Annotated in this window: 57 protein-coding genes, 2 pseudogenes and 3 riboswitches (1 of these 62 running past the window's edge); of the genes and pseudogenes, 14 read left to right on the forward strand and 45 right to left on the reverse strand. The window is 40.0% G+C overall.

Annotation, left to right across the window (positions count from 1 at the left end; genetic code table 11):
* Positions 1-173: 173 nt before the first annotated feature.
* Both J2Y67_RS20850 and J2Y67_RS20855 read right to left on the reverse strand, forming a co-directional pair.
* Positions 174-575 carry a DUF3147 family protein gene (locus J2Y67_RS20850; RefSeq protein ID WP_310177169.1) on the reverse strand — a complete coding sequence of 134 codons (402 nt, stop codon included), beginning with the start codon at positions 573-575 and terminating at the stop codon, positions 174-176.
* A gap of 16 nt (positions 576-591) precedes the next feature.
* The gene (locus J2Y67_RS20855; protein ID WP_310177172.1) at positions 592-948 is read right to left on the reverse strand and encodes a DUF3147 family protein; all 357 of its coding nucleotides are present in this window, start codon (positions 946-948) and stop codon (positions 592-594) included.
* Positions 949-1,425: 477 nt separating this feature from the next.
* On the opposite strand from J2Y67_RS20855, the gene J2Y67_RS20860 reads away from it, so the two are divergent.
* The 3 genes from J2Y67_RS20860 (at position 1,426) to J2Y67_RS20870 (ending at position 4,919) form a co-directional block, all read left to right on the forward strand.
* The gene (locus J2Y67_RS20860; protein ID WP_310177296.1) at positions 1,426-2,808 is read left to right on the forward strand and encodes an APC family permease; all 1,383 of its coding nucleotides are present in this window, start codon (positions 1,426-1,428) and stop codon (positions 2,806-2,808) included.
* Between the two features lie 393 nt (positions 2,809-3,201).
* Positions 3,202-4,539, forward strand: coding sequence for an APC family permease (locus J2Y67_RS20865; protein ID WP_310177173.1), 1,338 nt, complete (start codon positions 3,202-3,204; stop codon positions 4,537-4,539).
* Positions 4,540-4,661: 122 nt separating this feature from the next.
* Positions 4,662-4,919 carry a YpbS family protein gene (locus J2Y67_RS20870; RefSeq protein ID WP_310177175.1) on the forward strand — a complete coding sequence of 86 codons (258 nt, stop codon included), beginning with the start codon at positions 4,662-4,664 and terminating at the stop codon, positions 4,917-4,919.
* A 77-nt stretch (positions 4,920-4,996) separates the two neighbouring features.
* Here J2Y67_RS20870 and J2Y67_RS20875 read toward each other — a convergent pair whose 3' ends face one another.
* Together J2Y67_RS20875 and J2Y67_RS20880 are read right to left on the reverse strand one after the other, a co-directional pair.
* On the reverse strand, positions 4,997-5,362 hold the full coding sequence (locus J2Y67_RS20875) for a winged helix-turn-helix domain-containing protein (RefSeq protein WP_310177176.1): 366 nt from the start codon (positions 5,360-5,362) through the stop codon (positions 4,997-4,999).
* A 157-nt stretch (positions 5,363-5,519) separates the two neighbouring features.
* Complete coding sequence (locus J2Y67_RS20880) at positions 5,520-6,047, reverse strand: RNA polymerase sigma factor SigX (RefSeq protein WP_310177178.1); 528 nt, start codon at positions 6,045-6,047, stop codon at positions 5,520-5,522.
* 332 nt (positions 6,048-6,379) lie between these two features.
* Here J2Y67_RS20880 and J2Y67_RS20885 point away from each other — a divergent pair, with 332 nt between their 5' ends.
* The gene (locus J2Y67_RS20885; RefSeq protein WP_310177180.1) at positions 6,380-8,050 is read left to right on the forward strand and encodes a PAS domain-containing sensor histidine kinase; all 1,671 of its coding nucleotides are present in this window, start codon (positions 6,380-6,382) and stop codon (positions 8,048-8,050) included.
* Between the two features lie 44 nt (positions 8,051-8,094).
* Here J2Y67_RS20885 and J2Y67_RS20890 read toward each other — a convergent pair whose 3' ends face one another.
* From J2Y67_RS20890 to J2Y67_RS20925, 8 genes are all read right to left on the reverse strand, one after another.
* Positions 8,095-9,207 carry a GerAB/ArcD/ProY family transporter gene (locus J2Y67_RS20890; RefSeq protein WP_310177183.1) on the reverse strand — a complete coding sequence of 371 codons (1,113 nt, stop codon included), beginning with the start codon at positions 9,205-9,207 and terminating at the stop codon, positions 8,095-8,097.
* A 28-nt stretch (positions 9,208-9,235) separates the two neighbouring features.
* Positions 9,236-10,441, reverse strand: coding sequence for a Ger(x)C family spore germination protein (locus J2Y67_RS20895; RefSeq protein WP_310177184.1), 1,206 nt, complete (start codon positions 10,439-10,441; stop codon positions 9,236-9,238).
* A complete protein-coding gene (locus J2Y67_RS20900) occupies positions 10,441-12,042 on the reverse strand; it encodes a spore germination protein (RefSeq protein ID WP_310177185.1) in 1,602 nt (533 codons plus the stop codon). The genes J2Y67_RS20895 and J2Y67_RS20900 overlap by 1 nt, the downstream gene beginning before the upstream one ends.
* 404 nt (positions 12,043-12,446) lie before the next feature.
* Positions 12,447-12,623 carry a hypothetical protein gene (locus J2Y67_RS20905; protein ID WP_310177186.1) on the reverse strand — a complete coding sequence of 59 codons (177 nt, stop codon included), beginning with the start codon at positions 12,621-12,623 and terminating at the stop codon, positions 12,447-12,449.
* Positions 12,624-12,766: 143 nt separating this feature from the next.
* Positions 12,767-13,984 carry an MDR family MFS transporter gene (locus J2Y67_RS20910; protein ID WP_310177188.1) on the reverse strand — a complete coding sequence of 406 codons (1,218 nt, stop codon included), beginning with the start codon at positions 13,982-13,984 and terminating at the stop codon, positions 12,767-12,769.
* Between the two features lie 101 nt (positions 13,985-14,085).
* Positions 14,086-14,352 carry a phage holin gene (locus J2Y67_RS20915; protein ID WP_310177190.1) on the reverse strand — a complete coding sequence of 89 codons (267 nt, stop codon included), beginning with the start codon at positions 14,350-14,352 and terminating at the stop codon, positions 14,086-14,088.
* Positions 14,353-14,458: 106 nt separating this feature from the next.
* Positions 14,459-15,811, reverse strand: a complete 1,353-nt coding sequence (locus J2Y67_RS20920; protein ID WP_310177192.1) for an ABC transporter permease — start codon at positions 15,809-15,811, stop codon at positions 14,459-14,461.
* The gene (locus tag J2Y67_RS20925) at positions 15,808-16,497 is read right to left on the reverse strand and encodes an ABC transporter ATP-binding protein (protein WP_310177194.1); all 690 of its coding nucleotides are present in this window, start codon (positions 16,495-16,497) and stop codon (positions 15,808-15,810) included. Before J2Y67_RS20925 ends, J2Y67_RS20920 begins: the two co-directional genes overlap by 4 nt.
* Positions 16,498-16,674: 177 nt before the next feature.
* Between J2Y67_RS20925 and J2Y67_RS20930 the strand changes: the two genes are divergently transcribed.
* Positions 16,675-18,777 (forward strand): transglycosylase domain-containing protein, encoded by a 2,103-nt coding sequence (locus J2Y67_RS20930; protein WP_310177196.1) that lies wholly within the window; start codon positions 16,675-16,677, stop codon positions 18,775-18,777.
* A gap of 370 nt (positions 18,778-19,147) precedes the next feature.
* Here J2Y67_RS20930 and thiE read toward each other — a convergent pair whose 3' ends face one another.
* From thiE to J2Y67_RS21035, 21 genes are all read right to left on the reverse strand, one after another.
* Entirely contained in the window at positions 19,148-19,813 is a 666-nt protein-coding gene (gene thiE / locus J2Y67_RS20935) for a thiamine phosphate synthase (protein ID WP_310177198.1), read from the reverse strand.
* Entirely contained in the window at positions 19,797-20,621 is an 825-nt protein-coding gene (gene thiD, locus J2Y67_RS20940) for a bifunctional hydroxymethylpyrimidine kinase/phosphomethylpyrimidine kinase (RefSeq protein WP_310177200.1), read from the reverse strand. Before thiD ends, thiE begins: the two co-directional genes overlap by 17 nt.
* Positions 20,622-20,634: 13 nt before the next feature.
* On the reverse strand, positions 20,635-21,441 hold the full coding sequence (gene thiM, locus J2Y67_RS20945) for a hydroxyethylthiazole kinase (RefSeq protein WP_310177201.1): 807 nt from the start codon (positions 21,439-21,441) through the stop codon (positions 20,635-20,637).
* Between the two features lie 21 nt (positions 21,442-21,462).
* Complete coding sequence (locus J2Y67_RS20950) at positions 21,463-22,230, reverse strand: 3-oxoacyl-ACP reductase (RefSeq protein ID WP_310177202.1); 768 nt, start codon at positions 22,228-22,230, stop codon at positions 21,463-21,465.
* Positions 22,231-22,245: 15 nt separating this feature from the next.
* Complete coding sequence (locus tag J2Y67_RS20955) at positions 22,246-23,712, reverse strand: acyl-CoA reductase (RefSeq protein ID WP_310177204.1); 1,467 nt, start codon at positions 23,710-23,712, stop codon at positions 22,246-22,248.
* A gap of 10 nt (positions 23,713-23,722) precedes the next feature.
* Positions 23,723-24,841 carry a LuxE/PaaK family acyltransferase gene (locus J2Y67_RS20960; RefSeq protein WP_310177206.1) on the reverse strand — a complete coding sequence of 373 codons (1,119 nt, stop codon included), beginning with the start codon at positions 24,839-24,841 and terminating at the stop codon, positions 23,723-23,725.
* A complete protein-coding gene (locus J2Y67_RS20965) occupies positions 24,810-26,144 on the reverse strand; it encodes a solute carrier family 23 protein (protein ID WP_310177208.1) in 1,335 nt (444 codons plus the stop codon). The genes J2Y67_RS20960 and J2Y67_RS20965 overlap by 32 nt, the downstream gene beginning before the upstream one ends.
* Positions 26,145-26,220: 76 nt before the next feature.
* A riboswitch (TPP riboswitch) is annotated at positions 26,221-26,331 on the reverse strand.
* Positions 26,332-26,385: 54 nt separating this feature from the next.
* The gene (locus tag J2Y67_RS20970; RefSeq protein WP_310177210.1) at positions 26,386-27,102 is read right to left on the reverse strand and encodes an ATP-binding protein; all 717 of its coding nucleotides are present in this window, start codon (positions 27,100-27,102) and stop codon (positions 26,386-26,388) included.
* A complete protein-coding gene (locus J2Y67_RS20975; protein ID WP_310177212.1) occupies positions 27,099-27,602 on the reverse strand; it encodes an ECF transporter S component in 504 nt (167 codons plus the stop codon). The genes J2Y67_RS20970 and J2Y67_RS20975 overlap by 4 nt, the downstream gene beginning before the upstream one ends.
* On the reverse strand, positions 27,592-28,176 hold the full coding sequence (locus tag J2Y67_RS20980; protein ID WP_310177214.1) for a cob(I)yrinic acid a,c-diamide adenosyltransferase: 585 nt from the start codon (positions 28,174-28,176) through the stop codon (positions 27,592-27,594). The genes J2Y67_RS20975 and J2Y67_RS20980 overlap by 11 nt, the downstream gene beginning before the upstream one ends.
* Positions 28,173-28,625, reverse strand: a complete 453-nt coding sequence (locus J2Y67_RS20985; RefSeq protein ID WP_310177216.1) for a bifunctional adenosylcobinamide kinase/adenosylcobinamide-phosphate guanylyltransferase — start codon at positions 28,623-28,625, stop codon at positions 28,173-28,175. The genes J2Y67_RS20980 and J2Y67_RS20985 overlap by 4 nt, the downstream gene beginning before the upstream one ends.
* Positions 28,577-29,188, reverse strand: a complete 612-nt coding sequence (locus J2Y67_RS20990; RefSeq protein WP_310177217.1) for a histidine phosphatase family protein — start codon at positions 29,186-29,188, stop codon at positions 28,577-28,579. The genes J2Y67_RS20985 and J2Y67_RS20990 overlap by 49 nt, the downstream gene beginning before the upstream one ends.
* The gene (cobS, locus tag J2Y67_RS20995) at positions 29,146-29,925 is read right to left on the reverse strand and encodes an adenosylcobinamide-GDP ribazoletransferase (RefSeq protein ID WP_310177219.1); all 780 of its coding nucleotides are present in this window, start codon (positions 29,923-29,925) and stop codon (positions 29,146-29,148) included. Before cobS ends, J2Y67_RS20990 begins: the two co-directional genes overlap by 43 nt.
* Positions 29,922-31,430, reverse strand: a complete 1,509-nt coding sequence (locus J2Y67_RS21000; RefSeq protein ID WP_310177221.1) for a cobyric acid synthase — start codon at positions 31,428-31,430, stop codon at positions 29,922-29,924. The genes cobS and J2Y67_RS21000 overlap by 4 nt, the downstream gene beginning before the upstream one ends.
* Positions 31,430-32,002 carry a bifunctional adenosylcobinamide kinase/adenosylcobinamide-phosphate guanylyltransferase gene (locus J2Y67_RS21005; RefSeq protein ID WP_310177223.1) on the reverse strand — a complete coding sequence of 191 codons (573 nt, stop codon included), beginning with the start codon at positions 32,000-32,002 and terminating at the stop codon, positions 31,430-31,432. Before J2Y67_RS21005 ends, J2Y67_RS21000 begins: the two co-directional genes overlap by 1 nt.
* The gene (gene cobD, locus J2Y67_RS21010) at positions 31,972-33,060 is read right to left on the reverse strand and encodes a threonine-phosphate decarboxylase CobD (RefSeq protein WP_310177224.1); all 1,089 of its coding nucleotides are present in this window, start codon (positions 33,058-33,060) and stop codon (positions 31,972-31,974) included. The genes J2Y67_RS21005 and cobD overlap by 31 nt, the downstream gene beginning before the upstream one ends.
* A complete protein-coding gene (cbiB, locus tag J2Y67_RS21015; protein WP_310177227.1) occupies positions 33,035-34,000 on the reverse strand; it encodes an adenosylcobinamide-phosphate synthase CbiB in 966 nt (321 codons plus the stop codon). Before cbiB ends, cobD begins: the two co-directional genes overlap by 26 nt.
* Positions 33,997-35,463 (reverse strand): adenosylcobinamide amidohydrolase, encoded by a 1,467-nt coding sequence (locus tag J2Y67_RS21020; protein ID WP_310177228.1) that lies wholly within the window; start codon positions 35,461-35,463, stop codon positions 33,997-33,999. Before J2Y67_RS21020 ends, cbiB begins: the two co-directional genes overlap by 4 nt.
* A gap of 3 nt (positions 35,464-35,466) precedes the next feature.
* Positions 35,467-36,474, reverse strand: coding sequence for a FecCD family ABC transporter permease (locus J2Y67_RS21025; RefSeq protein ID WP_396954114.1), 1,008 nt, complete (start codon positions 36,472-36,474; stop codon positions 35,467-35,469).
* 19 nt (positions 36,475-36,493) lie between these two features.
* The gene (locus J2Y67_RS21030) at positions 36,494-37,459 is read right to left on the reverse strand and encodes an ABC transporter substrate-binding protein (protein ID WP_310177232.1); all 966 of its coding nucleotides are present in this window, start codon (positions 37,457-37,459) and stop codon (positions 36,494-36,496) included.
* Positions 37,460-37,630: 171 nt separating this feature from the next.
* Positions 37,631-37,823: riboswitch (cobalamin riboswitch) on the reverse strand.
* Between the two features lie 111 nt (positions 37,824-37,934).
* Positions 37,935-38,270, reverse strand: coding sequence for a Dph6-related ATP pyrophosphatase (locus tag J2Y67_RS21035; RefSeq protein WP_310177234.1), 336 nt, complete (start codon positions 38,268-38,270; stop codon positions 37,935-37,937).
* Between J2Y67_RS21035 and J2Y67_RS21040 the strand changes: the two genes are divergently transcribed.
* Positions 38,204-38,383 carry a Dph6-related ATP pyrophosphatase gene (locus tag J2Y67_RS21040; protein WP_310177299.1) on the forward strand — a complete coding sequence of 60 codons (180 nt, stop codon included), beginning with the start codon at positions 38,204-38,206 and terminating at the stop codon, positions 38,381-38,383. The two genes, J2Y67_RS21035 and J2Y67_RS21040, sit on opposite strands and share 67 nt — an antisense overlap.
* Positions 38,384-38,438: 55 nt before the next feature.
* Here J2Y67_RS21040 and ribH read toward each other — a convergent pair whose 3' ends face one another.
* The 6 genes from ribH to J2Y67_RS21070 all read right to left on the reverse strand — a co-directional run bounded on the left by ribH (position 38,439) and on the right by J2Y67_RS21070 (position 43,448).
* Positions 38,439-38,906: a 6,7-dimethyl-8-ribityllumazine synthase gene (gene ribH, locus J2Y67_RS21045; RefSeq protein ID WP_310177235.1), complete on the reverse strand. Its 468-nt coding sequence runs from the start codon at positions 38,904-38,906 to the stop codon at positions 38,439-38,441.
* Positions 38,907-38,945: 39 nt separating this feature from the next.
* Positions 38,946-40,139 carry a bifunctional 3,4-dihydroxy-2-butanone-4-phosphate synthase/GTP cyclohydrolase II gene (locus tag J2Y67_RS21050; protein WP_310177237.1) on the reverse strand — a complete coding sequence of 398 codons (1,194 nt, stop codon included), beginning with the start codon at positions 40,137-40,139 and terminating at the stop codon, positions 38,946-38,948.
* Positions 40,140-40,162: 23 nt separating this feature from the next.
* Positions 40,163-40,822, reverse strand: coding sequence for a riboflavin synthase (ribE, locus tag J2Y67_RS21055; RefSeq protein WP_310177239.1), 660 nt, complete (start codon positions 40,820-40,822; stop codon positions 40,163-40,165).
* Positions 40,823-40,832: 10 nt separating this feature from the next.
* Positions 40,833-41,915 (reverse strand): bifunctional diaminohydroxyphosphoribosylaminopyrimidine deaminase/5-amino-6-(5-phosphoribosylamino)uracil reductase RibD, encoded by a 1,083-nt coding sequence (gene ribD / locus J2Y67_RS21060; RefSeq protein ID WP_310177242.1) that lies wholly within the window; start codon positions 41,913-41,915, stop codon positions 40,833-40,835.
* Between the two features lie 127 nt (positions 41,916-42,042).
* Positions 42,043-42,188, reverse strand: a riboswitch (FMN riboswitch).
* Between the two features lie 107 nt (positions 42,189-42,295).
* Positions 42,296-42,760, reverse strand: a complete 465-nt coding sequence (locus J2Y67_RS21065) for a GyrI-like domain-containing protein (protein ID WP_310177244.1) — start codon at positions 42,758-42,760, stop codon at positions 42,296-42,298.
* Positions 42,761-42,959: 199 nt separating this feature from the next.
* A complete protein-coding gene (locus tag J2Y67_RS21070) occupies positions 42,960-43,448 on the reverse strand; it encodes an Lrp/AsnC family transcriptional regulator (RefSeq protein WP_310177245.1) in 489 nt (162 codons plus the stop codon).
* Positions 43,449-43,646: 198 nt separating this feature from the next.
* On the opposite strand from J2Y67_RS21070, the gene J2Y67_RS21075 reads away from it, so the two are divergent.
* Positions 43,647-44,573 carry a DMT family transporter gene (locus J2Y67_RS21075; RefSeq protein ID WP_310177247.1) on the forward strand — a complete coding sequence of 309 codons (927 nt, stop codon included), beginning with the start codon at positions 43,647-43,649 and terminating at the stop codon, positions 44,571-44,573.
* A gap of 378 nt (positions 44,574-44,951) precedes the next feature.
* On the opposite strand, the pseudogene katA reads toward J2Y67_RS21075, so the two are convergent.
* Positions 44,952-46,345 (reverse strand): annotated as a pseudogene (gene katA / locus J2Y67_RS21080) (catalase KatA).
* Positions 46,346-46,691: 346 nt separating this feature from the next.
* On the opposite strand from katA, the gene hpaB reads away from it, so the two are divergent.
* Positions 46,692-48,125 (forward strand): 4-hydroxyphenylacetate 3-monooxygenase, oxygenase component, encoded by a 1,434-nt coding sequence (gene hpaB, locus J2Y67_RS21085; RefSeq protein ID WP_310177249.1) that lies wholly within the window; start codon positions 46,692-46,694, stop codon positions 48,123-48,125.
* Between the two features lie 60 nt (positions 48,126-48,185).
* Here hpaB and J2Y67_RS21090 read toward each other — a convergent pair whose 3' ends face one another.
* Positions 48,186-48,386, reverse strand: a complete 201-nt coding sequence (locus J2Y67_RS21090; RefSeq protein WP_310177251.1) for a cold-shock protein — start codon at positions 48,384-48,386, stop codon at positions 48,186-48,188.
* A gap of 116 nt (positions 48,387-48,502) precedes the next feature.
* On the reverse strand, positions 48,503-49,252 hold the full coding sequence (locus J2Y67_RS21095; RefSeq protein ID WP_310177253.1) for a Cof-type HAD-IIB family hydrolase: 750 nt from the start codon (positions 49,250-49,252) through the stop codon (positions 48,503-48,505).
* A 198-nt stretch (positions 49,253-49,450) separates the two neighbouring features.
* Between J2Y67_RS21095 and J2Y67_RS21100 the strand changes: the two genes are divergently transcribed.
* Positions 49,451-50,356 carry a nuclease-related domain-containing protein gene (locus J2Y67_RS21100; RefSeq protein WP_310177255.1) on the forward strand — a complete coding sequence of 302 codons (906 nt, stop codon included), beginning with the start codon at positions 49,451-49,453 and terminating at the stop codon, positions 50,354-50,356.
* 1,023 nt (positions 50,357-51,379) lie between these two features.
* Here J2Y67_RS21100 and J2Y67_RS21105 read toward each other — a convergent pair.
* Positions 51,380-52,026: pseudogene (locus J2Y67_RS21105) on the reverse strand (ABC transporter ATP-binding protein); the annotation flags it as partial.
* Between the two features lie 88 nt (positions 52,027-52,114).
* On the reverse strand, positions 52,115-52,423 hold the full coding sequence (locus J2Y67_RS21110; RefSeq protein WP_310177257.1) for an iron-sulfur cluster assembly accessory protein: 309 nt from the start codon (positions 52,421-52,423) through the stop codon (positions 52,115-52,117).
* Between the two features lie 365 nt (positions 52,424-52,788).
* On the opposite strand from J2Y67_RS21110, the gene qoxA reads away from it, so the two are divergent.
* The 4 genes from qoxA to qoxD are packed head-to-tail and all read left to right on the forward strand — an operon-like array spanning position 52,789 to position 56,673.
* Positions 52,789-53,811 carry a cytochrome aa3 quinol oxidase subunit II gene (gene qoxA / locus J2Y67_RS21115; protein ID WP_310177258.1) on the forward strand — a complete coding sequence of 341 codons (1,023 nt, stop codon included), beginning with the start codon at positions 52,789-52,791 and terminating at the stop codon, positions 53,809-53,811.
* A complete protein-coding gene (gene qoxB / locus J2Y67_RS21120) occupies positions 53,801-55,780 on the forward strand; it encodes a cytochrome aa3 quinol oxidase subunit I (RefSeq protein ID WP_026575262.1) in 1,980 nt (659 codons plus the stop codon). The genes qoxA and qoxB overlap by 11 nt, the downstream gene beginning before the upstream one ends.
* Positions 55,770-56,375, forward strand: a complete 606-nt coding sequence (qoxC, locus tag J2Y67_RS21125) for a cytochrome aa3 quinol oxidase subunit III (RefSeq protein ID WP_310177261.1) — start codon at positions 55,770-55,772, stop codon at positions 56,373-56,375. The genes qoxB and qoxC overlap by 11 nt, the downstream gene beginning before the upstream one ends.
* 1 nt (position 56,376) lies before the next feature.
* Positions 56,377-56,673: a cytochrome aa3 quinol oxidase subunit IV gene (gene qoxD, locus J2Y67_RS21130; protein ID WP_310177263.1), complete on the forward strand. Its 297-nt coding sequence runs from the start codon at positions 56,377-56,379 to the stop codon at positions 56,671-56,673.
* A 43-nt stretch (positions 56,674-56,716) separates the two neighbouring features.
* Here the strand turns inward: qoxD and pssA are convergent, their stop codons facing one another.
* The gene (pssA, locus tag J2Y67_RS21135; RefSeq protein ID WP_310177301.1) at positions 56,717-57,208 is read right to left on the reverse strand and encodes a CDP-diacylglycerol--serine O-phosphatidyltransferase; all 492 of its coding nucleotides are present in this window, start codon (positions 57,206-57,208) and stop codon (positions 56,717-56,719) included.
* 146 nt (positions 57,209-57,354) lie between these two features.
* On the opposite strand from pssA, the gene J2Y67_RS21140 reads away from it, so the two are divergent.
* Positions 57,355-57,671, forward strand: the 5' portion of a protein-coding gene (locus tag J2Y67_RS21140) for a HipA family kinase (RefSeq protein WP_310177265.1). Its footprint extends 496 nt past the window's final position; only the first 317 of its 813 coding nucleotides appear in the window; it begins with the start codon at positions 57,355-57,357; its stop codon lies off the right edge, out of view.

Consider the following 57,671-nt stretch of genomic DNA (forward strand, 5'->3'; position numbering starts at 1 on the left):
CAACTGGCGAAAAGATTTCCAACTAGCGTTTAAATGCCCGTAACTAGCGCTAAACTACATCCAACTGGCGGAAAGCCGGCTCCAACTAGCGGAAGACACCCTACAACTGGCGAAAAGAAACTCAAACTTCATTATTAAAAAGGAAACTATTTGTTATAAGAAAAATCCTTCGGCTATTTCTTATGCCAAAGGATTAATGGGTTAAGACTATGAATGAATTTTTTGCTAAATGCCTTTTCACGAAGATTTGAAATTGCGATGGAGCTTCCCAGCCAGGCAAGTATACCAGCAGCAATCCCCACACCCCAATTATTTGTCGCTTCTAAAACAAGCAGGACTGTCGCTACACAAACAATTCCCCCCATCATTCCGTAAACGGAGCCCCTTGCAATATTCGTTGCTTTCCTTGTCCCTGCAGCTATACCGACCATGATGACCGCTGTCAGCATAACAGCTGGGAAAGCCGCAAAGATACCCGCTAAAATTTTCCACGGAGAAATAACGGTAATCAAATAACTCAATGTGACGGCTGTGCCGCCTAGTAAAAATCGAATAAATAAGTCCTGTTTATTCACGGAGTTCACCTTTTTTCTAATGTGATGTGATGACGACTACTACCATTGATACAACAAGCCAACAGACCATTGAATGAATGATGCCTCGTTTCCAGCCGATTTTTGGAAGAAGATAACCGGCAAGGATCGCAACAAGGATATTAATGGCCATTCCCCAGATCGCTCCTTTTGAAATGATGATGGAATGGGAGACTAGCTCACCTCCGCGGAAATCAAGGGCAATCGTTAGCAATGCAGCAAGGTAGACAGCTGGAAAAGCGGCAAAAATCCCTCCGGCTTTTTCTCCAAGTTTCTTTGCTACAAGTGTACAGGCTAGTACGGCAGAACCTCCTAATAAAAATCGAATCAGCAGGGCACTTAAAGATACATGCATGGTTTGTTCGCCTCTTTTAGTTTTTTAATAGTTTGTGCAATTATTCACAATCACCTTTACATAGATAGTTTAACTCATTTTAGTCCTAACGCTTGTGAACATTTTATTAAGGTTTCGGAAGCGTTTACAAAGTAAGGTATAAGCTCCTTCCAAATAAGCCCGGTTAAAAAAGAAAATAGTTTTTCCAACGAAAAAATGTTTAGTCTTTTTATGCATATCTGGATAAATTATGCATGGTGAAATAAAATTTCTAGTTAATTGTTTTATAAAAATCCTAAAAAGTATCTTTAAATTAACTTTTTTACAGGAAAAGCCTTTATAAATAAAGATTGGTATGAAAATTGCAACTATTTTAAATAGTAAATTATTTTTTCGAAAAAGTTAGGAGGTATCGAACAAATGGCTTTCTAGGATTCTCGTTTTTTCTGCATCCTTATGATTAGCCAAAATGAAATCGTTTACAGATTAGTTTTTAAAATGAATGGTTTAAAAGGAGAGTTGATAGTATTGGAGAATGTAAGCCTTAAACGATCACTTGGACTATGGGCAATTGTTGGACTTGGGTTAGGTTATATGACACCTACGATTGTATTTGATACTTTTGGGATTGTGTCGGATGAAACAAATGGTGTTGTCCCGCTTGCCTATCTTACAGCGCTGGCTGTTATGCTGTTTACGGCCATTAGTTACGGAAAGATGGTAAAGGTATTTCCTAGTGCCGGTTCGGCCTATACGTATACGAGAGAAACGATGAGTCCCCACCTTGGATTCTTAGTCGGCTGGGCAGCGTTGCTGGATTATATTCTTCTTCCAATGGTCAATGCACTTATCATACGTATTTATATGGTTTCCATATTTCCGAACATTCCTGCCTGGATTTGGGTTGTGGCCTATGTTGCAATCGTTACGGCCATTAACGTGTGGAGTATGGGGAAAACTTCAAGCTTGAATTCCATCCTGGTTGTTTTTGAAGTCGTATTAATTGGGGCCTTTATTGTCCTTGCCTTGATTAAACTTTCACAAGGTATGGGTCAAGGCACCATTTTCACATCTGAACCACTTTTCCATTCCAATATCCAGCTTGGACATATTTTAACAGGTGCAACAGTGGTTTGTTTTTCCTTCATTGGTTTTGATGCGGTCACCATGTATGCGGAAGAAGCCAAAGATCAGAAAACACTGCCGAGGGCGATTATGTTGACTGTTTTTATCGGCGGAGCCATCTTTTTCGTTTGTGGATATTTTGCACAAGCTTTATTCCCAGATGTATCGAACTTCAAAGTGACAGATGATACCCTTCCTGAAATTGGCTTATATGTTGGGGGAACATTATTTAAACTGATATTTCTTGCAGGAGCTTTTGCTGCCACCGTTGCTTCCGGACTTGCCTCACATGCGAGTGTGTCCCGTCTTCTATATGTTATGGGACGAAATGGTGTCCTGCCGAGGAAATTTTTTGGTTATGTACACCCGAAATTTAGGACTCCTGCCTTTAATGTTATCCTTGTTGGCGTTGTTTCACTGCTCGCCATTGCTCCGAGCCTAGAGTTAATTTCTTCATTTATTAATTTTGGGGCGTTAATTGCCTTTACTTTTGTCAACTTATCCGTCATCGCCCATTTTGCGTTCCGACAAAAGCGATATAAAACAGGAAAAGATATTTTCACTTATATCATTATGCCGCTTTTAGGGGCTGGATTAACGGGGATTTTATGGTATAACCTGCAGGCCGATGCCCTTATCGGGGGAATTGTCTGGGTTGTCATCGGGTTTATCTATCTGTTATTCCAAACAAAATTCTTTAAAGTTAAAATTGCTGATTTTGATTTCGACGAAGCAGAACGAACCACATCGATATAAAAGAATTCGGAGGGACAGTTTACCTGTTCCTCTTTTTGTTTGTCAAAGTGAAAGTGTAGGGTTTGTCTAAATATGCAAAAAAGAGTAAGTTATGCAAAATTTCATAAAAATTGAGGATTGATTAGCAACCTAGCCATTTAACAAACCGTCGAATTTTTGAGAAAACTCACGGCTTTTTTTCTTTAATTTTAATTCTTATATTTTGGCATGAAAATTGCAAATATTTTAAACAGTTACATTTTATATTAATATAGAAGGAGGATTAATAGAGTGGTTGAATAGCAATGGCTTTAAAATATTAAAAGCTTTTGGAGCATAATTATTTAAAATGAAAATGCTTTCATTTTGAAATCATTTCACAAATGGTCGATGTGCACGAAAGGGAGTAGTTAAATGGAGAATGTTTCACTTAAGCGATCACTTGGATTATGGGCAATTGTTGGGCTTGGTTTGGGTTATATGACCCCAACCATTGCATTTGATACGTTTGGTATTGTTTCAAAAGGAACAAATGGGGTTGTTCCGCTTGCGTACATGACAGCTTTAGTCGTGATGCTATTTACTGCCATTAGTTATGGAAAAATGGTGCAAGTATTTCCGAGCGCTGGATCGGCGTATACGTATACAAAGGAGACGATGAGTCCATACTTGGGATTTCTTGTCGGTTGGGCTGCATTATTGGATTATATCCTTCTTCCAATGGTAAATGCATTAATTATTCGAATTTATATGGTATCTATGTTTCCAAGTGTGCCTGCATGGGTTTGGGTCCTCATTTGGGTGGCAATCTGCACGGGATTAAATGTTTGGAGTATGGGGAAAACTTCAAGCCTGAATTCCATTTTGGTTGTTTTTTCAATGGTTTTAATCGTAGTTTTTATCGTACTCGCTTTTATAAAATTTTCTCAAGGAATGGGACAAGGAACGATTTTAACAACGGAACCGCTTTTCCATGCGAATGTTCATCTCAGCGCTGTATTGACCGGGGCAACTGTCGTTTGTTTCTCCTTTATTGGATTTGACGCCGTTACGATGTATGCTGAAGAAGCAGTCGATCAGAAAATTATGCCGAAAGCGATTATGCTGACGGTTTTCATCGGCGGAGCTATCTTTTTTGTTACCGGTTATTTCGCTCAAGCCTTATTTCCGGATGTTTCTAATTTCAAAAATACCGACGATACACTACCTGAAATTGCCTTATATGTAGGCGGAACTCTTTTCAAACTATTCCTTGTTGCAGGGGCATTTGCGGCCACAGCAGCCTCCGGTCTTGCTTCCCATGCAAGTGTAGCGAGACTTCTATATGTAATGGGACGAAACGGCGTCCTTCCGAAGAAACTATTCGGCTATGTCCATCCTAAATTCCGGACACCTGCCTTTAATGTAATTCTAGTTGGAGTGGTTTCTATGCTTGCGATCTCCCCTAGCCTTGAATTGGTTTCTTCAGTCATCAACTTTGGTGCTTTGGTTGCCTTTACTTTCGTTAACTTATCTGTTATTGCCCATTTCGTATTTAGGCAAAAAAGATATAAAACAGCAAAGGACATTTTCTCCTTTGTGATCATGCCGTTAGTTGGCGCTGGTTTAACAGGAATCTTATGGTCAAACCTTCATGCCGACGCCCTTATTGGAGGAATTGTCTGGTCACTGATTGGGGTCCTTTATTTACTTTATCAAACAAAAATTCGTAAAAACAATATTGCCGTTTTAGACTTTGAAGAAGCAGGTTGATTTGAGAAGAGGGATATAGAATTATCCCTCTTCTTATATGATTTATCAGAAAAACACTTAACTTATTTTCGATTCCTTGCTAATATGGAGTGAAAGTACTGGATTATAAAGGAGTGGAAATTATGAGTGTACATAAAGCAATTACGGAGCATGTAAATATACAAAACAAAAAGATTAATGACTTCCTGGCACTTGATCAACTCAGGGAGCAATATATTGAAGATGCATTGGAATTAGCCCATCAAGGGAAAGATTTTACTACCGATAAAATAAATGAGATTACAAATGAAATTAACGAACTAGCAAAAAAAGGAATTATCCCTACGCGTAAACTTATAACAGCGGAAATGGTTCGTGAATATGCGCTGAAAACAAAATAAAATTGTGCTCCTGAATTTTAAAAAAGGTCTAAAATCAAATCAACCGCTTGGATAAAGATCCAAGCGGTTTAAATCTCCTATTTGTTCATCTCACTTTTTTGAAAGCAATAGCCAATGCCCCAGATCGTTTTTAAAAACTCTGGCTGGGACGGATTGTCTTCAATTTTCTCTCTTAATCTACGAATATGTACATCTACTGTTTTGGAGTCGCCGAAATAATTCTGTCCCCAAATTTCATCAAGTAAATGATTTCTTGAGAGAGGCTCATTAAACCGATCAAAAAAAAGTTTAATTAATTGAAATTCTCTCGCCGTTAATTTGACCAATTGACCGTTTTTATATAGGCGCTGTGTTTTTATTTCGAGATGAAATGGTCCTGCTTGAATACTCGAGTCCGGCTGCTTTGGGACTGCTTGGATTAATCTTTTTTTTCCTTCTGTCATCGCATAAACCTCACATTTACAATTTTATCCCTTTCCTATAATTTTACATATAAGGTAATAGTAAGCAATGATTATTTCATATTATCATAAAAAAATAACCCTCGCAGCTGCGAAGGTTCCAATCTTGTAAGGCTTTTATTAGTTTAAAAGAATTCATTTACCCCACTCGTTCTTTATTGCTCATATCCTCCATTAGGGCTTTTAATTGTTTTATCGCTCGATGCTGGGTTGTTTTCACTTTACTTTCCTTCCAGCCTAACACTTTAGCGGTTTCCAAAATCGTTAGCTCCTGAAGATAGCGGAGAATGATCACACACTTTTGGTCTAAGGTGCACTGTTCAAGACATTTGAACATATTTTCAGTATCCTCTTTATGAAATGCAGACTCTTCTGGTGTCAACGATTCATCTTTAATTTGCTGCTCCCAAAAATCAAATTTATCGACAATCCGCTGTTTCCAGCCTTTATGTTTTCGAAAGGAGTCAATAGCCACATTTCTGGCAATCGCAAAAAGCCATGTTTTTTCACTGCTATCCCCTTTAAATTTCTGATGGGCTTTTAATACCCGTATATAGACTTCTTGAACAAGGTCTTCCGCTTGATCGCGATTATGAACCATGTAATATAAAAAATTGTAAACATCGTTATGATATTTTTTATATAAATGATTAAAGTTATCTTCCAATTCATACTCACACTCCTATCACCATTCAACATGCGGCAAAGGAAAACTCTTCCGGTAAAATAGCCCATAATTCATATCCCCTACTATCATACTTTTTTTTCCAGAAAAAAGGGTTACAATCCGGGAAAATCTTTTATTAGGCAATGTTCCCAATTTGTAACCTTTTTCGATACGCTTTATTTTCTAAAAAATACCGGAAGAATTCGGTGATTTATCTAGATTTCCAGAATTGCATTATTCCAAATTCATTAAGAATCTAGTACTATAAGGAGAAGAATATGTTTTTACGAACAAACTAAGCAATTCACTTCCTGAAAGAACTGGAGAATTACATGAGGAAACAAAAACTTGTAATTTTATACTTTGTCTTAAGTATTATTTGGATATATGGAACCAATTATTTAATTGAACAGTTTCTCCCTTCCCATTTAACTTGGATTATTGAAAGGTTAAAAGAAATTCTTTATTTGATTATTACCGGTGGGGTGATTTATTTCTTTATCGGTAAAAAAGAAGAATTGCATGCGTCCAAAGAGGATGAAAAACGCCTATCCACCTTAATCAATTCAATGGTTGATTTCGTTAACTTTAAGGATGGCGAAGGAAGATGGATTGAAGCAAACGATTTTGGTTTAAAGCTTTTCCAGCTAGAAAATGTTGATTATCGAGGGAAAAAGGACTCTGAATTAGCAGACTATACAGAGTACTATGCTGACGCCCTTCGATATTGCGAGGTATCTGACGAAGAGACATGGAAAAACGGAACCGTGACACGGTGCGAAGAAGTGGTTCCTATCCCCGATGGATCTGCCAAAACCTTTGACACCGTCAAGGTTCCGCTCTTTAATCCCGATGGATCAAGACAGGGCCTTGTCATTATTGGCCGGGATATTACCGAAAAAAAAGATATGGCAAAGCAGCTTGCAGAAAGCCAGCAGCAATACAAATCATTGTTTGAATACAGCCCTGATATTGTTTATATGATGGACTTAAACGGGGTCTTCTCCAATTTGAATCCTCAATTTGAAATCATTACCGGCTTCAAAAGAGAGGAAATGATTGGAAAAAACGTTAAAAGCATATTACCTAAACGGTTTCGATATCATTTTAAAGAATTTATCTCGACTGTTGTTGATAATAGTAGGCCTGTCATTTTTGAATTATATATCCCCCATGTGGATGGGCATTTAATAACCTTACAAACCACCTCACTTCCCATTGTGATTAATGGTGAAATAACAGGGATCATTGGGTATGGAAGAGACGTAACGGGATTGAGACAAACAGAGGAGCGGTTAAGAAGAACAGAAAAACTTTCTGTTGTCGGTGAATTATCCGCTAGTGTTGCCCATGAAATTCGCAATCCGCTAACTTCGTTGAAAGGATTTGTTCAGCTTTTACAAGTAGAGGACCAAAAGCATCAATTTTATTATCAAATCATGCTGGACGAACTCGATCGAATTAACCATATCGTAGGCGAACTGTTACTATTAGCAAAACCGCAGGTCCTTAAATATACATCTTCGGATATCCAAAAAATCATGTTTGATGTCATTTCATTATTAATTACTGAAGCAAGTCTTTATAATGTACAAATAGAATCGGCTTTTCCTGAAGAGGAAATCCTCATGGAATGCGAACCAAACCAGCTTAAGCAGTTGTTTATAAATGTAATTAAGAATTCCATTGAGGCCTCACAAAACGGCGGTACGATTTGGGTAAGCATTGAAAAAATGGAGCAGGAGCAGCTGACGATTACAGTAAAAGATAATGGCTGCGGCATCACGAAAGAAAGATTAGCAAAAATTGGCGAGCCGTTTTACTCATCGAAAGAGAAAGGGACTGGATTAGGATTAACGGTCAGTTTCAAGATTGTCCAATCACATAAAGGGACCATAAAATTTGAAAGTCAAAAAAATGAAGGAACATTAGTCACGATTGTCCTTCCGCTTAATCCCAGAATGGTCAGCACCAATAGACGATCACAAATTGCAAAATCATAATTTACATTCAAAACAGCCATTAATAGAAATAAATGGCTGTTTTTTCAATTTGTAGTAGTATAAGATTTTTTCTTCCTATTTCGAAAAAATGCAATAAGCAACAATGTAATTGGAATAATAATTTGAAAGGGCCAATGTAAATAAATTGGCACAATTACTATTCCTTCTGTGATATGTTCAGCGTATGATGAGGCTATGATTACTGATGCAAATAGAATCAGCAATCCAATTGGATAGCTTAGTTTCCGGTGACTTGAAAATTTGAAAAGGTCAGCAGCTCCAGTAACAGCTGCATAGGTAAACAGTGATATTTTAAAAAATCCACCAATAACCAAATAGAGCATAAATAAAACATCAAGCCGCTCAATAAAGTTAGCCAATTGAATTTTTCCCACTGTTGTTAACAACGGGAAGTTTGATCTTGTGAACAACTCTGTACCTATGGTCGCAATATTAATCACGGTTGTAATTGCAATATTAATTCCACTTAAGATCATTCCGCCAAGGCAAACGAGTTTTATCTTTTTTGGTTCTCTAATATAGGGCAAGAACATAGTAAAGACAATCATTTCACCAAACGGAAACGTAATCGTTTGGCCCAGGAATGTATTTATGACCGGCTTCCACCCATTTTCTAAGATGGGTTTAAGATAATCCATGTGAATTAACCCAGAAAAGATGATTAAGGAAAATCCAACAATGGCCATTATATAAATAATGCCGAAATATAATTGGCCCACTCTTGCAATTACCTCAATGCCTTTATGAATCCCATATATAATGGTGAGCATCATCAAAGAATTAATGATAAACAAAGGTGTATCAGTATAAACCGTGGTGGAAAGCAATTCACCAAAATCCCGCAATACCCTTGAAGCAACATAGCAAAAATAAATAATATAGAGGACCCCGATCATACGGCCAAGCCATTTTCCGATAATTTTTTGTATATAATTCGTTAAGGGCAAATCCGGATAATAGAGATACAGACGGTAGTAAACAAGGAAGACTAATAAACCGGCTCCCAGCCCTAATAAAATGGAGATCCATGCATCCTGTTTAGCCCCTGTACCTAGACCAACTAGAATCGAACTGCCCATTTCAAATAAGACCACCAGTACAAACATTTGCGAAGCGTTTATTTTAATCTTCTCCATATACTACATTTCCCCTTTACGAAGGGTTTTATTTTATAAAATCTGTCCAAAATGGTTTGGTCCGAATTCCTTCACGCCGGACAAATGTATCCACTTTGACATTTACTTTTAGATTTGCAAATTGATTGCTCCAGTCACCTTTCATTTTACTCCACTCTGATGGATACCTTCGGTGAATCACTTCCCCAAATCCAAAAATGTCACTTTTATGCTTCTGAACAGTCTTTATGGAAGATTCCACTTCCTTCTTAATTTCTTTTTCAACCGCTTGATTAATTTTGTCTATTACATCAGGTTTCGTTAAGTCGAGTGCAAGATTCGCTTCACTTATCCACCCTTCATTCTCAAGCTTCACATTGATAACTGGTCTGCCATTCTTAAATACGGCCGATATATCCGTTTTCGACCGAATCGGGGCATAAGATATGGCACCCTTCTTTCCATTCATCTTGAGATTGATAGCCGTACTTTTGACTTTATTTAAAATCCATATCACTCCGCGGGCATTTTTATTTTCAACCCAACCTGCTAATTTCCCTCTCTTAAAAATACCAATCCCGTTTGCAGCCGGAATTCCTTCCGCGGCGGTTTTTTGCAAAGCATCCGCTGTTCCTATGTCCTCTGTATTCCCAACTAACTTAAAGCCATTCGCAATCGGCTGCTTCCCTATGCTGACAAGCCCATTAAGAAAATCATCTACACTGATACTCATATTTTCACCTAACATTCTTTCGGTGACTTTTATTTCTTTTGTAATTTTATTAACAGGAAGTTTATCTAACCGGGACAAGGTTGAAACCAGCTCTCTAGCACTGGAATTTCTGGCAACGACCAAATCAGTAGTCGTTCGAAATTCCGGATCACGATCTAAGGCATCCATAATATCTAAAATATCTTTTTTGGCCACTTCTTCACTGACAACGACTAAATTTGTATGGGCATAATAAAGCCGCCGTGATATTCTCTTCGTAGCATCTCTGGCTGCCTCCGTTAACGTGTCCCCTGAACTTTTGAAGACGGCAATCGGCAGCCCTTGACCCCCGACAGATTGTCCCAATGCAACATTTGCAGGATTAACGACTTGAAAGGATACATCATACCTTTTGGATTCTCCTTTATCAACTCCTAAAGCCATCACAAACGCAAGATCCGTTAATTCTTTTTGATTCCAACAAGCACTTAGGATCGGCGTAAATAAAAACATAATTAAAAAAATGATTAAGCATTTTCTCATCACTGCTCACCTTTAGAAGAAGAATCATCCTTTTGCTTGGGTGGTCCAGGTTTTTGGTTTTCACCTGCTCGCACGATATTCCCTTTACTCATAAACATTGGTCTATTTTTCATTGCCCAGAGTGGAATGCGAACAAAGACGTCCTGCTGATTTTTGATGTTAAATGGTGCTAAGGGCTGCATATATGGAACCCCGAAAGACCTTAGTGAACATAAATGAATGCTCATAAACATGAGTCCTAACATGATTCCGTAAAAGCCTAATATGGAAGCAAGACCCATTAAAACAAAACGAACCAATCTGGCTGCGATCGCCATCGCAAAGCTTGGAGTTGAAAAATTGGCAATCGCTGTAATCGAAACGACGATAACCATCACAGGTGAAACAAAGCCCGCTTGAACAGCAGCCTGTCCGATTACGAGTGCTCCAACAATCGAAACAGCCTGCCCCACTGCTCTTGGCAATCGTAACCCCGCTTCGCGTAAAATTTCAAAGGTAACTTCCATAATAAGTGCCTCAACAAATGCAGGAAAGGGCACATTTTCTCGCTGTGCGGCAATGGCAATGGCCATCGTAGTCGGAATCATTTCCTGATGAAAGGTCGTGGCCGCAATATAAATTGCGGGCCCCAATAAAGCAATAAAAAAAGCTAGTATCCTCAAAAAGCGAATACCTGTTGATATATCGAATCGTGAATAATAATCATCAGGCGCTTGGAAAAATTGAATAAAAATAGCTGGTACTGAAATCACAAATGGTGTTCCGTCAACAATAATCGCAATCCTTCCTTCAAGGATATGAGATGTCGTCACATCCGGTCTTTCCGAATGATAGGTGGTCGGAAAGGATGTCCACGATTGGTCCTCAATCAATTGTTCGATATAGCCGGAAGCTATAATCCCGTCCATATCAATCCGTTTTAGCCTATCTTTCACTTCTTTAACAATTTTTTCGTTAGCAATTCCTTTTAAATACATAATCGCAATATCCGTTTGGGTAACGGTCCCTATTTTCATGGATTCAAGCCATAAATTTGGGCTCTTAATCCTTCTACGTAATAAAGCCGTATTGGTCCGAAGTGTCTCCGTAAATGAATCTTTTGGACCCCGGATCGATAATTGTGTGCTCGGTTCTGATATTGCTCGCTTTTCCCATCCTTTTGTATCAACGGTAATTCCTCGATTATAACCATTGATAAAAAAAACCGTATTTCCGGAAAGAAGCGAATCATAAACCTGATTCCAATTTTCAAAGATTTGAATATTCCCTAAACCTGTTGTTTTTTCTGTCATCCATTGAAAAAAATCTTCCAGACCCTCTCTTGGCTCATCTGTCACCATTTCCAGAAAAAAATCACTAATCATTTGGTTATCCGCTAAACCATCTATATAGACAGTAGTGCCTTTATGTCCGAAAAAAGAAAATTCACGCATATTAACATCCGTACTATTTCCAAACTCCGCTTTGATTCGATGGATATTTTCTTGATAGTCCCTTAGAATCGCTAAATTTTCAGGTTTACCATGATCTTGATTTTGCCTGTAATTATCGTTTTGCCGATTTTTTTGTTTCTTTTTTAACAAATTGGTTAAGATGGACACAAATCCCCGCCTCACTTAAGAAATGAACAACATAATTTCTCTAATATTGGATAGATTGTCCAAAATCCTCCAATTTATCCAGAAACCATATTGAATAATGTCCAAACGTGGACGAACAATAAGAACAGGTCGAAATTTGTAGGTGAACCCATTGAAAATTCTTTTTGTAACAGCTTTATTAGCTGTGTTGTTATTTTCACTTATTATGTTTCTTGATCTTGTTATGGGAATAACTAATTATAATATCTTCTGGAAAGCTCTAAATCCATTTAGGGTCATGGAACCTGCAGAATATTTTATTGTCTCTTTATTTCTTTTCTTCTTTATCCTCGGTTTTATTAGAGACTACCAAAAGAAGAAACTCCCTTCTCAATAAAGTAAAAAGCCCGTCAGTTTGGCGGGCTTTACTGGTCCAGGTTTATTTTCTGTTGATCTTTCATTTTTTTCTTCTTCCAAAAAGATAGTCTTTTTAGCCAAGGATATTGTTTTGGACCATAAACATGCCGATACCAGAAAAAATTTATCGACTCTTCAAGTACAAGTAAAAAAACTAGCTGCGCAAGTAACAACCAAAGCCACATTCCGAAGTCTCCTTTATTACTGGATAAATTATCCTATTCTCCGAATGTAGCAAGAATACCTTTATTTTCCTTTTCAATCATGGCATTTTTTAGATAAATTGAGATAGTTAAAAAGGATGCCCCTATTCCAGAGGGCATCCTTTTTATATTTTTTCAATACCGGCCATTCTTGTTTTAATATATACCTTATTCCCTGCTGTAAAAAAGAAAATACTTCCCAGTGTAACAAGGGAAATCATCCAAAACATGACTTGACCATGAACCTGGCTTAATAGAAACCCGCCCAAAACGGGACCAAGAAAATTGCCTATTTTTCTAAATTGCCCGGCACCAAAATAAGTTCCTCGTAAATGTTCCGGGGCTAAGTTGTCAATGAGAATGCTGCTGGAAGGAAAAATCAAAATTTCCCCAAAGGTTAAAAGAATTATGGAAATAACGGCCGTTACCCAGCCTGATATAAAGCTAAAACCTACCAAACCTGCGGCCATAAAAATGGAACCAGCAAGCATTGCCTGCATCGGCTTAAATTTTTCCGCGATATGACTTATCGGCATCTGTAGAACAACGACCATCACCGCATTAATCGTAAGTAAAACAGAAAAAATCACCACGCCGTTTTGCATCTTTGCAGCGAGATACTGCGGAAGATTCGAATCAAGCTGTACATATCCAATGTTTACTAATATACTTCCTAAAATTAAAAACATGAGGGCTCGATCCTTTCGGATAATCCTAAATGCATCATTAAAGGATACCGATTTTTTGCTTTGCTCCTCTTGATGAATGACCAATTTTTGCAGAAAGAAAAACAAAACAATCGCATAAAGAAAATAGGTAGTCCCGGTTATGGCAAAGGACATTTTTGCAGAGGTTGTTGCTAAATAAGCCCCGACTAAAGGTCCAACCGAAGCCCCAACATTGATGGCAGTATAACGGAGCGAATTGGCTTTCATCCGATTTTTCTTTTCTGTAATATCAGCCATTAATGCCTGTGAGGTTGGTTCAAAGAATGAATTGCAAAGTCCATTCAAAGCGTTTAAGAGGATAAACCAGCCTTGACTGCTGGCAACGGTAAAACCGTAGTAAACGAACGCCAATGTAAATAAAGAGAATAGCATGACCTTTTTTCGCCCGTATCTATCAGAAAGATGTCCGCCAATAAATCCACCAACGGTAGCCATGAGCGGACTCATCCCGACCGTCAAACCGATAATAGCAGGAGGAAGGTCCAAATTACGAGATAAATAGATGGATAGAAACGGCAGGGTCATAAAAGCGGAACCTCTTGATAAAACTGTACCAATTAATAGCACCCAGACAATCGTATGGAATTGCCCAATATAATTTTTTATTTTATTCATAATATTCCTCACTTTTCGCATTTCCTTATTTAGTAAACCAATTTGATTACAAAAAGTAAAGAAAAAAAGACCATTATTGGCCTTTTAATAGTAGTAATTGATTAATTTGGGTCTTTATAATTTAAGGCGCGTTCACTATCCCCGTATCCTTTTGTGGTTGGATCCTGAACGAGTCCCAGCATTGAAAGAATAACAAAGATGGCATTAATAAACGTTAATACGGAACTCTGAATGGTTTGTGTCAGTTCAAAATGTACTAAACCTAACATATTTAATCCAGACAAAACCATCTGGAGCACGATCATCACCTGTGATACAAAGGCAAGCACCCAATGCTTGTTTTTTAAACGGATTTTCCAGTTAATCATGCTTCCACTCCCTTCATATGTCAATTGTGTCTTTTCTATAACATATGCTTGGAATGAAAATGGTTGTCCCTGAAAACATGATTTTCTTAGATTGTGACCGCCTATCTTAAACTTCTCTTCTCATTGCTTTTAACACATCTACCCTCGTTGCTCTTTGAGCAGGGCGGTATCCGGAAATGATGGTTACTACATAGCAGATAATCACACAGATAATCGGTAAAATAATAGGGATCTCACTAAAGATTAATTCTTTTGGGGTTTCCTCCCCAAATGCTTGTTTGATAATAAGTGGTATCGCGAAATTTACTCCATAACTAATTATATAGGAAACAACCGTGCCAATCACCGCACCAATTAAACCAATATAACTGCTTTCAAGCAAAAAGACACGCTTGATTATTTTTGGGCTTGCCCCAATCGCCTTCATAATTCCGATATCCGGAGCACGTTCCGTTACCGCCATCGTCATCGTATTATAAATTCCAATCGACGCAATAAGGATGGCAATGGTCCCGATGATAATTAAACCGGCTTTCACAATCGTGAACATTAAATTCACTTCCTTCAGTTCATTGACAACTGAATAGGAGGCATAGTGTTTCTCTTTTAATGTGTCTGCAATCCCTTGGACCGCTTCCATATTCTTTGCATAAATTTTTACTTCCTCAAATGTTCCCTTTTGCTGCTCCAATTCTTTTTTCGGTGTCTTGCTTCCAGGGTCAAGAATCATCCCCTTTGGCGTTTTCGTAAAGGATTCAATCTCTTTCAGCATGTCTTCTGAAATAAAAACGCTTTTATCTTGCGCCCAATCCTTTGTTGGTTTTTTGGAGATACCAACTACTGTTAGTGGAATCGTTTTTTTCTGCTCTTTTCCATTAAAGAATTGTCTAACTGTTAATTCAAGTTTTTCACCAATTAAGTTTCCTTTGTAGCGAAATTCCTTTTTGACCTGTCCACTTTGATCATAAATGTCATCCTTGGCATCCTTAGGGATAAGATATAGCGGGAAATTATAGCCGACAACAATTTCATTTTTATTTTTTGGAAGCCGTCCTTTTGACAATTCGAAGCCTGCTTTGATCTCGGACGGGAAATAAGTTACAAATGTTTCGGTTCCTTCCTGATAATTTCCAAGTCTAAAAATACTTTCTTGATTCAGCATTTGCCGGCGTGTCACGGCTTTTACGTTTTTAATTTTTTCGAAAAGGTGAATATCCTTGATGGTTGATTGATGAAATCCGCCTTCGCCGCCCGTTTCTTTACCGTGGACATCAATTTGTGTTACCACTCTTCGACTCGTTACTTCGTCGACAACTGATCTCTGCAGTCCAAAGCCTACTGAGGCAAGTACGATTAAAAAGGCACACCCCATTGCCGTAGCAAGGATGGTCATAAACACCCTCGTTTTGTTTTTCTTCATATTTTGACGAACAAAGCGGAATTGATCTTTTAATTTCATACCAGAACTGCCTCCATCATTCTGCCATCTTTTAATTCAATGGTACGATGGCCAATTTCTGCGACTTTATCATCGTGGGTGATAATTAAGAAGGTAATACCCATATCTCTGTTTAACTCTTGAATAAACTTCAGTAAATCCGCTTCTGTTTCACTATCAAGACTGCCTGTTGGTTCATCTGCAAGAATTAGCGGCGGGTTCACGATTAACGCACGGGCTATGCTGACCCGCTGCTGCTGTCCGCCTGATAGTTCTCCTGGATAATGATCCCGGTAATCCAATAAACCAACTTTACTCAGCATTTCCTCTGTTTTCTTTTTCCGATCGTGCTCATTTACTCCTTTTAAAATTAAAGGAAGTTCTACATTTTGGAAGGCCGTCATGCTCGGAATCAGTTGAAAGCTTTGGAAAATAAACCCTAGGTTCTGAATACGAAAATCAGCAAATTTACTTTCATTGTAGTCTGATACCTTTTCGCCCGTGATCCAGATTTCCCCTTCTTTTGGATGAATAAACCCGCTTATTAAATTGAGCAATGTCGATTTTCCCGAACCGCTCCGGCCGACAATCGTAACGATTTCTCCTTTTTCAACTGTAAAGCTGATACCTTTTAAGACAGGGATTATCGTCTGTCTACCCTTTTTCCCAATCACAAAATCGTGACTTACATTTTTAATGGTAATCATTTTGTTCCTCCTGTTTTCCAGTTACTCCACCTTTATAGACGACAGCACCCCCCCTTTTCCCTTCAATTTTTTTAAAAATATTTTTTTCGAAAGGAAAAATTACCGTTTTATTGGTCTTTTTTTGTAAGAAAACTTATAATGAGAAAAGCAAAATTCCTTTGAAAGTTAGGAGATATAATGGAAAAATTGCAGCCCTATTGGGAAAAAATCGGACATTTTTGGAAAAAGCGTCATATTACCCAAATTCTTTTATTGATTTTATTGGTCATTGTTTTATTTACGATCCTCTATTTTGGCTGGATTGCAATCAGAGCAAATGTGGAATCGTTAAAACAAGGGTTAAACCAGCCAACCGTTATTTATGATAAAAATGGCAAGGTGGCAACGAATGTATTAACCAATCGGACAAAGGGCGCGAACATTGAAGAACTGCCGAAATATGTTCCGAACGCTGTTGTTGCGATTGAGGACGAGCGTTTTTATCAGCATGGCGGCTTTGATGTCAGAGGGATTGCCAGAGCCTTTTTCGGCAATTTATTATCGGGAAGAGTGACAGCCGGAGGAAGCACCCTAACCCAGCAGTTGGCTAAAAACGCCCTGCTCTCGCCGGAACGGACCTATAAGCGGAAGGCTGAAGAATTATTTTTAGCCGTTAAGATTGAAAAAGTTTATACCAAAAATGAAATTCTGCAAATGTATTTGAATCAGGTCTACTTTGGTTCAGGTTCTTGGGGAATCGGAAATGCATCGAGAAAATACTTTAATAAGGATATTAAAGATGTATCCATTAGTGAGGCGGCGCTGTTGGCCGGACTGCTTCATGCCCCGGACTACCTTGACCCTTATAAAAACTATGATGAAGCCGTTAAACGCCGCGATGTGGTTTTAGCGAAAATGAAGGAACTTAATTTCATTACCGCATCACAATACAAAACAGCGAAGAATGAAAAAATTGTCCTTGATAATGGCGGCGGGAGTTTTGTTGACCGGAAATACCCTTATTATGTTGATGCCGTATTAAATGAAGCGATTTATCGCTACGGCTTGACACAAGATGAGATCTTGACACGCGGTTACCGGATTTATACCGAAATGGACCAGAATCTGCAGTCAGGATTGGAGAATGTTTATAGTAAGGATTATTTGTTCCCAAGAAGTATGGGTGGAAAGCTTTCACAAAGCGGATCGGTATTATTGGATCCTGCTTCTGGAGGAGTCCGGGCCCTTGTTGGCGGGCGCGGTGAGCATGTATTTCGCGGCTTTAACCGGGCAACGCAATTAAAAGCTCAGCCTGGTTCAACGATGAAGCCGCTTGCCGTTTATACGCCTGCGCTTGAAGAGGGATATGATTATTCCTCTGAACTGGTAGACAAGCCCGTCTCCTTTGGCAAATATAAACCGGAGAATTTTTCAAGAACCTATAGTGGAAAGGTTCCAATGTATAAAGCTCTTGAGGAGTCTTTGAATATTCCGGCGGTTTGGCTGTTGGATAAAATCGGTCTTGATAAAGGTCTTAATTCCTTAAACCGTTTCGGAATCCCCGTGCAAAAATCGGATAAAAACTTAGCCATTGCCCTTGGCGGAATGAGTAATGGGGTTTCCCCTCTGCAAATGGCCGATGCATTTTCAACTTTTCCAAATGGCGGGAAGCGGTACGACAGTCATCTAATTACAAAAATTGTCGGACCGACTGGGAATGTTATTGTGGAACACAAGTCAGAGGCAACAAAAGTAACTTCCAAAAAGGTTACGAATGAGATGACCTCTATGCTATTAAATGTTGTGGAATCGGGAACTGGGCAACGTGCCCATATTCCTGGAGTTCAAATTGCTGGTAAAACCGGATCCACCCAGCTTCCATTCAGCGGTGTTACGGGAACAAAGGCTCAGTGGATGGTCGGGTATACCCCAAATCTCGTTGGCGCCATCTGGATTGGATTTGACCAAACCGATCGCCAGCATTATTTGCCGGGTGCCAGCTCTGTCAATGTTGTACCTATTTTCAAGGAGATGATGAGATCCTCGCTTCCATATGTTCCACATGAGGACTTTGGGGTTGTTTCCGTAAATGACCAGCTTGCCGGGAAAACACAAACAAATAAGGAAATGCAAGATAAAGCGGAGCAGATAAAAAAGGAATTAAATGCAAACGCTGAAAAAATTGGCAAAACCATTAAGGAAAAAGCCCCAGTTTGGAAGGAAAATCTTAATAAAGTTCTTTATAAAGTCGGCGAAGCAGTTAATTCTGTGGTTCAGAAGATTCGTGGAGCTGTTCAATAGAATGGTAAAAGCGCCCTTTGATGGGGCGCTTTTGTTATTGCGGCATAGTTTTTCGGATTTTTCTTGGGTTTTGTCGTTCTTGTGGGTTTGGAAGTACACTTTGAGTAGATTTCCATGAGATTTAGTCTTTCAATGAAACTATAGGAGACACGTTTCCCCTTCCACTGGGAATTTTGTCGCTTATAGCCTTTATTGGAGACACTTTCTCCACTTCCTCATGGAATTTTGTCGCCTATAGCCTTTTTTGGAGACACTTCCACCTCTTCCGCATCAAGTTTTGTCTCCTATAGCCTTTATTGGAGACACTTTCTCCTCTTCCTCATGGAATTTTGTCGCTTATATCCTTTATAGGAGACATTTCCATGCTTTCTTATCGAATTTTGTCGCCAACAACCGCGAACCATAGCTGTCTGGCTGATTCCGTTATATTCTCGGTTTTACTTATTGCCGTAATAACAGAAACTCCATCCGCTCCGGCTTCGATAACAGAATGAGCATTAGACGCGTTGATCCCGCCAATCCCGACTAACGGAATCGTCAAATCGTTTGCCCGCAGCTTTTCAATTAATGAAGTACCCTGTACCGCTTTCGCGTCCTCTTTGGTATTCGTAGGAAAAATCGGACCAATTCCCAGATAATCAGCACCACATTCCACCGCCTTTTTCGCTTCCTCAAGAGTGTGCGCAGAAACGCCGAGAATCCTATTACCAATCTTCTCACGAATCGTTTCAACTGGTTCATCCTCTTGCCCAATATGAACACCATCAGCGTCTAATTCCAAGGCCAATTCAACATCATCATTCACGATAAAAGGGATTCCGTTCATCCGGCAAATTTGCTGGAGCCTTCTAGCAAGTTCAAATTTTTCAGCGCCATCCAATGCACCATTTCCTTTTTCCCGAAACTGAAATAAGGTAACTCCTCCTGCAATCGCCTCTTTTAAAACCCGCTCAGGATCTATATAGCTATTATTACTCCCCATAATAAAATAAACTCTTAAAGCCGCTTGTATCGATTCCTTATTGATTCGTTCCACTTGATATGCCCCGCTTTCGATTGTACGCCCAATGGTTAGTTGGTCCATGCCCGGCACCGATGAATAAATCCGCTTCGATGGCTGCCTGGATAAAGTCTTTAGCCGTTGAAACTGCCTGATAAACATTGGCACCTTTTGCGACCTCAGCTGTAATCGCCGCTGAAAACGTACAGCCTGTCCCATGAGTATTTTTTGTTAAAAGCCTTTTACTATTAAAATAGTAAAATTCGGTTCCATCATAGAGAAGATCAACAGCCTCTTCTAATTTATCATCATGGCCGCCTTTCACTACCACATGCTTTGCTCCTAAATCGATGATTCGTTTTGCTGCTACTTTCCGATCATCAATGGAAGTAATCGCCATTCCCGTTAATACTTCTGCTTCAGGAATATTCGGTGTCACGATCCATGCTAAAGGTAAAAGGTATTTTTTTAAAGCTTCGATGGCTTCCATTTGCAGCAAAGGCGCTCCGCCCTTTGCAATCATCACCGGATCTACAACAACTTTTCCCCACTGATAATGACCAATTTTTTCAGACACCGCACGAATAATCTCCGAACTAAAGAGCATTCCAGTTTTCACGGCATCTGTCCCCATGTCCCCTCCTATGGAGTCAATTTGTGCTGCTACTGCTTCTGTAGTCATCGGATATACCGCTTGTACACCCAATGTATTTTGTGCCGTAACGGCCGTGAGTGCTGACATTCCGAAGACGCCTAACTCTTGAAATGTTTTTAAATCCGCCTGAATTCCGGCTCCCCCGCTTGAATCAGAGCCTGCAATCGTTAAAGCTTTTCTGACATCCATCGTGTTTCTCCCCTTACTGTTGAGTAAAATTACCGTACTTCTCGATCTCAGCTTCAGATACTTGGTAAAGCTGATTTAAAAATTCTATTTGAAAACTGCCTGGTCCTAGCTCTGCTGTTTTTTCAGCAGCCATTTCCGCTGCTGACCCATAAAAAACTAACGCTGAAACGCATGCTTTCACCAAATCCTTTTCAACAGCTGCGAAGGCTCCGATCACAGAGGTTAATAAACAACCCGATCCTGTCACTTTTGTTTGGATTGGATGACCATTATGAACAACAAAGGTATTTTGTCCGTCGGAAATGACATCGTCCTTACCCGTAAGGACAACAAGCGTATTTAATTTTTGCGCTGTTTGAATCGCCAATTCCACCAAATCTCCATTTGACTGACCGGCATCTACCCCTTTTATTTCCCAATGAAGACCTGCAACATTGGCGATCTCTGCTGCATTCCCACGAATTACAGATATCCGAATCTCATTCATAAGTCTTTTCGCTGTTTCCGTCCGGAAAGCTGTTGCCCCTGCACCAACCGGATCAAATATGACTGGGACCCCATTTTCATTCGCTGATTTACCTGCAATGATCATAGATTCAATCTCCCTTGAATTAAGCGTCCCTATATTTAGAACAAGGGCGCCGGCGATTTTTGCCATATCCGCTACTTCTTCAGGAGCATAAGCCATAACGGGTGATGCACCAAGTGCCAGCAGTCCATTTGCAGTAAAATTTGTCACAACCACGTTGGTGATGTTATGCACCAACGGATTTTTTTCTCTCACCTTTTGTAAAATTGGACTAATAAAATCTTTATTCATATCGAAAAAATCCTCCTTCTCTTAATTCATTACTAATCCGCCATCTACATTAATGCACTGCCCAGTAATAAACGAAGCCCAGTCAGATGCTAAAAATAGTACGGCTCCTGCAATATCTTCCGGCATTGCAAGACGGTGCATGGGTGTCAAGCCAATAATCATTTCTCGAACATCTTCTTTTGTCTCAGAACTTGAGTCAGTTGGATAGGTAAGCCCTGGGGAAACCGCATTAACCGTGATCCCAAAGGCACCCAGTTCTTTTGCAAGGTTCCTTGTATACCCAAGCAATGCCATTTTAGCTGTTGAATAATCATGGTACGGAACGACCGGGAAATCAATTAAATTACTAGTAATATTGATGATGCGTCCTGACATTTGCTGTTTCATAAACGGCATTGCCGCTTTGCAAATATGAAACGCACCCTGGAGACTACCGGAAATTTGCTGGTCGTAATCCGCCCATTCCAGTTCCCATGCTGTCTTTCGGGTTTTTGGATTAAACGTATAATGGTTAAGGGCATTATTGATCACCACATCGATTCCATCAAAGGATTCAACGATTTGGTTCATCATGTTGCCAACCTGCTCCGCGTTCCGGACATCTGCCTGAATGGCGGCTGCCTGTCCCCCAGCTGCTTCGATCTCTAAGACTACCTGCTCGGCAAGCTGATGATTTTTCAAGTAATTCACAATCACAAACGCACCCTCAGATGCTGCTTTCTTGGCAATAGCGGCACCAATCCCGCGGCTCGCTCCCGTTACCAGCACAATTTTATCTTTTAAGATCATCCTTATCCTCACATCCTACTCGAAATCCGGGTCAAATCGTTCTAAATCTTGTTCCAGGTTTCTTTCAATATCCGAAAACCTTACTAAATCCAATAAATTAAAACCGCCATCATGATGCCACCCCGGTTTCGCCCTATTCATCTCGCCAATCGGGGCGATGCGATTGACCCCCAATGAACCAAGTATCCCGGCAAGTTGAAAAAGTCGACTTGGTGCTGCCGCAAGACCGCAAGATTGCAAATAATCCTGGTACTCTACAATTTTGAAAAGGTCATCTTCTAACCTGCTGGAGCTGAAAACATGAATCGTTCGATTCAGCGGCGACCCTTCCATTCCAGGATCAGCATGATAAACCACCGTCCATGCCGAATCATTATGACTTGCAAAGACACTGACGCTATCCCCGGACAATGCCTCCAAATCATATTGATTTCTTACCTTTTGAATCGCCATTGCTTCCTCAGCCGTAAGCTTGGCCCGCGGGCGTTTTTTATGGTAGCGTTCCAATTCTGCAGCAAGCATTTGGGCAAATTGCTTTGGACTGACCGCCCCCCTCTCTTCCACTAATACGGATTGGGGTGATAAACAACTTTGCTGGTCATAAATCGAAACATCCTCCGCCAATTTATGAATGGTATCAAAATACTGGTCAGCAGTTAGGGCCTCCTTGCCAACCAAAGCCAGACTAATTTTATGTCCATAGGTTAAAAATTTCTTTCCCGACGGCACGAGCTCGCGGACTTTTTCAACCGTTGTATTGGACCCATAAACAATCACTGCTTCCGCCGCTACAATTGCCTGTTCCTCCAAGTCCCTTGTCCCGCCTTTCCAAGGAAGAATCGCGACTGAGTCGGCTAATTGCGGGTCTACTTCCGCTAAGGATTCAGCAAACAAAACAGGAAAAAGCGGCTCCGCCGTGGAAGTTTTTCCAATATTCGCCGATTTCAGCAACAGCCCCATGATTAAACTCCATATTTGAACACCGGGCACGTTTCCGGAGAAGACATGAAATATGGACCTTGGACCAAACGCCTTGCTCATCCCCCCCGTTTTTCTCGGACGAAACTCATCGAGCATGGCCGGCTGGTCAAACTCTTCATCTAGAAACCGCAAAAGTTCTTTTTTGCGAAACATTCTGATGTACCGTTTTAATTCAAGCCGGACCATCTCCGAATCATATCCCGTAATTCGAGGAATCAGAATTTCCGCCATTTGTCGTAATCGGTAATCAGGATTTAGCCAAAGCTGAACAGCCATGTCAATTTTTGCAACAATCTCGTTTATCGAGAGCTTTGCTAAATATTGATTTCTATTTTCCTGGATAGCCCGAGAAATCTCGGCGATGTTACTTGGGGATAAAATCGGATATTTTAGTAGAAAGGCACCTTTTTCCGTTTCGTATCGTTCCTCGCGAAATTCAGTTAGCCCGATTGACTTTGGTACCTTATAGGCATAAATTTCTACTGGTCTATCGTCCGCCATCGTAATCCCCTCATTTTCCATTTGCCTGCAATAATTGATCAATAGCAATCGAACAGCCTCTTGCTTCTGATCCCTTTACCCTTCCTAGCAAAACAAAGCCTTCCTCCGTTTTATAGCCCATATCCTCCGTCAAAATTGCCAGACAGGAATTCCAATTGGCTAAATCATAGTGGACGATTACCCCTGTCTCGCCATTGCCTACAGGCTCTAACGTGTTTGGATCGAGCACAACAGTTTTCACCCAAGCCGGCCCGGTTTTATCGAAAACAGTTGTTCCCGTTAAATAATTTGATAAAATGGTTTGATCATAGATTTGCGAGCTCAACTCCGTCATTCCATACATATTAATGCACTTCGTGCGATCAACATGGAAAAACTCCTTGAACATAGAATATAAACTGTCCATTTCTACTTCCCGTGCCTGCCCTTTAAAACCGCCTGTATCAAAAATCCGGCTGCCCTTTGCTAGCTGAAACCTTTTGTTCTTTTCTTTTAAATAATCCAAAACATGCACATAGGCGAAAGTGGCTCCGATCAGCAGTACAGGCTCTTGACGCTCTTCCGATTCCTTTAAAGCCACTGCCAGTCCTTGCATATCCAGTCCATTTTCATCGAAAAAGAAACGGCTGTTATCATTACCAAAAAAGGTGACCGCATTTGTTAAATACCGGGAAAGTGAGGAATTCTGATTTAGATCCGCTGCCGGTGACAGCACAAACATCGTGATTTTTTCTACATCCGGTAACACAAATTGTTTGAATGGCCCCTTCATTGAGGCATCCCAAACTGCTAATGTGGGGTGATAATTTTTCCCTTTGGCGTTCGGGTTGGTCGTTCCACTCGTCATAAAGACGGTCTCTGCTTCCTCTACAGGTTCAGAGGATAATACCATTTCTTTAAATCCTTGAATCGGAATGGCCGGAATATCCAGCCAATTTTTAACCGTTAACGGCGTTTTGCGTTTCGATTGGCAAAACTTTTTGTATGGCATGTTGAACTTAAATTGAAAGTTGAAAAGCTTTAAAGCCAGTTGATTAAACTCGCCCTCGGCATCAGCAGGAAGTCCTTTCGGAAACTGATGGATATAGTCTATGATTTCATTGGTAATCTGTTGTGACTCCACTCTCATTTTTTACTGCCTCTTTTCTGAACGATTTTGGTAGATTAACTAATAAAACCTGTAGAATGATCGAGAAAAACGCACCAATAAAAATACTGTTGGAGAGGAATGTTCCGACTGTTCCCTTTACATCTTTAAAATAAGTCGGAAGGCTAATCGCTAGTAGGATCGATAATCCGATAATCATATAGTTTGTTTCGTTTTTTTCCACCTTTGCCAAAATCGAAATTCCGGTAAAAACTAGGCTGGCTGCAGCAGGTAGAAAGATTCCGCCAACAACGGCATCTGGTGTCAATGCTAGAATGGCACCAGCTTTTGGAACAAAGCCTAATATTAAAAAAATGATTCCCGCGACAATTACCGGTTTACGTGACCCAACACCTGTTAATCTTAGTAGTCCTACGTTTTGAGCAAAAGCCGTTGTAGGAAATCCACCGATTAAAGAGGAAACGAGTGAACCTGCAGATTCCCCGGCAAAGCCGTTGCGGATTCTTTTTGCATCCAAATCGATATCGAGCATTTCCGCTGATGCCTGATAAACGCCCATCGCTTCGATAATCGCAACAATATAGGCGACAAAGAAAGTAAGAAACCAGCTCCAATGAAAGGTAAACTCACCGTAAGGAAGAAAATGGGGCATTCCAAACCATCCTTTTTCCGCAATCATGCCAAAGTTTGTTTTTCCAAGAATCATCGCAATCAGATCTCCTACCACTAAAGCAATCAGAAAAGAGAATGATTTCCAAACCCCTTTTCCGAACAGAGACAGGATAATGACAACTGCTGCGGTTGGGATAGACATGACAAGGGTGCTGCTGCTCGCAAAGCTGTCCATTCCCGGTGTGCCGCCTAAAAATTCATATAAGGTAAAGCTCGATAAGGAAATCCCGACAATAAAAATGACCGTTCCGGAAATAGCCGGCGTAAATAAAGCACGTAATTTTCCGATCACTCCGGTAATCGATAGAAAGAAAACAATAATGGCACTTAAAAAGATACTTCCGCTTGCAGACGAAAGTGCCCCCGCCTTTCCTGCTGAAATCATGATGGAATCAAATGCCGCAGACGGACCTTGAACAATCGGCAGGCGGACAAGCTTCGTTGCCTGAACCAATGTCACCAGACCGGCAGCAATAAATATAGAATTTACAATATTTGCCGATAGTGTAAGTGGAAGACCAATCATTGCTGCCACAAAGATAGGATCTAACCACACATTTGATACAAAAACATGCTGCAATCCATATAGGAAACTCTTTACCGGTGGCAAATTCCCTTCCACACCGATTGCAATACTCTCCTTTTTATTCATGATGTAACTCTCCCTTATAAAAAATAAAAAAGCCAGATCCATAAATTGGACCTGACTTAATAGGTTAGAGAAAAAAATTAATTTTTCACTACTTTCCTACGCTGGTATAATCCAGTTCAGGTCCAAAGGGTTAAAAAACTAATTTGTTTTTCTCTCAGCCCTGTAACGGGCACCCCTAGTAGTTTATGAATTTAATAATTTCATCCTATACCTAATTATGTTGAAAGGCAACATTAATGTTTTAGAATTTAATTTGTAATAGGTGGAAATAATCTCCTGCTGCCCGTTTGATTTTTTCTTCATGAACTTTTGGATAAACAACAATAAAACAGGTTGAGGGGCCGGAAGATTTGTCCACATCTAATTTAGTAACCAGATTTTCTTTTATGAAGACTGTTTTAGAAAATAGTTGCTTGATTTCGTATAAGATTCCTTTAGATCCCACCGGTAAAACGACGATTTCTTCCATACTGCTAATCTCTTGAAATATGGACAATGGCGCCACATCAGCCTGTTGTTGTACTACTTCATTACCAATTAGAGGCATCCCAATAACAGCAACTCGTATAGAATCTGAAAAGAATAATTGGGTTGGTAAACCCTTTATTTTTTTCCCAATCACGATGATCCCGACAGCTGACTGATTTAGGGAAAAATTACTCTCAGTACTTCCCGAAATGGAAACTTCGTTCAAACCAAGTTCTTTTAATCCCTTTTGAACACCTTTGACGAGTTCCTCCCAAGGTTCATTGCCGCAAAAGTTGTGAAGCACCACAGAAATTGGTTCCCCACCACCGGCAATACACTCCATGGCGGCAACACGAAATGAATAATAGGCAACTGTTTCATAGGATACTTTTACGAGGTCTGCATCCTTCATTCCAACTGCTCCACTATTATCACTGGCAATAATGAGAGTTTCTCCTTCACTTAAAGGGATGGTGACAAAATCCCTCATCGGTTTAGCCCCTCTTTTTGCACAGTAGTTTTAAATAGACCAGAAAGCCTTGGAATCAACACGAGTCCAATCACCACATTGATGATGGAGCCAGCCAATAATGATGGAACTATCATTAAATAAAAACTTTTACTCATTAAATAGATGAAGGGCAGCGGTGCAGCAAACGTGTTACCGAGAACAAAAAGAATGCTGGCTGCGATTCTGTTTTTTTTATATAAAACGCCGAACATCCAAACAAGTAAGGCCATTTCACCTGCAATCAAAAGATGCATCGGTCCGAGCGGAAAACCGCCAAACATCGCCGAAAGTAAATGACCAAACGCAGCAGCAATCGCTCCAGCCCGTCCGCCGAGCAGAGCAGCAGCGAGCAGTGCCGGAAAAACATCCAATGCAACACTGTCAACAAACGCAGGTATCTTGATAGAAGCGCCGACCACAGATAATGCAGTGAACAGAGCTAGCCAGCTTACCATTTTTCCATCGAAACTATTTTTCATCCGAACGTTTCCCGCCTCTGAACACTTTCGCACTTCTAACGTATTCCACATCTTTTACCTTGAGCCGATAGTTAACAACCCTTGACAAGGCAAAGAAATAGTCTGATAGACGGTTTAAGTATTGAAGGGCCAGTTCAGGAGCTTTCGAGTCTGCCTTAACTAGTTTTACCACCAAGCGTTCTGCTCTTCTTGTCACGGTTCTCGCGATATGAATCGAAGCAGCTGGTTTTGTCCCTCCTGGTAAAATAAACCTTTCTAATTCTGGAGCTTCTTCTATATAGTCATCGATTTTCTTTTCCAAATAATCAATTGATTCTTTTTGCAGCTTCATTTCACGTTTCTCAGAAACATTGGCCAAGTCTCCGCCGCAATCGAATAATTCGTGCTGAATGGTTTCAAGGTCGGCTAGCACATCCGCAAAAAGTTCTGAATCCAGCTCTTGAATCGCCTGGCCAACAAAGCAATTGACCTCATCAACGGTTCCGTATGCTTCCACTCTTGTGTCATCTTTATCAACTCTACCGCCAATAATACTTGTTTTTCCTTTATCACCTGTTCTTGTATAAATTCTCATTCTTGCATTCCTCCACCCTTTATTGTTTGATTTAATCCATACCAAATGACGTCGACTCTGTCGGCACTTGCAGCAATATCTTGATAGGCCCATCCCGTAAGGTCGCGCCAAAGTCTGTTTTCTTTTTCCATCGGAACAATTCCTTTTGTGATATCTGTTCCAATTACGGCTAGTTTTCGATGTTTCTTTGCTTTTTCCCATGAAAGCCAATGGTTTAAGGAGCCTTTCCAAATTTCGCGGCATTTGCTAGGTTCATATTCTTTCATTAACTCTTTTACCCACATTTCCATTCCTTCAAGAACGAGCACTTCCCCTGATTGATCTTCAAGTTCATACGGGAATAGCTCGTTTTGATAGGCGGATTTCCATTGCTCTTTTACTTGAATTTGATACGTTTTTCTTACCCACCCCCTTTTTCCATTAAAGGCACCGCCTGTAATAAAGTGCATCGCTCACCCCTCCTTAACGCTTCTCGGTTAAAGATTAATTCGAATCCCTGATGATGGGGGGATTGCCACTCCCAAAATTCTTTCTCTTCTGGTGCATACTTAGTCAAGAGATGACGAATGACACCACCATGGGTAACCACCGCACAGCTTTGTAAGTTTTTCAGAAAAATTTCATCCCTCATCTTTCTCCAGCCGGCTTGAATCCTTGCTTGAAACTGCTGAAACGATTCCCCTTTAGGCGGGCAAAACAGAAATGGGTCTGACAGCCATTGCAGATAAAACTGGTCTTCTTTCAAATCATCGTACGTTTTTCCATCCCATTCACCAAAATTTATTTCTCTTAGTTCTTTTAAAAGCTTGGGACTAGAACCCGGAAAAAATATCTTCGCAGTTTCTAAACATCTATGTAAGTCACTGGAAAAATAACCTTCAAAGATACGATGAACCGGTGTTTTCATTTCTTCCAGACATAAAGGAGAATCTTTCCATCCTAAATAAGCTTTTCGTTTATTTGCTTCTGTCAGGCCATGGCGAAATAATGCAATAACCACACGGTCATCCATAAGATTAATTCCGTCCCTTCTACAGATGCTCCCAGTACATCCCCTGTGATGCCGCCGAACCAATTCAGTGCATTACGACGGCAAAGCAGATAACATCCGGCAGCAACCAACAACAAGATTGCGACCAAAAAGAAATTTTCATCCAAAAATAAAACCAAAGTTGCAAAAAGGATGATTAACACTAGATAGATTGATACCGACTTTGGAGACACAGCACTTTGAAACATCGCAGCAAGTCCTTCCTTTTTGGCAGATGGAACTGTAACAAGCAAAACCCCCATCACAATCTTGCTAAAAAAAGGAATCGCCGCAATCAAAATGTAAGGAGTAGTGTCGGTTATTTCATAAATATAAAGAAACCGGCAGCTGAGTAAAACAATAACCGAGAGAACCCCAAATGCTCCCGTTCTCGGATCCTTCATAATTTCCAGCCTTTTTTCCTGATTGCCATAGGAAAAATAAGCATCGCTTGCATCGATCCAACCATCCAGGTGGATACCGCCTGTTAAAAGAATCGTCATCAGCCACAGTAAAAAAGCAGCAGCTAGATGGGAAAGAGGTGTAAATTCTGTTAGTAAATAGTAAAGACCGGCATAGATAATCCCTTGAAACAACCCTATAAGCGGGAAGGCTTGAACCGTCTTTCCAAGATGTTCAGAATCCATTGGCAGCTCTCTTCGAATCGGCACCGCTGTAAAAAACTGAAGGCCAATGAAAAAACCAGTTAAAAACTTCATTCCTTTGGACTCCATTTTTCGATGATCTCTTTTAAAAGCTCCCACTTGAGATGACGTTTCATCTCAGAAGCAAGGGTATCAAATCGTTCACCTTTAAACTCTTGGATTTTTCTAGTCTCCTGCGGTGGCAGCCCTTTCTGTATCCGAATGAGGTTTAACCAACGATTTCTCCATTCGTCATTATGAAAAAGATGGTGGAGATACGATCCGATTATTTGACCGTGGTTTTGAAAATAACCTTCTTCTTTTCCATCTTCTAGTCTTAAAAAGGAACAACCATTTTTCTTAATAAAGGTGTTTCCTAAATGGATTTCATACCCTTCCAATCCATGGGTTTTAGGGAAGCCCGTATTTTCGTGATAGGATGCCCGTGCTCTTGTCGTTTCTTTCTCATGAAAAAAAATCGTTTTTCCCGGAATTAAACCTATCCCTTGAACCATCCTGTTCACGATTCCTGTATCCGTTCCTGCCTCATCAACAATTTCTTCACCGAGTATTTGGTATCCGCCGCAAATTCCAACTGTAAAGCCGCCAGATTCAAAATGGTTTTTAATTTTTACATCCAGCCCTTGTTCTCTCAAAAACTTCAAATCTTGAATGGTACTTTTCGTTCCTGGAATGATGACGGCATCCGGGGCACCAAACTCATCACCTTTCCTCACCCAGCGAATCGAAACATCTTCTTCATATAAAAAGGGCTCCAAATCACTATAATTCGAAATAAACGGGAGATGGATAACGGCGACATCAAGATTCCCTTGTTTTTGATTTGCAAATTGCCCGGCAATGGAAAGTGAATCTTCGCCATCAATCATATGATGGTCGATATAGGGCAAAACCCCTAAAACTGGAATTCCCGTCTTTTCTTCAAGCCACTGAATCCCATCTTCAAATAGGGTAATGTCCCCGCGAAATTTATTGATAATAAGCCCGGCAACATGTTTTCTTTCTTCCGGATCCAATAGTTCAAGCGTACCCACGATACTGGCAAATACACCGCCACGATCGATGTCGGCAACAAGAATAACTGGCACATCCGCTAGAGCAGCCACTTTCATATTGACTAGCTCCCGATCCTTTAAATTTATTTCAACCGGACTGCCCGCTCCCTCAATGACAACCATTTCAAATTCTTTTGACAGCTGGTGAAAGGATTCCTGAATCACTTCTAACCCTTTTTCATAAAATTGTTCACGGTATTCACGTCCGGAAAAGGTTTCGATGGCTTTGCCTAAATAGACCACTTCCGAATCCTGGTGGGAGCGCGGCTTTAACAGGATTGGATTCATCCAAACGGTTGCCTCCGTTCTGGCAGCTTCCGCTTGGATCCCCTGTGCTCTGCCAATTTCCTTTCCATCGACGGTTACATATGAGTTATTGGACATATTTTGCGATTTAAACGGGGCAATCTTCACACCTTCATTTGATAGTATTCGGCATAAGGCCGTAACCACCAAACTTTTGCCCACATCTGACGCTGTTCCCTGGATCATGATTCCTTTCATCATTTCACTCCTTTCATTAAGATGGGGATGCCTGCTTCAACCAAGTACGCCTCATCCGCGGCTTCAACCAACTGCCGGTGGATGATTCCCAGCAATCTGCCATATGTCATGACAATCTCCTTTTCGTATAATGGCTCGTAAACTACTTCATTGCTGACAACAATCATCGTTTTCGCATGATTGTTTATCGCCGCAATCCCATTGAGAATTCGTTTCTTCACTGATTCCAAAAAGGTCTGATCCCATGATTTTTCTGAAGAAAACAGCTCATTATTCAATAGTGTTGTCACGCAATCAAGCAGGACAATATCCTGCCTCGTGAATTTCTCTGCATGCTTGCCAATCTCAATAGGCTGCTCAACCGTATTCCACTCATATTGACCTGCTTCGCGGTCATGTTGATGTTTGGCGATTCGCTCGCTCATTTCCTCGTCTGATAGTACACCCGTAGCGAAGTAAATAAGATTTCCTCCTGTTTCACCTGCTATTTCCAATGCCTTTTTCTCAGCAAAACTGCTTTTGCCGCTCCTAACGCCTCCAGTTATAAAGATAAGGGATGGAGCTGCCGCCATTTCACTAACACCTCCAGCAGTCGGTCATTTTCCTCACTGCCTTTAATGGCAAAACGAAGCCAACTCCCCTCCAGTCCTGGAAAATTAAATGTATGCCGGGGAATCAGACCATTGTGAAGAAGAAATTCAAAGAGCTCCATTTGATCTTTTAAATATGGATCTCGCATTAAATAAAAATTAACGTCAGAAGGTGTGACCATAAAGTTTTGGTTTTGAAAAAAATTGAATAGTCTCTTTCGTTCTTGAAAAATATAATTCTGCGTTTCTTTTAAAAACCCTTCCTCTTGTAAACAAAGTTCACCCGCTAATAAGGCAATGGCATTCGTGCTCCAATGCGACTGCAGCTCGGTAAGGTCTTGAATAACAGAAGGCTCAGCCACTAAATACCCTAGACGAATTCCTGGTATCGCAAACATTTTTGTCATGGAGCGGATGATGATTAAATTTGAATATTGATTTATGTAGGGTAAAAAGGAATGATAATCTACAAGAAAATCATAAAATGCTTCATCCAAAATGACGGAACAATTTTGCTGCTCACATTCATCCATGATCGAAAGAATGGTTGAAGCAGGATATTGTATCCCTGTTGGATTGTTTGGGTTACAAATAAACAGGGCAGTTGCCCCTATTAGACTTGACTGTAAATCTGCTAAATCTAATTCAAATTCCGGCCCATGCAATTGATGATAGACAATTTCACACTGGTTGACCCGGCAGTTTTTTTCATATTCAGAAAAAGCAGGCTGGATGATAACAATTTTTTTACCTGAGAACTTCCGAGCTGCTAAGGCGATTAACTCTGCACCGCCATTCCCAATTAAGATGGATTCCACCGGGATTTGTTCTTTCTTGGCAATCCTTTCCTTCAGCCCACTGGCAAAAGGATCTGGATAAACATGAATTTCTTGATAAAAGTCCATCCATTTTTCTTTTAGCGAAGGAGGCGGTCCTAGAGGATTAATGTTTGCACTATAATCCACATATTCCTTTGGAAGTGTAAGCCCCATTGCCTCATATAAATAGCGTGGATTAGATCCATGTGCCGGCCAATTCAATGATAATCCCACCAGTCCATAATAATAATAAAAATAAAAATACCGTTTTCCCTAGAATACTATTCGCCTTCGGGATATGCTCTGCTTTTATCGGTGAAAGCGAATCCCCCATTTTTGCCCGGTTTGATACGATTCCTTTGTAATAGTTAATCCCACCGAGTTGAATACCTAAAATGGCCGCAACTGCTGCTTCACCCCAGCCGCTGTTTGGACTTGGATGTTTTTTCGCGTCGCGGAACAAGATCGACCAGGCATGACGATACCCAATTTTTTCAGGACGATTTCCTAAAAGCATCATAAAGCCTGTCAGCCTGCTGGGAATCCAGTTCATCACATCATCCCACTTTGCTGATGCCCAGCCAAATTCTTTATAACGTTCGTTTAGATGCCCTACCATTGAATCGCAAGTATTCGCTGCCCGGTAAACCATTGCCAAAGGTGCCCCGCCAATTAGTGCCCAAAATAACGGTGCTGTTACCCCGTCACTTGTATTTTCGGCAACGGTTTCGATTGCGCCGCGGGCAATTTCCCCCTCTTCCAAGGAATCGGTGTCCCTGCCAACAATATAAGATAGTTTTCTTCTAGCTTCACCCAGTGTTCCAGCCTTCAATGGTTGATAAACCTCAAGGGCTGCTTCCCTCAAGCTTCTTTGCGCAATGGTGGTCGAAATGAGGATGGCCTCAAGGATTATCCCAACAATCGGGTGAATCTGATAACCTATGAAAACGATCATGAAAACAGGAACAAAGACAAGGAGCAAAACACAGATAAGCATCAAAACCCCTTTTGTTTTTTTCGATTCACCATGATTCCAGCGCTTTTCAATGGATGAAATCAACCCTCCAATCCAGCGAACAGGATGAGGCCAATTGGGCGGATCCCCTACAAGTAAATCAATTATGAAAGCAATAGTGATAGAGATTAAATGATGAAGAATCACGATTTTTTCCTCTTTTGTGATTTTTGAATAGCTTCCGTTGTGCAATGATAAACCGCATTACTAATTAGTTTTCCTAAAGGAGTAATCGAGCCGGCATATTCAAGCATATTACCTGTTTGGGTTGCAGCAATTAAGATACTGTCGGTCGAGGTTCCAGTCGCAATCGTTCCTGTTACAGAATCGATTACGTTTAAATCGTGGATGGCCTTCACTTTTGCCTCGGTTGCCGTCATGATACTTTGAATAAACGCTTCCTCTGTCAGCTCTCCATTGACAAAAATCCAGGTATTAATCGTACCTGGCACAGCTTCAAAGGAATGCATTTCACTTTTTGATGCATCAACGGCATTTCCAACACCCGCCGTTACCGCAACGAATAAGGAAAAGTCACTTTCTTCAACCTTTCGATACACCAAATCCTCTAAGAAAACAGCCGTCATCATTCCAACCGTTTCAGAAGGCTCAAAACCATTTACTTTTAAAAAGGAAGACATTTCGGATCGATGGTCACTGCAATTATAAGTTTTATCAACATGCCGGTTCACAAAGGTTTGATGCCAGCCTGTGCCCGAACCAATCACACCGGAAGACATCGTCCGGAGTGGTGCTGGGGCATTTAGCATAATAAACTCCTTCGTAACCGATAACATTGATTCATCTACAATTAAAAGGGATCCTTCTTTATTTCCTTCTGGCAACAAGCACATTTGCGGTGCGGCTACTTTCGGATGGGGATGCTTTTGGATTTCTGTATGGTACACGTCCCTAATTCTTTCTTCTCTTAAAACTTCATTGGGAACATGATTGATATTAATTGTCCCTTTTTGGAGCAAGAGTAAGCGGTCGCAGTATAACCCGGCAAGGTTTAAATCATGAAAAATAGAAATGACGGTTAATCCTTTTTCTCTCGTCCACTGTTTTAATAAGTCGAGTAATTCTTTTTGATAGGATAAATCTAAGTGGTTCGTAGGTTCATCTAAAAGAAGAATTTTGGGCTCTTGCGCCAATGCCTGTGCTAAAAATACCCGTTGTTTTTCCCCGCCGGATAACTCCTGAATATTTTTATTTTGCATATCGATAACCCCTGTTTGGTCCATGACCCTTTGAACAATCTCTTCATCTTCTATTGACCATGTTTGAAACCAGCCCTTTTGATGGGCATACCGGCCGAGGGAGACCGTATCCTTAACAGTATAAGAAAAAGAATCTGAGGTATGCTGTGAAAGAACGGCAATCATTTGTGCAAGTTGTTTGGGGCCGTACTCCGTAAGCCTTTTTCCTTTAATTAAAATTTCACCATGTTGAATCGGAAGGATGCCGCTTAGCATTTTAAGAAGCGTCGTCTTCCCACTTCCATTTGGCCCTAAAATCCCGAATAATTCCCCTTTTTCTACTTCAAATGAAACATCTTTAACGACGTTTTCACCTGAGTATCCACCTGAAACATGTTGAACGGTAAGCATTCGTTAACCACTTCTTTCCTTCCTTTTTCTCTGCATGAGAATGAGAGCAAACACCGGTGCACCGATTAACGCCGTAATCACACCAATTGGCAATTCAGTAGGAGAAATAATTGTTCGTGATACAAGGTCTGCTAATATTAAAAAACCGCATCCAGATAAAATCGATAGCGGAAGAAGATGCTTATGGTCCGGTCCCCATAATAATCTTGATAGATGGGGAATGACCAGGCCGACAAAACCGATCGTTCCTGAAACAGCCACTGCGGCTCCGGTTAAAATCGATCCAGCTGTTAAGATGATTAATTTTCTTCGTAGAACATTTACTCCTAAATGTTGTGCCCTCTCCTCGCCAAACGACATTGCATTTAATTCTTTGGAATTGAAGATTAGGATGACAGCACCAATTATAAAAAACGGCAAAATAAGCTTTATGTATTCCCAACCTCTCATCGAGACACTGCCTAACAGCCAGCCAATGATTTCGCGGAGCTCATCACCTGTTAGAGCGATCATCAGTGAGATGAGGGCTCCTAAAAACGAACTAAAAATAATCCCCGTTAAAATAATGGTTTCAACTCTCATCGAGCGGTCAATCTTCCGCGCAAACATCAGCACTAAAAAAATCGTTAAAAAAGAAAATAGAATGCTTAGGACTGGTAATGTAAAGGCTCCTAAAACAGGAAGCGAAAATCGAAAAAATAAGGTCAAGACTGCTCCCACTGACGCTCCAGAAGATACTCCTAATGTATAAGGATCGGCTAACGGGTTTCGAAGCAGCCCTTGAAAGGCAGCACCGCTAATGGCAAGTGCTGCGCCCACAAGACCTGACAGGATTACCCTTGGAAGACGAATGTTCATGACAATACTTTGATACATCGGATCCACTTGTTCAGAAAAATGAATTCCGAGAATATTCGAACAAATGATTTTCATAATCGTAAGAATGGGAACGGAAACCGTCCCCATCGAAATTCCAAATAAAACGGCAAAAACAAGAAATATTCCTGCCATAAAATAGGCGAAAAATTTATTATTTAAAAACTTCCGGATAGATGGCCTTTGCAAGATCCTCTACTCCTTCAACAATCCTAGGACCTGGACGGTTTACTTTATCGGCATTAACATCTAGAACTTGTTTGTTTTTCACGGCATTGACATTTTCCCAGCCTTTTTGGTTTAACACTTTTGCAGCTGGATTTTTCACATAGTATCCGTATGTAGTCACGATTACATCAGGATTGCGTTTGACCATGGCTTCTTCATCAATTTTCACCCAGCCATTTTGATCGTGTGCAATATTATCCGCTTTAATCATGGATAACATTTCATCCATAAAGGTATTTTTTCCAGCGGTATAAATTTCTGGTGCAGGTGATACTTCCACTAGTACCTTTTTCTCTCCTTTTACTTCTTTTGCCTTTGCTTGAATAACGGCAAGTTTATCTTTCATCCCTTTGATGATTTCGCCGGCTTTTTCTGCTTCTCCGGTAGCTTTCCCAATTGTGTCAATGGTATTATACACTTGCTCAAAATGATCAGCATTTTTCACTACAAAAACCTTGATACCGGCATCTCTTAGCTGTTGAAGCGCCGCTTTCTCAATACTTGCAGCGGATTCATGCGCTAATACTAAATTCGGCTTTAAAGAGATGATTTTTTCTACATTTATCTCTTGCCCGCCAACTTTCACTTTTTTCGATACTTCTGCTGGGTAGTTATCGTAATCGGATACTCCCACCACTTCTTTTCCTAGGCCCAAGGCAAATGCAATCTCTGTATTACTTGGGATTAATGAGACAATCCTTTCGGGCTTCTTATCAATGACAACCTTATCTCCTAAAGCATCTTTAATTGTAACCGGAAAAGCAGCTTGTTCTGAGCTTTTTACAACTCCCGCTTTCTTTTCCTCTTTCCCTTGATCTTGTTTTCCAGCACAACCTGCTAACGCACCTATAATTAGCATGACCGCTAACAATAGTGAATACCATTTTTTCACGTTTTTTCCCCCTATTTTTGATTGATATGATTGCTTGATCAAAAAAATATTTGCACCATACAAAAAAACATCTCCACATAATCAATGGAGATGTTGGTTCGATTAGATTCAGTTACTCATATGAAAGTAAAAGGAGTCTAGCGTTCCACACCTCCCTATCCTCGTAGGTTTCCGGGCGCATTTAAATAGGCAGGTTTCCTGGCTCATGTTCATCGCTTCCTATGTCTTCCCATCTATATTGACAGTGACATTCTATAGGTTGCTCCCATTTACAGTGGCGGGACCGCGTTGGTTTTACACCAAACTTCCCTTTTAAGCTAAAAATCTCGAAAAAAATTTCAGCACCTATTTTTAAAATATTTTTTATGACAGTTTCATTATATCGGAAAAGAAAATACTTTGTACATGTTTTTAGAAAAATTTCCGTTCAAAGTAAAAAATTCCTACTAGTCATTGTGTTCAATTGAAAATCTGATTATCTTAGATCGTTCGTACGAATGTCAGGAAGATAGACCTTCCTTAACGGCAGCCCTAAAGAAAGTGCTTGCTGTTCTAATAATGTTTCGCGAACACCATGGGCACTTGTCCTTTGTGTATCCTCAGAAATGGTCGTTAATAATGAATCAATTTCCCAATCACCAGAACGAATCAAACGATCTAAAGCAAGTGTAGAGTCCTTTCCACCGCTAAATGATACATTCCTCCTTTGGCGGCAGAGTAATTGATGAAAGCTTTTTAAAGGAGCTGCCTCAAGAAGTTGACCCTTGCGGAGAGTTTGGAGAGTTTCATACTTTCGTATTTGATGGGCCATTATTTAAGAAACAAATAGAGTTTGAATTATCAAAAGAAGTCACAAATACTATAGATCATCATACAAATACAAATCGTTTTTGTTTTATTGATCTTATTCCTAAAAATGAGTAAAAAGCTAAACAATAGGCAAGATGTTTGCCTATTGTTTAGCTTTAAACGATCTTTATTATTCAAATGTTCTGCAAAGATTGGCCATTTCAATCGCTGCTGTTGCTGCATCCCAGCCTTTGTTCCCTGCTTTTGTTCCGGCACGTTCGATTGCTTGCTCAATGGATTCAGTTGTTAAAACACCAAACATCACAGGAATGCCTGTTTTCAAAGTAATCGCAGAAACACCTTTTGATACTTCATTGCACACATAATCAAAGTGCGGTGTGGAGCCGCGAATAACCGTACCTAGGGTAATAACGGCATCGTATTTTTTGCTTTCCGCCATTTTTTGTGCAATTAATGGGATTTCAAATGCCCCCGGTACCCAGGCAACATCGACGTCCGTTTCATTTACACCATGTCTTTTTAGTGCATCCTGGGCCCCACCCAATAATTTACTTGTAATGAATTCATTAAAACGGCCTACTACGATTCCTACTCGTAATCCTGATCCAACTAAATTGCCTTCAAAAATATGTCCCATGCTACTTCCTCCATTTGTTTCCTTATTATTTTTTCTTCCTTAGTAATGTAAAAGATGCCCCAATTTGTCGTGCTTTGTTCGAAGGTAGTTCTCATTTTCTTTTCTCATTTCCATTTGGAGCGGAACACGCTCGACAACCTCAATGTCATATCCTTTTAAACCTTTAATTTTTCTAGGGTTGTTGGTTAATAAACGCATTTGTTTTACTCCGAGATCCTTCAAAATTTGCGCACCAATCCCGTATTCTCTTAGATCTGCTCCAAAACCTAGCTTTTCATTTGCTTCAACGGTATCGTAGCCCTCTTCCTGAAGTTTATAAGCTCTGAGTTTATTCAATAAACCAATACCGCGGCCTTCCTGACGCATGTATAGAAGGATGCCATAGCCTTCTTTTTCTATTTGACTTAAGGCAGCATGAAGCTGTGGTCCGCAATCACAGCGATAGGATCCAAAAACATCCCCTGTTAAACACTCGGAATGAACCCTAACAAGAATCGGCTTTTCAGGGTCAATTTCCCCTTTTACTAATGCCACATGCTCTTTATTATCAACAAGATTGGAATAACCGACCGCTTTAAAGGTTCCAAATTCGGTTGGCAGGTTAATTTCCACTTCACGTTTAACAAGTTGGTCTTTTTTATTGCGGTATTCAATCAAGTCTTTTATCGTAATCAGTTTTACATTTAACCCGCCAGCGATTTTTTTTAATTGAGGGACGCGTGCCATTGTGCCGTCCTCATTCATAATCTCACAAATCACACCTGCCGGCATTGCCCCACATAATTTTGCTAAATCTACTGCCGCTTCCGTATGGCCTGTTCTTCTTAAAACCCCGCCTTTTTTAGCGACTAACGGGAAAACATGCCCAGGTCTTTTAAAATCTGAAGGCTTGGATTCTGGATCAAGCATACTCAAAACCGTTGCGGAGCGCTCAAATGCAGAAATTCCTGTTGTTGAAAATTTATGGTCGATACTTACAGTAAAAGCTGTTCCATGTGAATCTGTATTAACCGATACCATCGGGAACAAATCAAGTTTTTGTGCTATTTCCTCTTCGACTGGCACACAGATTAATCCTCTTCCATGGGTCGCCATTAAATTAATCACATCTGGTGTCGCTTTCTCGGCCAAGGCGATGAAGTCACCCTCATTTTCTCTGTCCTCATCATCACAGACAATGACAACTTTTCCTTGTTTTAAATCTTCTAAAGCCTCTTCAATGGTATTAAACATCTTTTATCACTCCTTTCTATTATTTAGGCAAATCCGTTATCAGCTAAAAATTGGGCTGTTATTCCTGATGCACCTTTGTTCCCTTGATCACTCGTTATGCCAGTTATAAAATGGCCCACATATTTTCCAATCATATCGCATTCTAAATTGACAAGATCACCTGAACCCTTTAGACCTAAAATCGTTTCAGACAATGTATGGGGAATGAGTGAAATCGTAAAGGTATCCTCTGACTTGCCAAAAACGGTAAGGCTAGTCCCATCAACCGCAACCGAACCTTTTAAAATAATGTAGTTTAACATCTCTTGTTTCGCTTCAATCTCATAATAAACCGCATTTTCAAAAGCCTTTTTACTTTTAATTACCCCGGTTCCGTCAATATGCCCGGATACGAAATGACCGCCAAATCTCCCTCCGGCAGCCATCGCCCTTTCCAGATTCACCTTGGAACCGCGCTTGACTGAATTTAAACTGGTTGCCTTCACTGTTTCCGGCATTACATCTACAGTAAACTGTTTCCCGGTAAAGGAAGTGACGGTTAAGCATACCCCATTAACAGCAATACTGTCCCCAAGATGGACATCATCAAGTATTTTCTTTGCTTCAATGGTAAGGACGAAAGATTCTCCCGTTCGTTGAATATTTGAAACCAAACCAATTTCTTCAATAATTCCGGTAAACATAGTGTACTCCTCACTTAGGTTCTGCAATAATGCGGATATCATTGCCAATACGATCCACTTCTTTAATTTTTAAAGAAACAATCTCTTCCATTGTTTCAAAGCCTTCACCGCCAAAAGAAGCTGGAGCTAATTTGCCGCCGATTAGTTTCGGTGCAATATAGGTTATCACTTGTTGAAATGCGCGTTCCTTTAAAAAGCTTCCATGCACCTCCGCACCGCCTTCAACGAATAATGAAGTAATGCCCATTTCTCCTATTACTTTTAACATTTCGCGGATGTTTATTTGTCCCTCCGGCAATTTAATCAACTTTACCCCTAAATCTTGGTATACTCTTTCCCTCTTCGAATCGGTACCCGAACCTGTAATAATCCATGTCGGTGCTAGACCATCTGTTACGACGTTTGCATCAACAGGTGTTCTGAGACCAGTATCAAGGATAATCCGAATCGGATTTTTCCCGCCTGAAGGCAGCCTTGTTGTCAAGCTGGGATTATCCTTAATGACGGTATTGACTCCTACTAAAATGGCGTCATGCTGATGCCGGAGTTCATGGACGTCCTGCCTTGCTTCCTCTCCGGTAATCCATTTGCTTGCACCTGTTACTGTAGCCGTTTTCCCGTCCAGGCTGATGGCGGATTTTAACGTAACGTACGGCAAACCAGTACTGATATTGTAGAAAAAGACCTTATTCAGCTCACGGGCCTCTTCTTGAAGCAGCCCAACCTCTACCTCAATCCCGGCCTTTCTTATTCTTTCAATACCTTTGCCTGCGACCTGAGGATTGGGGTCAGTGGTCGCAACAAACACTTTCTTAATTCCTGTACGAATGACTAAATCCGAGCAGGGCGGTGTTTTACCATAATGGCTGCAGGGCTCGAGGGTGACATACATGGTTGCATCCTTTACTTTTTCACCCGCCATTTGAATCGCATGGACCTCCGCATGGGGCTGTCCTGCTTTTAAATGGGCACCCATACCAACGATTTGATGGTCCTTTACCACTACTGCTCCAACTACTGGATTAGGGGCAGTCTGTCCCAATGTACTTTTTGCTAAATTCACGGCTAAGTTCATGTAGTCTGTATCGTTCATTTTGGTGGTTCTCCTTTTATCAGAACATAAAAAGACCCTGAAAAAAAATCTTCAGGGTCCTAATAAAGGCAATAGGAAATCAAGGCTTAAAAATAGGTTTTTTTTACCCAATTTCTAATCCCAATATTTTTTCCTTCTCCCATCCAGACTTTAACTGTCGGCCCTGGAGTTTCACCAGATCCACCGTTTAACAAATGTTAACCGGGTCACGGACTAAGAAGCGAATGCTTCATCACCGCCGGTTAGGAATTTCACCTGACCCCGAAGGAACTATTTAATTTTATAATATTGTAAGTATAACGAATTTAATCCAGAAAGGGAAATGATTTGTTCGTTATTTTTGAGAAATTTTCGACTTTCCTTTTTTCACTATAATTTTTCTAATACTTTCTCACCGGAAGATAAATATCAAAAATCAACTTACCTGCAATATTGTCAGTCTTATGTTCCTCTTTATAAATTTCTAAGGTTAATGCCTGATGGTCTTGTTCATAGCCATAATCTTTCATCCATGAAAAAATCTTCCGGTATGTATTTTCAACCTCTTCTGCTTTCCCTTTATGGGTCGTATATACATAATTTTTACGTGGAATCGTAAAACCTACCATACCTTCCGGAACCTCCGTTATTTCTTGCACCGGTGCGGTAACAAAATACGTGAACTCCGTTTCTCTGCTGTGGAAAGGCGCAATTAAGACAGGTTCATTCGTTTTATTTTGTACTTCACGAAGTCGTTCTTCCATCACTGTAAATAGACTTGGAATCGTCTTTGTTTGTGAATAGGTTCCATTCCAGGCAATTCCAACTACCTTTAATTCCTCTTTTTCTACTACTTTTACTTCCAAGTTAACTCCCCCTTTTACAAACATCCTATTTTTATAATTCTGAATTTAGTACTGAAATTCCTGCCTAAAATCCAAACAAAAAAGTAGCCAATACTTAAATTTGCTACTTTTTAAAAATTATTTCAAAATACTAGTAAAAACTTGAATAATATTCCATCTACGTGTGACAAAATGACTAGAAAGAACCCAAGCAAATGGTTTAATCGCTGTTGATAGGCAATGCGGTGGTAAATTTTATCTCTCTTAAAGATAAGCTTGTTTGGATCCGATTTACACCAGGAAGTAAATTTAACTTCCGAATAAATTTCTCTAGTTCCTCGCGATTCCGATTGGCAACTTTTAAAAGATAATCATATTCCCCTGTCAAGCAATGACATTCCAGAATTTCCGGCATCAAATTCATTGCACTCTCTAAATATTCGAGTTGTTCCTTTTGGTGAATATTTGTACTCACAAAAATAAAACAAAGTAAATCAAATCCAAGCTTCCTAGAATTTAAAACCGCTATCTGACGATCGATAAATCCTTCATTCTCCAAGCGCTTTACTCTGGCATGAGTCGCAGGGGGTGAAAGATTCACCCTTCTTGCAAGTTCTACATTACTTAGTTGTGCTTCCTTCTGCAGTAATTCCAAGATTTTTAGATCAAGTGTATCTAAGGATTTATTCCATTCTGCCCCATCCAACATATCCTTCCTCATCCCTTTTGCCGAATATTTGATTGTTTACCATCATTTTAGCACACAACTAATTAATAATAATTCGTTTTTTATTCATTATACTTTTAATCATTCGTAATTTATCCATATTAACAAAATAAATCGTAATAAATTAATTGTTTTTGTTAGTATTATTAATATAAAATAATTGAAAAGGGGCAAATCCTAATGCCAATCTTTTATGTTCTTATATTGCTTCTTACCAGTTTTTTATGGGGAGGAAATTTTGTTTTTGGTAAATTTCTTGTGGGTCATGCATCACCGATGACTATCACAACCCTACGGTGGTTGATCGCCATCCTTGTCCTTTTACCGATTGTTTTAAAACAGGAAAAAAAACTGATTCCTCCAAAGACATCCCTTATCCCATTACTATTTATGGGGTTAACAGGGGTTGTTTTTTTCAACCTTTTTCAATTCTTAGCGCTTGAAAAAACCACCGCAACAAATGTAGGTTTGATTTCCACCTTAAACCCAATTTCGATTTCGATTTTTTCTGCCCTTTTGCTAAAGGAAAAACTAAAGACATTGCAAATATTTTCAATGGGAGTCTCCTTTTTAGGAGTATTGATGGTATTGTCGAAGGGAGAAATCTCACATTTATTTTCCCTACATTTTAATATTGGGGATTTGTGGATGGTTGCAGCCGTAATCATTTGGGGGCTTTATTCGATTTGTAGTAAATGGGTGATGAAGAAAATGCCACCAATACTGGCAACATTCTATTCTGGAGTGTTTGGAGTAGTAATCTTGATTCCATTCAATCTATCTAGCTTCCAAATTTCTAATTTCAATTCAAGCTTCCTTTGGGCCATTCTATATACGGGCGTGATTTCAACCGTTGTTTGTATGGTACTATGGAATATTGGGGTTCTTAAAGTCGGGGCAACGAATTCAGGAATCTTTTTAAATTTTAACCCCATTTTTACATCCATCCTTGCCTTTTTCTTTTTAGGAGAAAGGATGACTTGGACAGAACTTGTCGGCAGCATCATTGTTATTAGTGGATGTTTCTTGTTTTCATGGTTTGGTTCAAGCAAAAACAGGAGGAGACGACGGAAATCCACAAAAGCGAATCTTAAATTTGGTGCCTAAATAAATGCTTGTAAATCCAATTGGAATGTAGAATAGATTACTAGTCATGGTCCCGATAGCAATCATCATTGCTGTTACAGACGTTTTACTTTCCAGTTTTGCATGTTTACTTTCCAGTTCCAACAGAATACTTTCTACTTATTCGTTTTTACTTTCCGCTTCACTTAAGTACCAATAAAATATTCAAAAAACCAGGCAATCTGCCTGGTTTTTCTATCCAACTTTACCACTTTTCTTCTTATTTTTTCGTATTTTTTGTGTTACTTTCCACTTTAAGCAAAATACTTTCCGGTTTGATTGGTTTACTTTCCAGTTCCCGCAAAATACTTTCCACTTAAACTAGGTTATTTTCCACTTGCAGCTTACTAAATTACTAGCTTACTTAACACCTTGTGGAATGGCCAAATTCAATCCTTTTGCAATCCGTTCACCATATTCAGGATCTGCCTTGTAAAAATTCTGGATGGCGCGAAGTTTGATATCGTCTCTTTCAACCGGCTTCATTGCCTCTACGATATTATCAACAAGCCGCGTCCTCTCCTCTTTATCCATTAAACGATACAAATCGCCTGCCTGTGTATAGTGGTCATTGTGATCATAGGCAACACTTGCTGCGTTTCCGGCTACTGGGAAAGGTGTTTGCCTTGAATCGGGTACTTCTTTCGGACCCCCGAAACTATTCGGTTCATAATAAACAGATCCGCCGCCATTGCCATCAAATCGCATGGCGCCGTCCCGCTGATAATTATTGGCTTCCACCCTAGGTCGATTGATTGGCAGCAAATTATGGTTTGGACCTACACGATAGCGGTGAGCATCAGCATAAGCAAAAATCCTTCCTTGAAGCATCTTATCCGGTGAAGCTTCGACACCCGGTACCATGTTTCCAGGTGAGAAGGCCGCCTGCTCTACTTCAGCAAAATAGTTTTCCGGATTACGGTTTAAGACCATCCTCCCTGCTTCAACTAATGGGTAATCTTTATGTGACCAAACTTTGGTTACATCAAATGGATCAAAACGGTACGTATCTGCATCCTCAAGCGGCATAATTTGCACATATAATTTCCAAGCAGGGAAATCCCCTTTTTCAATCGCGTTGAATAAATCTTCTGTATGATAGTCAGGATTTTCACCTGCTAGTTTAGCTGCCACTTCATTGGACATGTTTTTAACACCTTGTTCGGCCTTAAAGTGATATTTCACCCAAACCGCTTCTCCTGCAGCATTCACCCATTTAAAGGTATGGCTGCCATAGCCGTTCATATGGCGGAGTGTCGCAGGAATCCCCCTATCTCCCATTAAGTAGGTTACTTGGTGGAGCGATTCTGGTGATAAGGACCAAAAATCCCAAATCGCTGTTGGATTTTTCAAATGCGTTTTAGGATCCCGCTTTTGTGTATGAATAAATCAGGAAACTTTATGGCATCCCGGATAAAGAAAATCGGTGTATTGTTCCCTACAATATCATAGTTTCCTTCCTCTGTATAAAATTTCACGGCGAAACCGCGCGGATCACGTACAGTATCTGCTGAGCCTAATTCTCCGGCTACCGTTGAGAATCGAATAAATAGAGGCGTTTGCTTCCCGACTCCATTGAAAACCTTTGCCTTCGTATACTTTGATAGATCATTTGTCACTTCAAAATAGCCATGTGCTCCGGCACCTTCCGCATGAACAACCCGCTCCGGCACCCGTTCGCGGTTAAAATGGGCCAATTTTTCAAGCAAATGTACATCTTGAATTAATGTCGGACCTCGACTTCCTGCTGTCATTGAATTTTGATTATCCCCTACCGGTGCCCCTGAACTAGTTGTTAAAGGCTTCTTTTGGTTACTTATTCCATCAACTCATAAGCTATTTGTTTATAACTTCACTTAAATTATAATATTAATCTAATTAAGATCAATACCAATTTATAATTATTTTAAATTAGTATTGATTTTAATATACAAAAAACAATTTGGCCCACTATTAAATTATTAAAATATCTAGCTGTTATTCCTATTCTTTAAAAATTAATGTCCAATTTTTTTCAGGTGAGTGAATATAGACTGATGTACAAACCAAATCAAGCTTTCAACATTTACTGTAATAAGACTGACAAGAAGGTGTCGATTTATGCCTGCAATTTCAGGAAAAGAATATATTGATAGAATCAATTATAATCATGCGGAGATTTGGATAGAGGGAAAGCAAGTGAGTGGCAAAATTTCTGAATATCCTGCATTTGCGGGAATTATGGAAAACCAGGCAAAATTATTCGATCAGCAGCTTACTGTGAACAATATGACCTATACATCTCCCTCCAGTGGAAGTCAGGTTGGTGTTTCCTTCCTTGAGCCGAAAACGAAAGAAGATTTAGCCCTTAGAAGAGAAATGATCCAAAACTGGGCCAGAACAAGTGCAGGAATGTTGGGACGCTCACCGGATTATATGAATACAGCGGTAATGGCTTTTGCTGCGGCTGCATCCATTTTTTCGGATTCCTCTAAACCATTTGAGCAAAATATGCGGAAATTATATGAAAATGCACGGGAAAGAGATTTAACTTTTACCCATACGTTTATAAATCCCCAGGTCAATCGTTCTCAAACCTATTCAGAGGATTCTGCGCAAGTGATTTCGGCTAAAACCATCAAGCAAAATAAAGATGGTATTTTTATTAAGGGTGCACGCCTTTTAGCAACACAAGGCGGGATTACCGATGAAATCCTCGTCTTTCCGACGCATATGGCTGCAATCAACAAAGATTTTGCCTATGCTTTTTCTGTTCCTAGCAACACTCCGGGACTTAGATTCCTCTGCCGTGAATCTTTTCGTTACAAGGAAAGTCATTTTGACCATCCTCTCGGCTCTCGATTTGATGAAATCGATACGATCGTTGTATTTGATGATGTTTTTGTGCCTTGGGAGCGTGTCTTTTGCTATCAAAATCCCGAGGCTTCCTATAATATTTTTGCCGAAAGCAGCTTTTATCCGTTAGCAGGGCATCAAGTAACAGCACGGAGAGTGGTCAAAACCGAATTTATTTTGGGTGTCGCGCAAATGCTTGTGGATACGATTAATGTTGGAGAATACCATCATATCCAGGAGAAGGTTAGTGAGATCATTGTTGGACTAGAAACGATAAAGGCTTTGCTGCTTTCCTCCGAAATAAACGCCAAATTGGATAAGTGGGGAACAATGGCTCCCGATTTTACCTCCTTAAGTACAGCGATTATCACGTATTCACGCCTTTATCCGAGGCTTTGTGAAATTTTGCAGCAAATTGGGGCAAGCGGTCTGGTATCGATTCCAACCGAAGCGGATTTCTCATCAGAAATAAAGGGAGACCTTAACCAATATCTGCAAGCTGCAAATGCTGATGCACTTGATCGTGTAAGACTTTTTCGCCTGGCTTGGGATTGTAGCATGAGTTCCTTTGGAACAAGGCAATCCCTATACGAACGCTACTTTTTCGGAGACCCTGTCAAAATGACAAGTAATATTTACCAAACTTACCCACGCGAACAATCGATTGGATTCGTGAAGGAATTTTTAAAAAATCAGTAATCCCCCCAAAAAATCATCTAAAAAAACAAACCCCACGAAATGGGGTTTGTTTTATCGTTTTTATGCTTTGTGCACATTTACTGCTTGTGGTCCACGTTGGCCATTTTCAATATCAAACGTTACTTCTTGACCTTCGTCTAATGTTTTGTACCCTTCGCCTTGAATCGCGGAAAAGTGAACAAATACATCATCCCCACCTTCACGCTCAATAAATCCAAAGCCTTTTTCACTGTTAAACCATTTTACTTTACCATGTTCCATTTCTTTTGTAGCCTCCTAGCATTTAGCCAATACATGTTATTGCAAAATATACTTGCTAGAATAGCTTTTCCCAAAAAAATTATTTTTAAACCAAAATCACCTATTTTGAAAAACTTTTATTTTTTTAGCGCCCATTTTCGAATGGCTTTGGCCACTCCGTCTTCATTATTGGCTGCTGTAACCCAATCGGCCGTTTCTTTCACAATTTCCTGTGCATTTCCCATTGCCACACCAAAACCAGCTTCTTTAATCATCGCTATATCATTTAAACTGTCCCCGCAAGCCATGACATTCTCCATATCAATTCCAAGACGGTCGCAAACAATTTTTAATCCCTTTGCCTTATTGATTCCGATAGGGTTGACTTCAATATTTTTAAGAGTTGAGTTGCTCAGCTCAAATTCGCCTTGTGCTTGAAGCTCTTTTTTAATTAGTTCTCGAATTTCATCGTCATCTATATCAAATCCAAATTTTAACCATTCAAAGCGATGAAGATCTTCTGGCATATCATTAAACCAATTTCCTTCCGTGCTGATTGCCCAAAATTTTGTACTATGCTGTTTTGACAATTCCCACATCCATTGGATTAAGTCCGATTTCATTAAATTTCTTTCCACTATTTCACGCTTGTCATCCCAGATTTCACTGCCATTTACAGTTACGAGAAAGGATGTAAGCTCAAGTGAATCTGCATGTTCCTTGCATGTTCGTAATGAACGCCCTGTACTTAGGACAACATAGATTCCCTTTTCCTGTACTTCCTTTATTGCCTCTCGGTTTCCTTTGGAAACTTCCCCCTTGTCATTTAAAAGGGTTCCATCCATATCAAGGGCAATGAGTTTGATATCATTTTTATTATTATCCATTTTTTGTTATGTACTCCTTCCACACTTTATTGTATAAGATTAACACCTTTTATAGGTGATTTTCAAAGTATGGATATTCGGGTTTGATTAGTTTACATAATATTTTTATAGAAAATAATTAAGTTTAACAAAACATTCATACATTCGTACTTTATTTTTTTATACAATATACTTATCCTAATAGAAAGGTTGTGAATTATGTTAAAAAAACCTCGCCTCGTTCCATATGACTTAATCATTTTGAGGTCGTTAAATGCACGTATGGATTTAACAGAAAAAGATAAAAAAGCCTATTTATACAAAGAAAAAGGCTTTGAAGGTGAAGTGATGTTTGACAAATTAACAGTGGAACTGAATAACGATTGTTATATTTTAAATGATTTATTATTTGAGTTAAACAACACTGAGTTCCAAATCGACTCTTCCATTGTCTTTCAAGATACACTTAAATTTTTCGAAGTGAAAAATTATGAAGGTGATTTTTATTTTAAATCTGGCCGGTTCTACATAAAAAATGGCGACGAAATTAAAAACGCACTGAACCAGTTAGAACGAACCGAATCTTTATTCCGCCAACTTCTCCACAGTATTGGTTATAAAATATCAGTGGAAGGATATGTAGTATTTATCAACCCCGAGTTTTCCCTTTACCAAGCTCCCCTAGACAAGCCCATTATTCTTCCAACACAGCTTAATCGATTAATAAGAAATTTAAATATGACGCCTACAAAATTGGATAAAAGACATACGAGACTGTCGGATGAATTGATTGCATTACATAAACCAAAATCACGCTATACTCTTGTGCCGCATTATGAGTATGGTCAGTTAAAAAAAGGGTTTGTATGTGGTACATGCCATTCCTTATCGGTGTCTGTTGAAGGTAATAAATTAGTCTGTGGGATTTGCAGGGAACAAGAGGATCTCGATTCAGCGATAATAAGGAGCGTAGATGAACTAAGGATGCTTTTTCCTGATTTAAAAATTACCACTAGTTTGATTCAAGAATGGTGTAAGGTAATTGAATCTAAAAAGATGATAACTAGAGTTCTTAAAAAACATTTTAATATGACCGGCTATGGCCGATGGACATTTTTTGAGTAATAATTTTTTAGAAAAAGCACAGCTTTCGAATGGCAACCGGTAGTTTAGATTTTTTCGGAGGTTCGGACGTATAGATTTCTTATATGCGACCAGGATTCTATTTTGGGCTCTGTCTCGGTCGCATAGAACCTTGGTACGCTACCTTGACCTCTCTTTTTTTACTATAATGGTCGCATAGACCTCCTCTATGCGACCCAGATTCTGTTTTGGGCTCTGTCTCGGTCGCATAGAACCTTGATACGCTACCTTGACCTCTCTTTTTTTACTATATCGATCGCATAGATCGCCTTTATGCGACCAGGATCCTATTTTGTGCTCTGTCTCGGTCGCATAGAACCTTGGTACGCTACCTTGACCTCTCTTTTTTTACTATAATGGTCGCATAGACCTCCTCTATGCGACCCAGATTCTGTTTTGGGCTCTGTCTCGGTCGCATAGAACCTTGATACGCTACCGCGACCTCTCTTTTTTTCCTTAACCAGTCGCATAGATCGTCTTTATGCGACCAGGATCCTATTTTGTGCTCTGTCTTGGTCGCATAGAACCTTGATACGCTACCGCGACCTCTCTTTTTTTCCTTAACCAGTCGCATAGATCGTCTTTATGCGACCAGGATCCTGTTTTGGGGTCTGTCTCGGTCGCGTAGAACCTTGATACGCTACCTTGACCTCTCTTTTTTCCTTAACCGGTCGAATAGATCGCCTTTATGCGACCAGGATCCTATTTTGGGCTCTGTCTCGGTCGCATAGAACCTTGGTACGCTACATTGACCTCTCTTTTTTCCCTATATCGGTCGCATAGACCGCCTTTATGCGACCAGGATCCTATTTTGTGCTCCGTCTTGGTCGCATAGAACCTTGGTACGCTACATTGACCTCTCTTTTTTCCCTATATCGGTCGCATAGACCTCCTCTATGCGACCCAGATTCTGTTTTGGGCACTGTCTCGATCGCATAGCTCCCCATTTAAATCAAATCCAATTAGAAAAGAGCCTTAAAATGACTCTAAGACTCCTTTTACTACCTATTGCTGTTGAAATTGAACTCGATGAAGGTTGGCAAAAATCCCTCCTTGTTCAATTAATTCATCATGTCTTCCTTCCTCTGCAATCCCATCTTCCGTTACGACGATGATTCTATCAGCATTTCGAATCGTTGCAAGCCTATGTGCAATGATCAAGGTCGTTCTGTTTTTAGCGAGCTCTGTTAAGGCTTGTTGGATAACTAATTCTGTTTCCGTATCTAATGCAGAAGTTGCTTCATCCAAGATTAAGATAGGCGGATTTTTCAAGAACATCCGGGCAATTGCAATCCGCTGCTTTTGTCCGCCGGAAAGTTTAAGTCCCCTCTCGCCAATTTGGGTTTTGTACCCATCAGGGAGAGAAGCAATGAACTTTTCAAGATGAGCGCGACGTGCCGCTTCATAGATCTCAGCATCCGTTGCATCCCCTTTCCCATAAGCAATATTTTCCCGTAAGGTTCCGGTAAATAGAAACACATCCTGCTGAACGATTCCGATATGTGACCTTAATGACTGCTTCGTCATATTGCGAACATCAACACCATCAATTGAAATACTGCCTTGGTTTGGTTTACATCATAAAAACGGGGTATCAGCGAACAAATCGTTGTTTTTCCTGCTCCAGAAGGACCAACAAAAGCCACCGTCTCCTTTTATTAGGAATACTCGAATTATATGGAATATTTGTTAACATTTTCGAGAAAAAAGACACCTGAACGAAAATTCAAGTGTCTCCCATTAATGATGGTGGTGATCATGGCTGCCTTTTGATGGGTTGGTTATCAGCCATTCTTCTTTTGGCAAATGGAAAAATTGAATCCAGACCCCGTCCAAATATTCATTGCCTTTTTCGAGAATGAAATCAATCTCCTTATCTGATTTCACTACCTCATCCTTTTCAGTTGGAGTATCCAGCATTAAATCATAATGGGCATGATCCCCGTGCATATGGCTGACATATACTCGAACCATCTTCCCTTGTGCTTCTTCTTGTTCCAGCATCTCTTTCAATGCTTTTGCTGCATTTCGATTAATTTTGACTTTCATAATTATCCTCCTTTTCCATAATCACTTATTTTTATTATCTCATTTATCATTAAAAATAGACACTTTTTATCCACAATTTCCCACAAATTCCGTCACTTTCTACCCCTACGTCAAAAACTTTAACAAATTTGTCACAATTATTTTCAAAAACGTATGTAAACATCACAGACAGATTGATAATATGTCTGTAAGAAGAATTACTCTAATTTACAAAATGCCACCAACCCAAGTTAAGAAACCATGAAATGTATCAATAGTTCACAATATTTAAAGATTAGTAGGGTTGGATCTTGTCCAATATTGTGAATGGATTCACACATTTATTTGTGAAAATATGAACAATTTTATTGAAAGGAGCGTAAAAAATGTTTAAAAAGGGTTATTTGATTCCCCTATTAGCTTTTTTACCAGTATTATTTTTAAGCGGCTGCGAGCCAAACATGGTTGTTTTTCAACCAAAAGGCCCTGCTGCAAAAGAAATTTTGGACCTGATTAACTGGTCACTAATTTTCATGGCACTTGTTGTAATTGTTGTTATTGGCTTGTTTGTGTTTATTGTGTGGAAATATCGCGCAACAGATAAAAATAAAGATTACGAGCCACCAGAAGAACATGGCAGTACAAAATTGGAAATCACCTGGACTGTCATCCCGATTCTGATTGTTATTGCGCTTACCATTCCGACGGTTAAATCAATTTATAATCTTGAAAAAGTTCCAAAAGGCTATGAAAATAAAAAGCCAATTACGATCAATGTTACTTCTGCAGATTGGAAATGGATCTTTAGTTATCCGGACCAAGGAATTGAAACGGTGAACTATTTGAACGTACCAGTTGGTACCCCAATTAAATTTAAACTTACATCAGCGGGTACGATGAACTCATTTTGGATTCCTGCTTTAGGCGGTCAAAAATATACAATGGCAAAAATGGAAACTCAACTTTACCTTGTAGCTGATCAACCTGGTGAATATATCGGTAAAAACACAAACTTTAATGGAAAAGGCTACGCGGGAATGGAATTTACCGTGGAAGCCCAATCACCACAGAAGTTTGAAAAATGGGTGAAGGATGTAAAGAACACTGCGCCGAAATTATCGGAAAAGAAATATATTGAACTATTAAAACCATCAAACTTAGGCCGTCAAACCTTTTCAAACACGCACCTAGCCTATGTTGATCACGGTGACATGCATTCGAAAACCTACACATTCCCTGAATTGTACAGAAATCACGACTACCCAGGGAAAATTTTTAAAGAACCTGATAACCATGAAATGCACATGGAGGGTCAGGCAGAAGGAAAGTCAATGGATATGAAAGATATGGATATGAAGAACATGGACATGAGTGGAAATTCCAATGGAGGTGACCATAGTGGACATTAAGTGGGATAAGTTTTTTATTACCGGAGACCCTCTAATCTTAGGCTCGCAAGTTGCAATTGCTTTAACCATGATTGGTATTGTTGTAGGGGTAACCTATTTTAAAAAGTGGAAATGGCTGTGGCAGGAATGGTTCACAACTGTTGATCATAAACGGATTGGGATTATGTATATTCTTGTCGGAGTACTCATGTTTTTCCGCGGTGGAATTGACGGGTTATTAATGAAAGCCCAAACCGCTACCCCAGATGGAAAAATTCTTGATGCACAGCACTATAATGAAATTTTCACAACACACGGCGTCATTATGATCCTGTTCATGGCTATGCCGTTCTTAATCGGATTAATGAACGTTGTTGTTCCTTTGCAAATTGGTGCACGTGACGTTGCCTTTCCGCAATTGAATGCATTAAGTTTCTGGTTAACTTTTGCCGGAGCGATGCTGTTTAATATTTCGTTTGTTATCGGTGGTTCTCCCGATGCAGGTTGGACTGCTTACTTCCCTCTTGCAGGAAAAGAATTTACTCCTGGTATTGGGAATAACTTTTATGCCGTTGCCATCCAGATTGCTGGGATTGGTACATTAATGACGGGGATCAACTTTATCGTCACAGTTTTAAAAATGAGAGCACCAGGCATGACGCTAATGAAAATGCCAATGTTTACTTGGACATCTTTCATCGCATCTGTGATTATTTGGGCTTCCTTCCCTATTTTCACTGTTGCTCTTGCATTAATGACATTTGACCGGATTTTCGGAACGCACTTCTTTACCGTTTCAGGTGACGGTAACCCAATGATGTGGGCGAACCTGTTCTGGTTATGGGGACACCCGGAAGTATATATTGTTGTTCTTCCAGCGTTTGGAATGTTTTCAGAGGTTATTTCAACCTTCTCTCGTAAAATGCTGTATGGTTATAAATCAATGGTTTTCTCGATTGTTGGTATCGCCCTTTTAAGTATGCTTGTTTGGGTCCATCACTTCTTTACAATGGGTGCAGGGCCTGCAGTTAACTCGATTTTCTCGATTACAACGATGATGATCGCTATCCCTACTGGGGTTAAAATGTTTAACTGGCTGTTTACAATGCGTAAAGGACGTATTCAATTTACAACAGCAATGCTTTGGGCATTAGCGTTCGTCCCATGCTTTCTGATCGGAGGCGTAACCGGGGTTATGCTTGCAATGGGTGCAGCAGATTATCAGTATCATAATACACTGTTCCTAGTAGCCCATTTCCACTATGTATTAATTCCAGGTGTCGTATTTGCAGTATTCGCCGGACTTTACTACTGGTGGCCAAAAATGTTTGGTCATATGCTGAACGAAAAGCTTGGAAAACTTCATTTCTGGTTCTTTGTAATTGGTTTTAATATGACCTTTATGCCAATGTTCTTCCTTGGCTTAGACGGTGCCGTCAGACGTGCTTATACGTACTCTGCGGAAACAGGCTTTGGACCATTGATGCTCGTTTCTGCGATTGGTGCAGGAATTCTTGCGATCGGCTTTGGTTTCTTATGTTATAACATTTATTGGAGTGCTCGCTATGCGGACCGCAATATTTCAAGCGATCCATGGGATGCTCGTACACTTGAATGGGCTACAGCTTCCCCTGTTCAATTCTATAATTTTGCAAAACTACCTGAAGTGAAATCAATTGATGCCTTCTGGTACATGAAGAAACACAATGAAGGTCTAGAGTTAAAAGAAGATGACTTGGAAGAAATTCATATGCCAAACAATTCAGGTCTTCCAATTGTGATGGCAGTTGTCATGGGAATCGCAGGATTCTTCCTTATCTTTGAATGGAAAATTGCTGCCCTAGTTGCCTTGTTAGGCATCTTTGCCTGCTTGATTTTCCGTTCCTTCGACTACAAGGATGGCTTCCATGTACCGGTTGATGAAATTAAAAAGACGGAAAAAGCATGGAGAGATCTCCAAAAAGGAGTGAAGAAAAATCATGTCAGTTAATGTAAATACAGCTCTGCCGCTTGAATATCAAACAGAACAAAGCCGAATGAATATCTTTGGTTTCTGGATTTTCTTAGGTGCCGAAATCATTCTTTTTGCGACACTTTTTGCTACCTATGCTGTTGTAGACCACCGCTATGCCGGTGGTCCAACCCAACACGAGCTTTTCGAAATGAAGGGAGTTATGATTGAAACCATCCTCCTTTTAACCAGTAGTTTTACATGCGGTTTAGCCATTTATGAAATGCACCGCGGAAATAAAAAAGGATTATTAATGTGGATGATTATTACCCTCCTCCTTGGTGCCGGTTTCGTTGGGATGGAAATTGAGGAATTTATCGCCTATGTACATGAAGGCGCTACTATGCAAACCAGTGCCTTCCTTTCAGGATTCTTTGTCCTCCTAGGTACACACGGATTGCACGTAAGCATGGGGATTGGCTGGGCAACCATGATATTGATTCAAATTGCGAAAAAAGGATTGACTCCAGTAACCGCCCGCAAGGCTTTTATTATCGGCCTTTACTGGCACTTCCTTGATGTCGTTTGGATTTTTATCTTTACATTTGTGTATTTAAAAGGGATGGTGGCTTAATATGGAGAAACATTCACATGGTACACCACTGACACAAGTATTAGGATTTGTTTTTTCATTAGGTTTAACCTTTGCTGCATTGTTCGTTGCCTTAAAAACCGGGTTATCGTTCAATGCCATCATGTGGATTATCGGCACACTCGCAGTGATCCAAGCAGGTCTGCAGCTGTTTATGTTCATGCACTTAAGAGATGGCGAAGACAGTACAGCACAAACGATCAATGTCATTTACGGAGTCTTTATCGCCGTTGTAACCGTTGCCGGATCGATTTGGGTGATGTCGTTCGGTGGTATGTAAGGTATTTATGTAAAAAACTAGTCTATGCAGACTAGTTTTTTTATTATAATTTCTTAACTTTTATTGGACTTACCATTAAAATGGCCAGAAGGATGGTAATCCATGGATTGGTATAGGTAAACAATCCCATTCCAGCTAATGGCAGACCTGCTGCTGGTATTGGCAGCCCCTTAAAATACCCAATAGTTGGTTTGACACTAAACCTTGCCAGTCTTAACGCTCCCATAGTCGGGAAAAGAATAAAGGCCAATGAAGTCAAAATGGATGGTGCTGCGATCGAATGAAAAATAAGAGCGGGTGCCACTCCGAAACTGACAATATCCGCCAACGAGTCCAATACCACACCAAGTTCACTGTTAACCTTTAATTTTCTGGCAACTCGTCCGTCGAAGAGATCGAAAACAGCTGATAAAAAAATAAAAATCGAGGCGATTCCTATATAGCCGCTCATATTAAAAGTGATGGAAAAAACACCGCATAATAAATTTCCGATCGTAAATAAATTGGGTATGGCTTTGACAAGATGATTTACCAACTTCCTCCCCCTTACATTAAGCAATTCTCCTCTTATGTAGCCTTTTCTTTCTTTTTCTTCATTATTCACTTTTAGATGGAAAAAAATATTTCCATTCATTTATAATCAACTATTCCGAGAGCAGAGATTGTACATATATTGATAATATGAAGAAAAAGGGAGGCAAATTCATTTTGAATCGTCTATATCCGGTTCGCTACTTAGGAAAGTTCAAAGAAGGTTTTTCCAAACCGCAATTATTTTTAATGAGTGATGGCAAGGAGTATCTTGTTAAATTTAAGGAAAACCCCCAAGGAACAAGAGTACTCGTAAATGATTGGGTTGTCGGTCGACTAGCACAGTTATTAGGACTGCCTGTTGCACCTTTTGAACTGACTTATTTTTCAAAATATGATTTTAAAAAGTTCTCCGACCTTTACCGATACGGCTTTAAACCGGGGCATCAATTCGCTAGTAAGTTACT

Source organism: Neobacillus niacini (assembly GCF_031456445.1).
Lineage (GTDB): Bacteria > Bacillota > Bacilli > Bacillales > Cytobacillaceae > Neobacillus > Neobacillus niacini_I.

What these genes read in the sequence shown, in the direction of transcription:
- J2Y67_RS20855 (WP_310177172.1), bottom strand. Translation starts at nt 948, where the DNA reads ATGCATGTATCTTTAAGTGCCCTGCTGATTCGATTTTTATTAGGAGGT.
- J2Y67_RS20860 (WP_310177296.1), top strand. Translation starts at nt 1,426, where the DNA reads ATGAATGGTTTAAAAGGAGAGTTGATAGTATTGGAGAATGTAAGCCTT.
- J2Y67_RS20865 (WP_310177173.1), top strand. Translation starts at nt 3,202, where the DNA reads ATGGAGAATGTTTCACTTAAGCGATCACTTGGATTATGGGCAATTGTT.
- J2Y67_RS20870 (WP_310177175.1), top strand. Translation starts at nt 4,662, where the DNA reads ATGAGTGTACATAAAGCAATTACGGAGCATGTAAATATACAAAACAAA.
- J2Y67_RS20875 (WP_310177176.1), bottom strand. Translation starts at nt 5,362, where the DNA reads ATGACAGAAGGAAAAAAAAGATTAATCCAAGCAGTCCCAAAGCAGCCG.
- J2Y67_RS20885 (WP_310177180.1), top strand. Translation starts at nt 6,380, where the DNA reads ATGAGGAAACAAAAACTTGTAATTTTATACTTTGTCTTAAGTATTATT.
- J2Y67_RS20890 (WP_310177183.1), bottom strand. Translation starts at nt 9,207, where the DNA reads ATGGAGAAGATTAAAATAAACGCTTCGCAAATGTTTGTACTGGTGGTC.
- J2Y67_RS20895 (WP_310177184.1), bottom strand. Translation starts at nt 10,441, where the DNA reads ATGAGAAAATGCTTAATCATTTTTTTAATTATGTTTTTATTTACGCCG.
- J2Y67_RS20905 (WP_310177186.1), bottom strand. Translation starts at nt 12,623, where the DNA reads ATGTGGCTTTGGTTGTTACTTGCGCAGCTAGTTTTTTTACTTGTACTT.
- J2Y67_RS20910 (WP_310177188.1), bottom strand. Translation starts at nt 13,984, where the DNA reads ATGAATAAAATAAAAAATTATATTGGGCAATTCCATACGATTGTCTGG.
- J2Y67_RS20915 (WP_310177190.1), bottom strand. Translation starts at nt 14,352, where the DNA reads ATGATTAACTGGAAAATCCGTTTAAAAAACAAGCATTGGGTGCTTGCC.
- J2Y67_RS20920 (WP_310177192.1), bottom strand. Translation starts at nt 15,811, where the DNA reads ATGAAATTAAAAGATCAATTCCGCTTTGTTCGTCAAAATATGAAGAAA.
- J2Y67_RS20925 (WP_310177194.1), bottom strand. Translation starts at nt 16,497, where the DNA reads ATGATTACCATTAAAAATGTAAGTCACGATTTTGTGATTGGGAAAAAG.
- J2Y67_RS20930 (WP_310177196.1), top strand. Translation starts at nt 16,675, where the DNA reads ATGGAAAAATTGCAGCCCTATTGGGAAAAAATCGGACATTTTTGGAAA.
- thiD (WP_310177200.1), bottom strand. Translation starts at nt 20,621, where the DNA reads ATGGATGTCAGAAAAGCTTTAACGATTGCAGGCTCTGATTCAAGCGGG.
- thiM (WP_310177201.1), bottom strand. Translation starts at nt 21,441, where the DNA reads ATGAATAAAGATTTTATTAGTCCAATTTTACAAAAGGTGAGAGAAAAA.
- J2Y67_RS20950 (WP_310177202.1), bottom strand. Translation starts at nt 22,230, where the DNA reads ATGATCTTAAAAGATAAAATTGTGCTGGTAACGGGAGCGAGCCGCGGG.
- J2Y67_RS20955 (WP_310177204.1), bottom strand. Translation starts at nt 23,712, where the DNA reads ATGGCGGACGATAGACCAGTAGAAATTTATGCCTATAAGGTACCAAAG.
- J2Y67_RS20960 (WP_310177206.1), bottom strand. Translation starts at nt 24,841, where the DNA reads ATGAGAGTGGAGTCACAACAGATTACCAATGAAATCATAGACTATATC.
- J2Y67_RS20965 (WP_310177208.1), bottom strand. Translation starts at nt 26,144, where the DNA reads ATGAATAAAAAGGAGAGTATTGCAATCGGTGTGGAAGGGAATTTGCCA.
- J2Y67_RS20970 (WP_310177210.1), bottom strand. Translation starts at nt 27,102, where the DNA reads ATGAGGGATTTTGTCACCATCCCTTTAAGTGAAGGAGAAACTCTCATT.
- J2Y67_RS20975 (WP_310177212.1), bottom strand. Translation starts at nt 27,602, where the DNA reads ATGAAAAATAGTTTCGATGGAAAAATGGTAAGCTGGCTAGCTCTGTTC.
- J2Y67_RS20980 (WP_310177214.1), bottom strand. Translation starts at nt 28,176, where the DNA reads ATGAGAATTTATACAAGAACAGGTGATAAAGGAAAAACAAGTATTATT.
- J2Y67_RS20985 (WP_310177216.1), bottom strand. Translation starts at nt 28,625, where the DNA reads ATGCACTTTATTACAGGCGGTGCCTTTAATGGAAAAAGGGGGTGGGTA.
- J2Y67_RS20990 (WP_310177217.1), bottom strand. Translation starts at nt 29,188, where the DNA reads ATGGATGACCGTGTGGTTATTGCATTATTTCGCCATGGCCTGACAGAA.
- cobS (WP_310177219.1), bottom strand. Translation starts at nt 29,925, where the DNA reads ATGAAGTTTTTAACTGGTTTTTTCATTGGCCTTCAGTTTTTTACAGCG.
- J2Y67_RS21000 (WP_310177221.1), bottom strand. Translation starts at nt 31,430, where the DNA reads ATGAAAGGAATCATGATCCAGGGAACAGCGTCAGATGTGGGCAAAAGT.
- J2Y67_RS21005 (WP_310177223.1), bottom strand. Translation starts at nt 32,002, where the DNA reads ATGGCGGCAGCTCCATCCCTTATCTTTATAACTGGAGGCGTTAGGAGC.
- J2Y67_RS21020 (WP_310177228.1), bottom strand. Translation starts at nt 35,463, where the DNA reads ATGCTTACCGTTCAACATGTTTCAGGTGGATACTCAGGTGAAAACGTC.
- J2Y67_RS21025 (WP_396954114.1), bottom strand. Translation starts at nt 36,474, where the DNA reads ATGGCAGGAATATTTCTTGTTTTTGCCGTTTTATTTGGAATTTCGATG.
- J2Y67_RS21035 (WP_310177234.1), bottom strand. Translation starts at nt 38,270, where the DNA reads ATGGCCCATCAAATACGAAAGTATGAAACTCTCCAAACTCTCCGCAAG.
- ribH (WP_310177235.1), bottom strand. Translation starts at nt 38,906, where the DNA reads ATGGGACATATTTTTGAAGGCAATTTAGTTGGATCAGGATTACGAGTA.
- J2Y67_RS21050 (WP_310177237.1), bottom strand. Translation starts at nt 40,139, where the DNA reads ATGTTTAATACCATTGAAGAGGCTTTAGAAGATTTAAAACAAGGAAAA.
- ribE (WP_310177239.1), bottom strand. Translation starts at nt 40,822, where the DNA reads ATGTTTACCGGAATTATTGAAGAAATTGGTTTGGTTTCAAATATTCAA.
- ribD (WP_310177242.1), bottom strand. Translation starts at nt 41,915, where the DNA reads ATGAACGATACAGACTACATGAACTTAGCCGTGAATTTAGCAAAAAGT.
- J2Y67_RS21070 (WP_310177245.1), bottom strand. Translation starts at nt 43,448, where the DNA reads ATGTTGGATGGGGCAGAATGGAATAAATCCTTAGATACACTTGATCTA.
- J2Y67_RS21075 (WP_310177247.1), top strand. Translation starts at nt 43,647, where the DNA reads ATGCCAATCTTTTATGTTCTTATATTGCTTCTTACCAGTTTTTTATGG.
- hpaB (WP_310177249.1), top strand. Translation starts at nt 46,692, where the DNA reads ATGCCTGCAATTTCAGGAAAAGAATATATTGATAGAATCAATTATAAT.
- J2Y67_RS21090 (WP_310177251.1), bottom strand. Translation starts at nt 48,386, where the DNA reads ATGGAACATGGTAAAGTAAAATGGTTTAACAGTGAAAAAGGCTTTGGA.
- J2Y67_RS21095 (WP_310177253.1), bottom strand. Translation starts at nt 49,252, where the DNA reads ATGGATAATAATAAAAATGATATCAAACTCATTGCCCTTGATATGGAT.
- J2Y67_RS21100 (WP_310177255.1), top strand. Translation starts at nt 49,451, where the DNA reads ATGTTAAAAAAACCTCGCCTCGTTCCATATGACTTAATCATTTTGAGG.
- J2Y67_RS21110 (WP_310177257.1), bottom strand. Translation starts at nt 52,423, where the DNA reads ATGAAAGTCAAAATTAATCGAAATGCAGCAAAAGCATTGAAAGAGATG.
- qoxA (WP_310177258.1), top strand. Translation starts at nt 52,789, where the DNA reads ATGTTTAAAAAGGGTTATTTGATTCCCCTATTAGCTTTTTTACCAGTA.
- qoxC (WP_310177261.1), top strand. Translation starts at nt 55,770, where the DNA reads ATGTCAGTTAATGTAAATACAGCTCTGCCGCTTGAATATCAAACAGAA.
- qoxD (WP_310177263.1), top strand. Translation starts at nt 56,377, where the DNA reads ATGGAGAAACATTCACATGGTACACCACTGACACAAGTATTAGGATTT.